This is a genomic window from Candidatus Lokiarchaeum ossiferum (assembly GCA_025839675.1).
Classification (GTDB): Archaea; Asgardarchaeota; Lokiarchaeia; order Sigyniarchaeales; family Promethearchaeaceae; genus Lokiarchaeum; species Lokiarchaeum ossiferum.
The window spans coordinates 5,534,648-5,592,318 of sequence record CP104013.1; the positions used below are offsets into that span (position 1 = coordinate 5,534,648).

At 33.6% G+C, this 57,671-nt stretch carries 52 protein-coding genes (1 of these 52 cut by a window edge); 21 read left to right on the forward strand and 31 right to left on the reverse strand.

The genetic code is table 11. The features are described 5' to 3' along the window. The 5 genes from NEF87_RS23590 to NEF87_RS23610 all read right to left on the reverse strand — a co-directional run. On the reverse strand, positions 1-891 hold the 5' portion of the coding sequence (locus tag NEF87_RS23590) for a hypothetical protein (RefSeq protein WP_457917761.1). The gene continues 90 nt to the left of window position 1, outside the view; only the first 891 of its 981 coding nucleotides appear in the window; it begins with the start codon at positions 889-891; the stop codon falls past the left edge of the window. A 59-nt stretch (positions 892-950) separates the two neighbouring features. Next, on the reverse strand, positions 951-1,397 hold the full coding sequence (locus tag NEF87_RS23595) for a CGGC domain-containing protein (RefSeq protein WP_371803976.1): 447 nt from the start codon (positions 1,395-1,397) through the stop codon (positions 951-953). Between the two features lie 91 nt (positions 1,398-1,488). After that, positions 1,489-2,088 carry a bifunctional phosphoserine phosphatase/homoserine phosphotransferase ThrH gene (gene thrH / locus NEF87_RS23600; RefSeq protein WP_457917762.1) on the reverse strand — a complete coding sequence of 200 codons (600 nt, stop codon included), beginning with the start codon at positions 2,086-2,088 and terminating at the stop codon, positions 1,489-1,491. Between the two features lie 40 nt (positions 2,089-2,128). Then, positions 2,129-3,472 carry a threonine synthase gene (gene thrC, locus NEF87_RS23605; protein WP_457917763.1) on the reverse strand — a complete coding sequence of 448 codons (1,344 nt, stop codon included), beginning with the start codon at positions 3,470-3,472 and terminating at the stop codon, positions 2,129-2,131. A gap of 297 nt (positions 3,473-3,769) precedes the next feature. Beyond that, a complete protein-coding gene (locus tag NEF87_RS23610; protein ID WP_371803979.1) occupies positions 3,770-3,940 on the reverse strand; it encodes a hypothetical protein in 171 nt (56 codons plus the stop codon). A gap of 180 nt (positions 3,941-4,120) precedes the next feature. Between NEF87_RS23610 and NEF87_RS23615 the strand changes: the two genes are divergently transcribed. The 4 genes from NEF87_RS23615 (at position 4,121) to NEF87_RS23630 (ending at position 9,746) form a co-directional block, all read left to right on the forward strand. Continuing rightward, on the forward strand, positions 4,121-5,083 hold the full coding sequence (locus NEF87_RS23615) for a threonine ammonia-lyase (RefSeq protein WP_457917764.1): 963 nt from the start codon (positions 4,121-4,123) through the stop codon (positions 5,081-5,083). A gap of 18 nt (positions 5,084-5,101) precedes the next feature. Beyond that, positions 5,102-5,902 carry a nitrilase-related carbon-nitrogen hydrolase gene (locus NEF87_RS23620; RefSeq protein ID WP_457917765.1) on the forward strand — a complete coding sequence of 267 codons (801 nt, stop codon included), beginning with the start codon at positions 5,102-5,104 and terminating at the stop codon, positions 5,900-5,902. 39 nt (positions 5,903-5,941) lie between these two features. After that, positions 5,942-8,473: a glycoside hydrolase family 36 protein gene (locus tag NEF87_RS23625; protein ID WP_457917766.1), complete on the forward strand. Its 2,532-nt coding sequence runs from the start codon at positions 5,942-5,944 to the stop codon at positions 8,471-8,473. A gap of 244 nt (positions 8,474-8,717) precedes the next feature. Then, positions 8,718-9,746 (forward strand): hypothetical protein, encoded by a 1,029-nt coding sequence (locus tag NEF87_RS23630; RefSeq protein ID WP_457917767.1) that lies wholly within the window; start codon positions 8,718-8,720, stop codon positions 9,744-9,746. A 6-nt stretch (positions 9,747-9,752) separates the two neighbouring features. On the opposite strand, the gene NEF87_RS23635 is transcribed toward NEF87_RS23630, so the two are convergent. The 5 genes from NEF87_RS23635 to NEF87_RS23655 form a co-directional block, all read right to left on the reverse strand. Next, a complete protein-coding gene (locus NEF87_RS23635; RefSeq protein WP_371803984.1) occupies positions 9,753-10,160 on the reverse strand; it encodes a hypothetical protein in 408 nt (135 codons plus the stop codon). 89 nt (positions 10,161-10,249) lie between these two features. After that, entirely contained in the window at positions 10,250-10,894 is a 645-nt protein-coding gene (locus tag NEF87_RS23640; RefSeq protein ID WP_457917768.1) for a phosphatase PAP2 family protein, read from the reverse strand. A 53-nt stretch (positions 10,895-10,947) separates the two neighbouring features. Then, on the reverse strand, positions 10,948-11,832 hold the full coding sequence (locus NEF87_RS23645; RefSeq protein WP_457917769.1) for a nucleotidyltransferase domain-containing protein: 885 nt from the start codon (positions 11,830-11,832) through the stop codon (positions 10,948-10,950). A gap of 10 nt (positions 11,833-11,842) precedes the next feature. Continuing rightward, a complete protein-coding gene (locus NEF87_RS23650; RefSeq protein WP_457917770.1) occupies positions 11,843-12,499 on the reverse strand; it encodes an HD domain-containing protein in 657 nt (218 codons plus the stop codon). 122 nt (positions 12,500-12,621) lie between these two features. After that, positions 12,622-14,211 (reverse strand): hypothetical protein, encoded by a 1,590-nt coding sequence (locus NEF87_RS23655; protein WP_457917771.1) that lies wholly within the window; start codon positions 14,209-14,211, stop codon positions 12,622-12,624. Between the two features lie 275 nt (positions 14,212-14,486). Between NEF87_RS23655 and htpG the strand changes: the two genes are divergently transcribed. Continuing rightward, positions 14,487-16,742: a molecular chaperone HtpG gene (gene htpG, locus NEF87_RS23660; RefSeq protein ID WP_457917772.1), complete on the forward strand. Its 2,256-nt coding sequence runs from the start codon at positions 14,487-14,489 to the stop codon at positions 16,740-16,742. Positions 16,743-16,831: 89 nt separating this feature from the next. Beyond that, entirely contained in the window at positions 16,832-18,226 is a 1,395-nt protein-coding gene (locus NEF87_RS23665; protein WP_457917773.1) for an NAD(P)H-dependent oxidoreductase, read from the forward strand. 41 nt (positions 18,227-18,267) lie between these two features. On the opposite strand, the gene NEF87_RS23670 is transcribed toward NEF87_RS23665, so the two are convergent. Further along, positions 18,268-20,358 (reverse strand): oxidoreductase, encoded by a 2,091-nt coding sequence (locus NEF87_RS23670; RefSeq protein WP_457917774.1) that lies wholly within the window; start codon positions 20,356-20,358, stop codon positions 18,268-18,270. Positions 20,359-20,500: 142 nt separating this feature from the next. Here NEF87_RS23670 and NEF87_RS23675 point away from each other — a divergent pair, with 142 nt between their 5' ends. Further along, entirely contained in the window at positions 20,501-21,325 is an 825-nt protein-coding gene (locus NEF87_RS23675; protein WP_457917775.1) for an ADP-ribosylation factor-like protein, read from the forward strand. A 42-nt stretch (positions 21,326-21,367) separates the two neighbouring features. Here the strand turns inward: NEF87_RS23675 and NEF87_RS23680 are convergent, their stop codons facing one another. The 3 genes from NEF87_RS23680 to NEF87_RS23690 form a co-directional block, all read right to left on the reverse strand. Then, positions 21,368-22,516, reverse strand: coding sequence for a M24 family metallopeptidase (locus NEF87_RS23680; RefSeq protein ID WP_457917776.1), 1,149 nt, complete (start codon positions 22,514-22,516; stop codon positions 21,368-21,370). 121 nt (positions 22,517-22,637) lie between these two features. Next, positions 22,638-23,744, reverse strand: coding sequence for a PhoU domain-containing protein (locus NEF87_RS23685; protein WP_457917777.1), 1,107 nt, complete (start codon positions 23,742-23,744; stop codon positions 22,638-22,640). A gap of 113 nt (positions 23,745-23,857) precedes the next feature. After that, on the reverse strand, positions 23,858-24,769 hold the full coding sequence (locus NEF87_RS23690; RefSeq protein WP_457917778.1) for a hypothetical protein: 912 nt from the start codon (positions 24,767-24,769) through the stop codon (positions 23,858-23,860). 119 nt (positions 24,770-24,888) lie between these two features. On the opposite strand from NEF87_RS23690, the gene NEF87_RS23695 reads away from it, so the two are divergent. Continuing rightward, entirely contained in the window at positions 24,889-25,449 is a 561-nt protein-coding gene (locus NEF87_RS23695; protein ID WP_457917779.1) for a class I SAM-dependent methyltransferase, read from the forward strand. A 1-nt stretch (position 25,450) separates the two neighbouring features. Here NEF87_RS23695 and NEF87_RS23700 read toward each other — a convergent pair whose 3' ends face one another. The 4 genes from NEF87_RS23700 to NEF87_RS23715 form a co-directional block, all read right to left on the reverse strand. After that, positions 25,451-26,401: a hypothetical protein gene (locus NEF87_RS23700; protein WP_457917780.1), complete on the reverse strand. Its 951-nt coding sequence runs from the start codon at positions 26,399-26,401 to the stop codon at positions 25,451-25,453. 64 nt (positions 26,402-26,465) lie between these two features. Continuing rightward, on the reverse strand, positions 26,466-27,443 hold the full coding sequence (locus NEF87_RS23705) for a GTP-binding protein (protein ID WP_457917781.1): 978 nt from the start codon (positions 27,441-27,443) through the stop codon (positions 26,466-26,468). 30 nt (positions 27,444-27,473) lie between these two features. Further along, the gene (locus tag NEF87_RS23710; protein ID WP_457917782.1) at positions 27,474-29,573 is read right to left on the reverse strand and encodes a glycoside hydrolase family 2 protein; all 2,100 of its coding nucleotides are present in this window, start codon (positions 29,571-29,573) and stop codon (positions 27,474-27,476) included. A 108-nt stretch (positions 29,574-29,681) separates the two neighbouring features. Beyond that, the gene (locus NEF87_RS23715; protein WP_457917783.1) at positions 29,682-31,562 is read right to left on the reverse strand and encodes a hypothetical protein; all 1,881 of its coding nucleotides are present in this window, start codon (positions 31,560-31,562) and stop codon (positions 29,682-29,684) included. A 397-nt stretch (positions 31,563-31,959) separates the two neighbouring features. Between NEF87_RS23715 and hsp20 the strand changes: the two genes are divergently transcribed. After that, the gene (gene hsp20 / locus NEF87_RS23720; RefSeq protein ID WP_371804001.1) at positions 31,960-32,664 is read left to right on the forward strand and encodes an archaeal heat shock protein Hsp20; all 705 of its coding nucleotides are present in this window, start codon (positions 31,960-31,962) and stop codon (positions 32,662-32,664) included. Here the strand turns inward: hsp20 and NEF87_RS23725 are convergent. Both NEF87_RS23725 and NEF87_RS23730 read right to left on the reverse strand, forming a co-directional pair. Beyond that, positions 32,661-33,602, reverse strand: coding sequence for an acyltransferase family protein (locus NEF87_RS23725; RefSeq protein WP_371804002.1), 942 nt, complete (start codon positions 33,600-33,602; stop codon positions 32,661-32,663). The two genes, hsp20 and NEF87_RS23725, sit on opposite strands and share 4 nt — an antisense overlap. 393 nt (positions 33,603-33,995) lie before the next feature. Continuing rightward, a complete protein-coding gene (locus NEF87_RS23730; RefSeq protein ID WP_457917784.1) occupies positions 33,996-34,457 on the reverse strand; it encodes a hypothetical protein in 462 nt (153 codons plus the stop codon). Between the two features lie 114 nt (positions 34,458-34,571). On the opposite strand from NEF87_RS23730, the gene pyrE reads away from it, so the two are divergent. Genes pyrE through NEF87_RS23750 form a run of 4 tightly spaced genes read left to right on the forward strand, consistent with a single transcriptional unit; the run spans position 34,572 to position 37,711 of the window. Continuing rightward, a complete protein-coding gene (pyrE, locus tag NEF87_RS23735; protein ID WP_457917785.1) occupies positions 34,572-35,249 on the forward strand; it encodes an orotate phosphoribosyltransferase in 678 nt (225 codons plus the stop codon). A 47-nt stretch (positions 35,250-35,296) separates the two neighbouring features. Beyond that, a complete protein-coding gene (locus tag NEF87_RS23740) occupies positions 35,297-36,052 on the forward strand; it encodes a signal peptidase I (protein ID WP_457917786.1) in 756 nt (251 codons plus the stop codon). 52 nt (positions 36,053-36,104) lie between these two features. Then, positions 36,105-36,752 (forward strand): signal peptidase I, encoded by a 648-nt coding sequence (locus NEF87_RS23745; RefSeq protein WP_457917787.1) that lies wholly within the window; start codon positions 36,105-36,107, stop codon positions 36,750-36,752. 44 nt (positions 36,753-36,796) lie between these two features. Beyond that, entirely contained in the window at positions 36,797-37,711 is a 915-nt protein-coding gene (locus tag NEF87_RS23750; RefSeq protein WP_457917788.1) for a DNA-methyltransferase, read from the forward strand. 22 nt (positions 37,712-37,733) lie between these two features. Here NEF87_RS23750 and NEF87_RS23755 read toward each other — a convergent pair whose 3' ends face one another. Beyond that, on the reverse strand, positions 37,734-38,906 hold the full coding sequence (locus NEF87_RS23755; protein WP_457917789.1) for a M28 family peptidase: 1,173 nt from the start codon (positions 38,904-38,906) through the stop codon (positions 37,734-37,736). A gap of 931 nt (positions 38,907-39,837) precedes the next feature. Here NEF87_RS23755 and NEF87_RS23760 point away from each other — a divergent pair. Together NEF87_RS23760 and NEF87_RS23765 are read left to right on the forward strand one after the other, a co-directional pair. After that, complete coding sequence (locus tag NEF87_RS23760; RefSeq protein WP_371804014.1) at positions 39,838-40,596, forward strand: SIR2 family NAD-dependent protein deacylase; 759 nt, start codon at positions 39,838-39,840, stop codon at positions 40,594-40,596. Positions 40,597-40,618: 22 nt separating this feature from the next. Further along, positions 40,619-41,428, forward strand: a complete 810-nt coding sequence (locus tag NEF87_RS23765; protein WP_457917790.1) for a GNAT family N-acetyltransferase — start codon at positions 40,619-40,621, stop codon at positions 41,426-41,428. On the opposite strand, the gene NEF87_RS23770 is transcribed toward NEF87_RS23765, so the two are convergent. Continuing rightward, positions 41,425-42,501, reverse strand: a complete 1,077-nt coding sequence (locus NEF87_RS23770; protein WP_457917791.1) for a hypothetical protein — start codon at positions 42,499-42,501, stop codon at positions 41,425-41,427. The two genes, NEF87_RS23765 and NEF87_RS23770, sit on opposite strands and share 4 nt — an antisense overlap. 135 nt (positions 42,502-42,636) lie before the next feature. Here NEF87_RS23770 and NEF87_RS23775 point away from each other — a divergent pair, with 135 nt between their 5' ends. Continuing rightward, on the forward strand, positions 42,637-44,709 hold the full coding sequence (locus tag NEF87_RS23775) for a metallophosphoesterase (protein ID WP_457917792.1): 2,073 nt from the start codon (positions 42,637-42,639) through the stop codon (positions 44,707-44,709). On the opposite strand, the gene NEF87_RS23780 is transcribed toward NEF87_RS23775, so the two are convergent. The 3 genes from NEF87_RS23780 to NEF87_RS23790 are packed head-to-tail and all read right to left on the reverse strand — an operon-like array spanning position 44,647 to position 48,094. Further along, a complete protein-coding gene (locus NEF87_RS23780; protein WP_457917793.1) occupies positions 44,647-45,420 on the reverse strand; it encodes a sulfite exporter TauE/SafE family protein in 774 nt (257 codons plus the stop codon). The genes NEF87_RS23775 and NEF87_RS23780 overlap by 63 nt on opposite strands. Positions 45,421-45,434: 14 nt before the next feature. After that, a complete protein-coding gene (locus tag NEF87_RS23785) occupies positions 45,435-46,016 on the reverse strand; it encodes a 2-oxoacid:acceptor oxidoreductase family protein (protein ID WP_457917794.1) in 582 nt (193 codons plus the stop codon). Then, on the reverse strand, positions 46,013-48,094 hold the full coding sequence (locus NEF87_RS23790; protein ID WP_457917795.1) for a thiamine pyrophosphate-dependent enzyme: 2,082 nt from the start codon (positions 48,092-48,094) through the stop codon (positions 46,013-46,015). The genes NEF87_RS23785 and NEF87_RS23790 overlap by 4 nt, the downstream gene beginning before the upstream one ends. Positions 48,095-48,212: 118 nt before the next feature. Between NEF87_RS23790 and NEF87_RS23795 the strand changes: the two genes are divergently transcribed. After that, on the forward strand, positions 48,213-49,412 hold the full coding sequence (locus tag NEF87_RS23795; RefSeq protein ID WP_457920145.1) for an FAD-dependent monooxygenase: 1,200 nt from the start codon (positions 48,213-48,215) through the stop codon (positions 49,410-49,412). Between the two features lie 81 nt (positions 49,413-49,493). Further along, positions 49,494-50,102: a hypothetical protein gene (locus tag NEF87_RS23800; RefSeq protein ID WP_457917796.1), complete on the forward strand. Its 609-nt coding sequence runs from the start codon at positions 49,494-49,496 to the stop codon at positions 50,100-50,102. Here NEF87_RS23800 and NEF87_RS23805 read toward each other — a convergent pair. The 5 genes from NEF87_RS23805 to NEF87_RS23825 form a co-directional block, all read right to left on the reverse strand. Next, a complete protein-coding gene (locus NEF87_RS23805; RefSeq protein ID WP_371804022.1) occupies positions 50,094-50,318 on the reverse strand; it encodes a hypothetical protein in 225 nt (74 codons plus the stop codon). The genes NEF87_RS23800 and NEF87_RS23805 overlap by 9 nt on opposite strands. Then, entirely contained in the window at positions 50,318-51,463 is a 1,146-nt protein-coding gene (locus tag NEF87_RS23810; protein ID WP_457917797.1) for a hypothetical protein, read from the reverse strand. The genes NEF87_RS23805 and NEF87_RS23810 overlap by 1 nt, the downstream gene beginning before the upstream one ends. A 598-nt stretch (positions 51,464-52,061) precedes the next feature. Further along, complete coding sequence (locus tag NEF87_RS23815; RefSeq protein ID WP_457917798.1) at positions 52,062-53,738, reverse strand: L-lactate permease; 1,677 nt, start codon at positions 53,736-53,738, stop codon at positions 52,062-52,064. 91 nt (positions 53,739-53,829) lie between these two features. Continuing rightward, complete coding sequence (locus NEF87_RS23820; RefSeq protein WP_457917799.1) at positions 53,830-54,288, reverse strand: hypothetical protein; 459 nt, start codon at positions 54,286-54,288, stop codon at positions 53,830-53,832. Positions 54,289-54,394: 106 nt separating this feature from the next. Next, complete coding sequence (locus NEF87_RS23825) at positions 54,395-55,276, reverse strand: DUF6159 family protein (protein WP_371804026.1); 882 nt, start codon at positions 55,274-55,276, stop codon at positions 54,395-54,397. 114 nt (positions 55,277-55,390) lie between these two features. Between NEF87_RS23825 and NEF87_RS23830 the strand changes: the two genes are divergently transcribed. Further along, complete coding sequence (locus tag NEF87_RS23830) at positions 55,391-55,678, forward strand: hypothetical protein (protein ID WP_371804027.1); 288 nt, start codon at positions 55,391-55,393, stop codon at positions 55,676-55,678. A gap of 262 nt (positions 55,679-55,940) precedes the next feature. Continuing rightward, entirely contained in the window at positions 55,941-56,261 is a 321-nt protein-coding gene (locus tag NEF87_RS23835; protein ID WP_457917800.1) for a hypothetical protein, read from the forward strand. 10 nt (positions 56,262-56,271) lie between these two features. On the opposite strand, the gene NEF87_RS23840 is transcribed toward NEF87_RS23835, so the two are convergent. Beyond that, positions 56,272-56,694, reverse strand: coding sequence for a hypothetical protein (locus NEF87_RS23840; RefSeq protein ID WP_371804029.1), 423 nt, complete (start codon positions 56,692-56,694; stop codon positions 56,272-56,274). A gap of 297 nt (positions 56,695-56,991) precedes the next feature. On the opposite strand from NEF87_RS23840, the gene NEF87_RS23845 reads away from it, so the two are divergent. Continuing rightward, on the forward strand, positions 56,992-57,522 hold the full coding sequence (locus NEF87_RS23845; RefSeq protein ID WP_371804030.1) for a hypothetical protein: 531 nt from the start codon (positions 56,992-56,994) through the stop codon (positions 57,520-57,522). Positions 57,523-57,671 lie beyond the last annotated feature (149 nt).

Consider the following 57,671-nt stretch of genomic DNA (forward strand, 5'->3'; position numbering starts at 1 on the left):
CGTTTCTTGTATTTCATATTCTTCATAAAGAGAATGGACAATTTCTGGAACAGAAAGTTTGTCTTTACAACAATATATTCCTAGTAATCCAAGATTATTTCCTGTTCTATAAATTTCTATGAAATTAGGGTTCATTTTTAATTGATTAATTAAGGAAGAATACTGCGTATTTTGCTTTGGTTTCATACGCACTAAATATTTAGTATTAAAATTCGCTATGGGATTATTTAATATAATAGTAAAATTTTGAATAATCCCTTCTTCTTCAAATCGATAAATTTCTCGTAAAAGATTTATCTTTTCTAAAAATTTAACTTCTTCAATTTTGAAGATCTGTTCCGAAATCTCTGTTAATGGCCATTTTCGGAGATTATAATTTTTTCTAAGAAGTTGTAACAATTTCCATCTTCTTTCTGTAAGGTGATTAATTTGAGAATCGTCGTCTAAAATAAAACCACCAACTTTGAAAATACCTAAGGAATCCGTTATTTCGTACGAACTAAGCATTCCATCATCAATGAGACCATCAAAAATATGCAAAATTTCAATAAACCTTTTTTGATTTCTTACACAAAATTGGGTTAGAATTGTTTTTTCTCCTAATAATACGTTTAACATTGTTAGTTCTGGAATTTCTAATAAAATCTCTCTCAATTTTGATTCTTTGAAGCTGCTAATTGAAATAAAGATGAAAAAATTATGGCTTCTAAAATTATTGGGGTTTACTAATATTGTAGGTGAATAAATCTTTCGTCCTACCCACAAAGATTGTCTTAAGGATGCTGCAGACTGGCGGGAAATTTGGAGTATCCTACTTAAAGTGATTGAGCTCACGCGAGAATTTATGAACAATTCTTCAATCACTTTCTTCTGCTTTGCATCTATTTCCATGGAATGCCTTAATCAATACACAAAGAATAAAAAAATTAATTATTAAAACTTATCCATCTTTAATTGTATGTTTCTCGCATTTCTTTAGTGCATAGGGTCGGAGCTATAAATTGTTGCCATTTTTCTCCCTTCCATGTCTTCAATTTTTCATGATTAAGGAAATATTTTTCAGGAATGGGGTGTGTTCCTATTACTACTTCCATTCCAAACTTTACTTCAATTGTACTTTTAAACTGACTAATGCGAGGGCATGGAGGGTAGCCTACAATAAGTCCTGTTGCTAAATGAATTATTTCTGCCCCATTTTTCTTCATTTCTTCTGGTGCATATTCAATGTTACCACCTGGACAACCTCCACAAGAGGTGAATCCCACTAATTCAACTTCTTCATCTTTGTATCTTTCAAAGGCACCTTCGCGTGATTTGAGTGATTTGAAGCATTTTCCACCTGCACAAGTGCTATAACGATTACAAATAATGATACCTACCTTTCTTTTTTGAGACATAGGGAAAGAAAGAAAAATTCATAAAAAAATGTATTGAATATCTATTCAAGCAATATTGATAAAAATATATTAACAATAACAATTTTCAAATTTAAAGTAGGTCAGAGATAGTTTGTTTGAAGTCTTCATATTTTGTAACTACCGGAAATTCCGGAAACTCATCAATTACATTTTGAGGAGGTCGAAAAAGAATTCCATTTGTCGCTTCTTTTAGCATTGCTGTGTCATTATAAGAATCTCCTGCTGCAATAACTTCATAGTTCATCTTCATCAAGGCCTGAGTGGTTTTCCGTTTTTGATCCGATATTCGAATTTTATAATCAGAAATCATTCCCATTTCATCGATAATTAAATTATGGCATAGGAGGGTGGGATAATTTAATTTTTTCATAAACATTCCTCCTAATTCTAGAAAAGTATCCGAAAGGATAAGCACTTGGGTTTGGGTTCGTAACCAATCTAAAAATTCTTTAGCCCCAGGTAAAGGATCCATTTGATTGATAACTTCTTGAATATCCTTTAATGTTATATTGTTTTCTTTAAGAATTTCCAATCGACGTTTCATCAATACATCATAATCTGAAATATCTCGTGTAGTTAAATTTAATTCATCGATTCCGGTGGATTTTGCTACATTAATCCAGATCTCGGGCGTCAACACGCCTTCCATATCTAAGCATACTATTTTCATTCTATATTCCTCTAAATATTTTGACTTCGTTTTAAAAAAATTATCTTGTTAGTAGCATTTTTTTGAAGCTATTGTAGTCATTGTCCATTTTCTGAATATATTCTTGGTTATTTGACTGTTTTTTCATATTTTCTGTCATTCCTATTTCTATTCCTAATATCTTTTCGATTTCTTCTGGAAATTTTGCCGGATCTGCTGTTTCAATGCTTATACAAGGGAATTTTGATGGAAATTCTTTCAAATATTCATTTAAACCATACCATGCAACCGCTCCATGGGGCTCGAGAATATAATTTAAGGAATCATAGGTTTTTTTGATTGTTTGTATTGTTTGATCATCTGAAACGCTAATGCTCCACATATCGTTTTTAATATCATCCATATTCGGCAAAGCGTGGAGTTCTCCTTGATAATCGAGATGTCCTCCATATAAATCTACTAATCTCACAAGGTTACTTGGATGACCAACATTCATCGCACTAGAAAGGCATGCTTTTGAAGGTTCGACTTTCTGATATTTACTATTTTTTAAAAATTGTGGATATTCGTCATTTTCATTAACCGCCACTACAAATTTCTCAACAGGAAGCCCCATTTTTTTTGCGATTAATCCTCCCATCAAATTTCCAAAGTTTCCAGAAGGCACCGAAATAATGCACGGTTCTTGAGGTGAAATTTTGCAAGCAGCATAGAAATAATAAACAATTTGGGGTAAAATTCTTCCGAAATTGATACTATTGGCAGATGAAAGGTTCAAGTGTGTTAAGTCTGCATCTCCAAAAGCTTGCTTCACTAACTTCTGACAATCATCAAACTTGCCATTTAAAGCGATTGCTGTAATATTCTTTCCTAAAGTAGTCATTTGTTTCCTTTGTCGTGCACTTACTTCTGTTGCAGGATAAAGTATTATTACTTCAATATTATCTAAACCTAAGTAAGCATCTGCGATCGCACCTCCCGTATCTCCCGATGTTGCAACTAAAATGGTAAGTTTTTGGCTTTTTTTTTTTAGAAAGTGTTGCATTAATCTACTCATCATTCGAGCGGCAAAATCTTTGAAGGCAGATGTGGGTCCTTGATCCAATCTCATGATATAATGATTTAATTCAAGTTTAACGAGTGGAACTTCAAAGTCATATGCATCTTTGGAAATTTTAAGTAAGTCTTCCTTTGCAATCTCTTTATGTAAATATAAATTACAGATTTCAGTGGCTATTTCGGCATATGACATTGTGTTAAATTTGTTTAATATCTCTTTAGATATTTTTGGGATAGATTCTGGCATGTATAAACCAAAATCTGGTGCTTGTCCCATGAATAGAATTTCTTCGAAATTTTGTTGGGGGACAGTTTTATTCGTGCTATAAAATTGCATCATAATCATCAAAGTTCTCTATCATAAAATTATATTTCTTAAAAAAATCAATCAAATTCTAAGTTCTCTTGCTCCTCGATGATAGATTTTGATTATTTTTAAGTGAAAATATACTTTTTACAATAAATATAAGTAGGTGACACATTTTCTGTCTAAAAAAGATGGTGATTTTTTACAAATTCCAAATTATCCATGTATAAAATGTTAGTATCTGCTTTCAAATATTAAAAAAGGTTCTTTTAACAGAGGATCATTATTCCAAAAATACATTGCTATGGTTTAGATAGATAAAAATTGGAAAAAATTTCACTTGATTTTAACTTCCCATCCTTCACAAGCTTCAGTAGTGACACGTTCACCATCCCATAATGCACAAAATCCGACACATTCGGGATTTGTAGAGCAATATCCATGCGGATCTTCTCCATCCACAGCACAATTGTGGAAATATTTACAATTTAAGCAGCTTTTTTCCATTTTTTTTACACCATAAAATTGATTTAACTTTAAATTTATTCTGCGAGTTTATCTTAAAAAAGTTGTGGCAAGTAATCTCTTTCTATTTTAAAGAAATCTATTCTATAAAAATAATGTTGACACATTGTATTGAAAATACAAGCAAATTTTTTATTTTTTTCTGTGTTCCTTTTCTTGTAGATGATATCTTATTCTAAAATTCAAGAGGCTTATGATCGAATATCTAAGGAAATCAATCATACTCCCGTAATGACTTCACGCACTTTAAATTCTTTATTGGATGCTCAAATTTATCTAAAATGTGAAAATTTTCAACGTATTGGGGCGTTTAAATTTCGAGGTGCTTATAATGCAATTAGCCAATTAAGTGATGAACAAAAATCTCGAGGTGTAATTACTCATTCAAGCGGAAATCATGCTCAAGCTGTAGCACTAACTGCAAAAATTCTCGGAATTAATGCTACAATAGTTATGCCTAAAGGATCGCCACAAGTTAAAATAAATGCTACACGTGATACTTATGGGGCTAAAGTTGTGCTTTGTGAAAACACTGTTAAATCTCGTCATGAAACATGTGATAACATTATGACCAAAGAAGGACAAACTCTGATTCATCCATATGATAATGATCATATTATTGCGGGGGCAGGTACTGCAGCATTTGAATTATTACAGGAAGTTCCTAATCTTGATATGATCATTGCTCCAGTGGGTGGAGGGGGGTTATTAAGTGGTTCTTCCATTGCAGCAAAAGGTATTAATTCACACATTCGAGTTATTGCTGCTGAACCAGAAGGAGCTGATGATGCGTATCGATCTCTTCTATCTGGAAAAATTGAATCTAATCAAAATCCCAATACTATAGCGGATGGATTACGCACTAATCTCTGTAATCGAACATTTTCAATTATTAGGACTAATGTTGAAAAAATTATAACCGTTTCGGAATCAGAAATCATTCACGCAATGCAACTTATTTGGGAACGAATGAAAATCATAATTGAACCTTCCAGTGCTACTCCTTTGGCTGCATTACTTTCGAAGAAAATTTCTGTTAAAAATTTAAAAGTAGGGCTAATTATAAGTGGTGGGAATATAGATCTTACCGATTTTTTTTCATTGCTGAAAAAACAGATTGTTTAATATTTGGGTTGTGAATACATGAAGAAAAAAATTGGATATGTGCAAAATTCTCCCCAATTTGGAGATAAAAAAACAAATTTCTCCCAATTACAAGATCTTCTTAAGAATATCTCTGCTGATTTGATTGTACTACCTGAATTATTTGCTACAGGTTATACATTTACATCTCGCAATGAAGTTGAGATGCTTGCTGAATCGGATCAAGGCGAAACTGCAATATTTATGAAGCACTTAAGTCTTCAGACTGGAGCCGTGATCGTTGGAGGTTTTATCGAGAATTCTGAAGAAAATTACTATAATTCTGCAATGATTGTGGATGGTTCTGGTGTTAGAGGTATTTATCGGAAGGTGCATCTTTTCAATAAAGAAAAACTCTGGTTTAAGCCGGGAAATGAAGGTTTTAAAGTTTTCGATGTCATGGGCATGAAAATCGGGGTTATGATATGTTTTGATTGGATTTTCCCTGAATCTGCAAGATCCTTAGCCCTGAATGATGCAGAAATTATTGCTCATCCTGCCAATCTCGTGTTACCTTACTGTCAAAAGGCAATGACCACTCGATGCATTGAAAATCATATTTTTGCCATTACATCCAATCGTATTGGTGTTGAAAAAAGAGGAGAAGATAAATTTGATTTTACTGGAGGGAGTCAAATAACTGATCTTAATGGTAATATATTATCTTCTGCACCAAAAAACACCGAATTTGTAGATATTGTGGAAGTTGACTTATCTCTGTCTCATGATAAATCACTCAATCCTTATAATAATTTATTAACTGATCGAAAACCAAAATTCTACACTTCACTCAATAGATAAACTAAACTTTTTTTAGTTTCCTTAAGATAGAACATCTTAATGGAAGAATTCAAAACGAAGATCAATGCGAATAAATTATTGGTTACTATTGCGGATTCTAAATTTGAATTATTTAAAGCTAATGAGTCTATTCAATTTTCTTTTTATTCTGGAGATTTGCATCTAAAAGAAGTAACATCTTCAATCCTAATCAATTCTAATAATAAGATCATTCCTCTTTTCCCCTATATAGAAGAAAAATCTGAAATCCGTCCCATAATTGTACCTTTCGAAAATCAAATTGGTTCAGGAAAAAATATTGTTATTAAATGCATGTTCAAAGGTGACATTGATGGAGATTTTATCCAGATTCCTTGTAGCATGGATTTTAATTTTTATTCATCCTTTAAATTTCCATTGAACACTTCCAAGATGTATCATTTTCTTTCGATTCAAATTAAAATTGATTTTATTCCCCAAGATCTTAGTGATGTGCGAATATATGGCTTTTCTCCTTTATATGCGAAAAATATGGGTCATCTCAAATTATTTCCTGATTTTAACACTTTTAATCCAAGAAACATATCCTTTTATTCAAATGGCTGGCAATCTTGGTCAATTAATCGTTTGTTGAAGTATGATGATAAATGGCCATCCTGTCCTGTGAAAATTGGGAGAATAAATATGGAAAATCAAGATCAAAAGTTATCTGGGCGATATCAAAGCGAATGGCACAGCGTCATAACTGATATGTCATCAGATTCCGCTCTTGTTATGGGATTTATAACTTTGAAGGACCAATTCTCCCGAATTTTAATGGATCCAATTGAAGAGGATGGATCAGTGTCTTGGCTTTGCGCGTATTCGCAAACTGATTCAATTCCAATTTTACAATTAAATTCTGGTTTATTAAAATCGGAAGTATTGATGCTTGTCTTGGTGAATAATCCTGAATCTTACGATGTTCTTGCCCATATCTGCCATTTTGGTGGAATTAATGAAAAAATTCGTCCTTCACCTGTTGTGAAATCTGGTTGGTGTTCATGGTATTATTATTATACTAAAGTGAAAGAACTAGACATTATCTCTAATCTCGAATATTTTAAGAAGAATAAAAATTTGCCCATCGGTTTAATACAATTGGATGATGGTTATCAAACTTGGATTAGCGATTGGGGAGTTGACAATAATACCTTTAATGAAAAATTTCCCCATGGTTTAAAGTGGTTAGTCCAAAAAATACATAAGGCGGGATTTAAGGCGGGATTGTGGGTTGCTCCCTTTTTTATTGCTGATAAATCGCAACTTTTAAGTAATCATCCTGATTGGATTTTAAAGAATCAAGATGCAAAATTAATTAACACTGCTTATAACTGGGGACACAAAAATTATGCTATGGATTTAAGCCAAGATGAAGCGATTCAACATTTAAATTCGTTATCACAAGTTATTGGTCATGAATGGGAATTTGATTTCTTAAAAATTGATTTTATTTATGCTTCTGAAGCTTTGGGAGCAATTTATAAGAACCCAAATTACTCAAGAGCTCAAATATTACGTCGTGGGGTACAAGCAATTCGGGATGGATTAGGTGAAAATAAAATACTCCTTGGCTGTGGTGCTCCTTTGGGACCATGTGTTGGTTTGGTTGATGTTATGCGCATTGGGACCGATACTGCTGCAAAATGGTCTCCTCAAGAAATTCTTTTTACTAAAATTGGGAAATTAGCTATGCCTTCTCTTAAGGCAACTTTGCGATCCACAATTCAACGTTCTTACATGCACAATACATGGTTTTATAATGATCCGGATTGTGTTGTGGTTCGTGAAAATCGTTCAAAGTTGACAATTGACGAGATTTTATTACAATTAACCGTTTTTGGATTAAGTGGAGGGCAAGTTCTTATTTCTGATGATGAAAACTTGGTTTCGAAAGATCGTCTTAAATTGTTAAATAAAATTCTTCCTCCTGGTTCTTCTTCTCCTTTAGATTCTACCAATTCTATGCCAATTCCCTTGAATATTTTTAAAGAAAGTATACCTACAATATATTCACGAACTGTAGAAACAAAATTTGGAGAAAGATATCTGACTTCATTAATAAATTGGACAAAAAAGAATGTTTCACGAACTATCACATTAAAAAAAATGATTCGTTATGATGATGTATCCAAACTTGAACCAGAACAAAAATTTATAATATTCGATTTTTGGAATGAAAAATCTGTGGGTATTTATTCTATAGATGAAATTATTGAAGAAATAATCATTCCTCCTCGTGGATGTAGATATTTTTCAATAATCCCAATTCCTCTACATGTTAATACAAGGCCCATCTTTCTTTCCTCAACGATTCATATTCTTCAAGGTTATTTAGAAATTAAGAATATTAAGGAAAATCAACAGAATATTCAAATATTTTTGGATCTACCAGGAGTACATTCAGGTGATCTTTATTTTTATTTGCCAAACTCTTGTAATCTTCAATCAGAGACAAACTCAATTAAAATGATTGAAACAAATATTGGTGCTATTGCTAAAGTTCATTCATTTCTATCTGAAGAACAAATCGTAGAATTATCCTTTAACTAGACGTTTTTTTCTTGATTTTTAAGATGTAATTTATTGGCAGACTATTTAAATTACTTAACAATGTTTTTACGTTAATTCCGCATTATTATTGTATATCTGAAGTTTAGATATACAAACGGGGTTGAATGACAAAATAATCAATATAGTTGATATTATGTTTTTTCTTGGGGGAATCATATTTTGGTGTTTGGGGATTTTTACTTTTCGTGAATATTTTAGGTTGAAATTTAAAAATGACTTATTCTTGGGGTCATTTTTTTTAGCGATTGGTTGGTTATTCCCACTAGTACTACTGATCCCATATTCTTCTCCAACTATTTCGACTCAAATTATAGGTATTGGAGCAACCCTTCTTATCCCAATTGCAATTGTATGTCTTAATCTATTTGTTGATTTCACTGTTGGGGATAAAATTACCTTCACAACTGCCCTAACCATAATATTATCCGGTTTTATTGATGGATTACTTATTTCCCAAGAAAGTTTTCCAATGAAACATGTCAATTCGATTTATGGAGATGCTTACCTATTAGACTATACGTCAAAATTCGCAAATTCCGCATTCTGGTTAATTTTTTTAATATGTGTGGTCGTGATTGGCCGTATAATTATTCATGCTCGGAGATTTGAAAAGAAACAAAATCAAACCATCCCTTCTAACAAAGAGTCAACAACAATTCTATATTTGATGAGTCTTGGAGGTACTTTTTGGGTATTATTTGCATTATTGAAGCAAATATTTCCTGAATACTTGATCGGCTTAGATATGTTCTGTATTTCGATCTTCTATCTGATAACTCTGACTTATTATATAAAAAAAAGGGAATTATTATATTTTCTTCCAGGAACTCTCGATTTGCTTATAGTAATTCATAGAAATGGATTGCATTTACTTGATTATAATTTTAAGACAAAAGAAATCTCCCAAAAAACTCATTCAAAAGACAGTTATCGCAAAAATAATTTACGAAGTTTATTGTATGGAATCACAACAACCTTACAGGAAATAATCTCTGAAGATGTTCCTGCTGATGATCTCAGTAATATTTCGTTTTCAGAATCTGAGGTATTAAGAAAACAATCTAAGTCTCTAATTTGGTTTTTAATCTCTCATGAAGCTCCAAGCGATAAATACACCTTGCTTTTTAACCGATATATTGAAGAAATTGAGAATGAATGCGAAGAAGAACTAAAAAATCTTGATGAGGGATTAATCTATGTGTCAAAGAAATTCTTTACTTCAGTTCAAAAAAAATTTTCGAAAATATCTTAATTCTACTTATTTTACCTTGAGAATTTTTTTGATTAATGGGACAAAATCATCAAATGCATACAGATTACCATCCCAAGCATTGATTTGTTCGATAGTATGAGTACTTTCAAATGCCTCAATTATTTGGGAAAGCATTTTATCAATTTTTTTTTCTTTAAGTTTAGTTTTTTTGCCTGCAATGAAAACATAATACAAAGGAAGGTTACCCATCTTCAACATAATATTTAATTTCCCTAATTCAAAGGTTGAAATGATATCTCCACTTGCTGCCTTAGCAAATTGAAGAATTCCTGTAAGATAACTGGCAGTGAGTAATTTCGATTGCTCTTCATTTTCTGCTTTTTCAGTTGCATTGAAATAAAAGACCATTTGACCGCCCTTATCCAAAATATAAATTTCCTGTCGTTTTTCCATGTGGGATTTCTCCAAGATTTGGCAACAATACTTACAAGTTATTAGATGCTGTATTCGATAAAAAAGATTTTTAATTTAATTTCTATATTCTAAAAAAAGACATTCATCAGCCATTCATATAGATTGATATACAAATCTTTAGTTAGGAACCAAAAAAAGCCTAGCTCAAGATAAGCCTCTATTGTGCCAAAAATCGTATCACTTGGAAAATGGCATCCTAAAATCATACGGGAGTATCCAATGGCTACGTTATAAGCTACTAATATGGGAATAAACCAAGGAAATGGAAAAAACACTATTCCAATAAGTCCCACCAAAATGGTTGAATGGTGACAGTGACCACTAGGAAAGCTAAACCCATGGCCCGTTTTATCCAACCGTATAATATCGTCATATTGAACAAATGGTCGTGGTCGTTTAATGAAATTTTTTATAATGAAATAAATTGCAAAGGATTGGAAAAAGCCTGAGAGAAATATAGTTAATAGAGAGAAACTCCATTCATTAATGATGCCCCAAATACTTAAAATGACAAATGTTGGACCCCACAATCGAGGATCTCCTGCAAATGAAATTAATTTTGCCCATTTTCTTACTTTTGAACCTGAAAATTTATGATAAATTAGTTTGCTATTTTTAGCATCCCATGTGTCCAATTTTGGAAATTTGTTTTTGATAAAATCGGGTTTTTTATCGATTTGAGATAAATTTTTATCTGAATTAACGTCTATCATACGCAATAATAAATAAAAGAGAAAATACCTTAAATTTTTTTCTTTAGTTTGTATCAATCAAGATCATTTAGATAACGCATAGCGATTCCATGCATTTTAATGACATGATAGGGAACACTGAGTGCAAAACCGAGATCTATATGTAAATTTTGTCGTAAGCTCCGAAATCTCATGACAAAATCTCCTGTTTCACCTATTCTTTCATAATTTGAGATTATTGTGTGTAAAGGTCGAACATATCGAAATAATGTATAGCTACAACTCTTGAGGGACCATTTATAGGCTTCTAAGAAATATTTCATAAATTTTCGATTCCATGGGATTAGTAGAATGGTTCCTGACCATAAAATCAGATTCATTAGCATCGATTTAATTAATTGTCTGTGGGAAATAGGAGTTTGATGATTTGCAATATTCGCATTGCCATAGATGACTCTGGCTCCTGCGCGCATGGAATCCAGAACTATTTTATTGGGTGCCAGCATCTTGGTTAATCCGGAAGAAGTAGAGAATATCTTTGCAAAGTTCTTTTCTTCCCAGGCTTGATGGCGACAAATGAAATGGGAACAAAACATACCTGTATTGCGATTTACTATCTGTATTATTTGTGACAGAGGATCATAATGATATTCTGCAAATTTATGCTTGATTTCGATGGTAGTTAAAATTGGTTCCACACTTTTGATTTTTTTTGAGGAAATGGAGTTATTTGCAATTATTAAAATATCAATATCCGACATTGGAGAAACAAAATCATGAGCAACTGAACCGAATAAAATGACGGAGTCAATCGAATTCCTTCCAAGTAATGCTTCTGCGGTTCCAATTAATTCTTTTATGTAACTTTTATGGCGAAGGGATAGATTTCCAAAGACAATTTCTGAAATGATACTTTCCTTAACTGAGGAAAATTCCTTCCAGAAAAATTTATTCATCATGTTATCTACTTCAGTGATTGTTTATTAATCCTTCTTTTGAGAAAATATCCTTAATTGACTCCATACGCAAATCCAGCCGATTTTGGATGATTTGAATAAAGGCATCCATCATTTGATCTTTTTCCAATCCTATATCACGACTGACTTTAAAATTCAATTTTTCATAATCCAATTTTCGCTTAGTAATGTACTTATTCATAATTTTGTCCATAGCCCCTTCTTTACCTATAAAACCTCTTAGTAAACCCATTAATCCGATCCGATCTAATGTATCTGCATCGAAAACGGCTTTTTCTTCGGGGGTTTCAGGAGAAATCATAGAAGTGGGTGTGTGGCGAATTACCACTCGACAAATGGCATCTCTAACATTTTCATCAATTTTTAGCCCATCCAAAAATTCTTCCGCTAAAGAACCACCAAATAAGCCGTGGATGTGCGAAAAAACCGAATTTGTTTTTCCAATGTCATGCAATAAGGCTCCTGCACTTAAAATGAATGGATCAACAGATTCAGAGATCGATTTTCCAATTTGGATTGCATATCGACAAACAGTCAAAACATGTGCATAATCATGGCTATTGCTTTCAGCATGAGCGGATCGAACAAATTCTTGTAGTTTAATAAGGATTTGAGTTTCTTCGTTAGTGAGTTTTCGTGAAAATACCATTAAAATTACCTCCTAGTCACTAATATTTCTTATCCATACGGACTTAAATAAGGTTAGTTTGATTCTGAATTTGAAAAAATAAAACTCTTTTAATTAAGTGAAAAAATGGATCTTAAAAAATATTATTTTTCATTTCGGGGTTGTCTTGAGTTATCTCTGCGCGGACCGTCTCTTTTAGGTGCACTTTTATTGGGGGGTCTCCGATCAGATCTGCCATCACGTCGCGGGAAACTTCCTTCTCGTCGTGGAGCATTTCTTCGAGGTGCATCACGTCGCGGGCCATCTCTATTGTAAGGGCGTCGCGGGGAACTTCCTTCTCGTCGTGGGGCATCTCTTCGAGGGCCATCGCGTCGGGGGCCATCTCTATTATAGGGGCGTCGGTCGGAACTTCCTTCTCGTCGTGGGGCATCTCTTCGAGGACCATCACGTCGCGGACCATCTCTATTATAAGGGCGTCGGTCGGAACTTCCTTCTCGTCGTGGGGCATCTCTTCGAGGACCATCACGTCGTGGACCATCTCTATTATAAGGGCGTCGGTCGGAACTCCCATCTCGTCGTGGGGCATCTCTTCGAGGACCATCACGTCGCGGACCATCTCTATTATAAGGGCGTCGGTCGGAACTTCCTTCTCGTCGTGGGGCATCTCTTCGAGGACCATCACGTCGCGGACCATCTCTATTATAAGGGCGTCGATCGGAACTTCCTTCTCGTCGTGGGGCATCTCTTCGAGGACCATCACGTCGCGGACCATCTCTATTATAAGGGCGTCGATCGGAACTTCCTTCTCGTCGTGGGGCATCTCTTCGAGGACCATCACGTCGCGGACCATCTCTATTATAGGGGCGTCGGTCGGAACTTCCTTCTCGTCGTGGGGCATCTCTTCGAGGACCATCACGTCGCGGACCATCTCTATTATAGGGGCGTCGGTCGGAACTTCCTTCTCGTCGTGGGGCATCTCTTCGAGGACCATCACGTCGCGGACCATCTCTATTATAAGGGCGTCGGTCGGAACTCCCTTCTCGTCGTGGGGCATCTCTTCGAGGACCATCACGTCGCGGACCATCTCTATTATAAGGGCGTCGCTGGGAACTTCCTTCTCGTCGTGGAGCATCTCTTCGAGGACCATCGCGTCGATTATAAGTGCGTTTTTCTGAATAATCAATTTTTTTTTCAAATTTGAAAGGTTTTTCTTTCCTTTCTCGATTCATTGGTCCACGTTCAGAAGTAATTTCTCGTCGATCCTGATTACTTCTAGGTCCAAATACTTTTTTCTTCTTTTCAGGTTCAATTTCTGAGTCAGAAGATCCTAAAGTTTCAGAAGAAGCGGAAGAATTAGTTATTGGGGTCATTTTCTCTGTTGATGGTACAATTTCAGGTTTGGCTACAGTTACAACTTTTTTAACTTTAATTGGTCTGAATGTTGTAGGGTATTGCTTTCCGTATTTATTATGAATCGTACTTCCCTTGATTTTCTTCTTTGAAATTATAAAATATGTGTCTTTGATGTCTAAAATGAATACTTTCATGTTATTTCTAACATTTTGCAAATAAAATTTTAAATTACGGGGACAATCATCATTAATTTGGACTTTAATCATTTTATTTTGATTAAAATGTGTGAGGATCAACGCAGTCGCATCTTCGAAAGAAAGTGATGCATCAATTATAATCTTTGGAGGTTCTTCTTGCGTTTGCTGAAACAATTTTTCCATTATATTTCATAAAAATGAATGCACCATTCCTTTATTCTTTTGTCATTAAGTTCGATTCAAGGGCGTTTTCACTTATATATTTTGCAATCCATTTAATTTGCTATTGGGGAAATTGATCTTTCGAAAATTTTTTTTTGCTCATTATATCCAAACGATGAAATTATGGTGTGGTTTTTTGATGAAAATTAATTGTTATGACAACCTTTTGTTTACAAAAATTTAAATTTTGTAAAAACTTATTTTACTCAACAAAATTTACAATAGGTTAAAAAAATATGAGTCCTGAAGATAAATTTGAATTTAAAGCAGAAATTAAGAAACTCTTGTATATTCTTTCCCAAAGTTTGTATAAACACAAAGAAATCTTTATTCGGGAATTAGTGAGTAATTCTGCCGACGCATTGAAGAAATTACATTTCTTAACTCTCCAAAAAACGGAGATCGAAAATCCGGATCTAGAAAAGCGTATAGATATTATCGTTGATGCGAAAGAGCATCTCTTGACTATTAGAGATACTGGAATTGGTATGACTAAGGATGATTTGGTTAGTAATTTGGGGACCATCGCTGGTAGCGGTTCAGAAAAATTCATGGAAAAGATAAAAGAATCCCAAGAAAAATCAGAAAATGGTGGTGTTGATTTAGACATTATTGGGCAATTTGGAGTTGGTTTCTACTCCGTTTTTATGGTAGCTGAAAAAGTGGAAGTCATTACTAAATCCTATCTTAAAGATGAACAATCTTATCGTTGGGTATCGGATGGATCTGGAGAATTTACTATTACTGAAGCAGATAAAGAAGAACGTGGAACGGAAATAATTATTCATTTACGTGAAGAAGAAAATGACTACAAAAACCAATATCAAATTGAATCTGTTATAAAGAAATATTCCAACTTTGTTCCTTTCCCAATTTATGTCACCGAAATCAAAGAAGAAACTGAAGAAGAGACCAAAGAAAAGACAAAACAGGTCTTGGATGCTGATGTGATTGATGATCAGGATACAGACGATGAAACTAAAACTGTCGATGTGGAAGATTCTGAATCTTTGGAAGAAGATGAAAAAGAAGATGATACTCCCAAGCCAGTAAATGAATTGCGACCAATTTGGGGTAGAAACAAAAACGAAATCACAGATGAAGATTATACTAATTTCTACCATTTCATTTCAAAACGTTTTGACAATTATCGTCATGTTATCAATTATAAAGTTGAAGGACAGATCCAATTTCATTCTATAATCTACATTCCAGAAACTAAATCACAAGATTTAATGCGTCCAGAAGCCGAACATGGATTTGGTTTGTTTTCAAAAAATGTGATGATTATGGAAAAATGCCAAGATTTGATGCCCCAATGGATGCGTTTTGCAGTTGGAATGGTAGATTCTGAAGATATTCCATTAAATGTTAGTCGGGACACTATCCAAAGTAATCGTAAAATGATGAAAATGGAAACCATGTTGGTGAAGAAGTTCATCAAAGAACTTGAATCCTTAGCAGAAAATGAAGAAGAAAAATATCTCAAAATTTGGAATGAATATGGTACATTCTTCAAGGAAGGCGTTGTTTCCGATCAGATTCGCAAGGATAAACTACTTCCCCTCCTAAGATTCAAATCTTCAAAAACTCCACACGATAAAATGATTGGTTTAGATACATACATCAAAAATATGGCTGAAGATCAAACAGAAATTTACTATCTTGTTGGGGAAAATATTGATACAATGCGGTTATCTCCTCATTTAGGGTATTATAATCAAAAGGGATATGATGTATTATTGCTCAATGAAGTCATTGACAACTTTTTAATGATGAACGTTCCTGATTATACTACTACAATTGGCGAAGGAGACGATGCTGAGGATAAATTATTCAAATTTACTCCTATAGATGTGACCGAAAAAGATAAATCTGCCGATGGGGATAAAAAAGAAGGTGAAGACAGCAAAGAAGAAGAAACAAAAGAAGAAGATATTGATTTACCTGAAGAATCTAAAAAATTCTTAGAATTTGTGAAGGAAACCTTAGGGTCTAAGATTATAGATTCAAAAATGTCTAAACGTTTATATTCCAATGCTTACCGATTAGCAAATCCTGCAGGTGGAATGACTTCTAGCATGCAACGAGCAATGCGTTATTGGACTCAATCGAACATGGGAAAAGATTTTCAAGTACCTCAAAAAATTCTCGAGTTCAATCCCGACCATCCAACTGTGCAAGGATTAGTGGAGTTATATTCCAAAGATCCCGAAAATGGTAAATTAAAGCCGATTATTAATCAATTATTTGAAAATTGTTTGCTTGCAGAAGGTGATTTGCCTAATCCATCATTAATGGTACCCCGATTGAATCAATTAATTGAAATGATGATCACCGGGAAAGATGATGTCGAAAATATGGCTGAAACTATGGCTCCAAAAGAAGAACCTGCTGGAGAAAAACCTTCCAAAGAAGAACCAACCAAAGAAGAACCAACCAAAGAAGAACCAACCAAAGAAGAAGGGACAAAAACTGAACAAGAGAGTTAGTTTCAGTTCTATTTTTTTTATTTCTTTTTCACTCGCACCTCATAAAACGATATTCAAACATTTAAATTAGTTTAGTATAAAATCAAATCATGAAGATATTATATTTGAATGGAAGTCCCAAAGGAGATAATAGTGTTACATTGCAGTATTTATTATATCTCAAGAAAAAATTTCCAGATCATGATTATAAAGTCTGGCATATTGCCCAAAAAATAAAATCGATTGAAAAACAGCCCGATTTATTCCAAGAAATTTTAAAGGATGTGAAATCTGCTGAAGGTATAATCTGGGGATTTCCACTCTATTGTCTTTTATTGCCCAGTCAGTTTAAGCGATTCATTGAACTTATTTTTGAAGGAGGGAAAGATGTTCAAGATAAATTCAAAGGAAAATACACTGTAGCGCTTAGTACTAGCATTCATTTTTATGATCATACTTGTCACAATTATATGCAAGCAATTTGTGATGATTTAGACATGAAATATGTTGGGAAATTTTCTGCAGACACATGGGACATTTTAAATCGGAAAAATCGACCCACATGGTTAGCTTTTGGTAAAAAGTTTTTTTCTGCGATCCAAGATACAAAACCAACAATAAAAAGCTTTATGCCTCTTCTTTCGAGAGATTTTTCCTATATTCCAACTAATTCATCCAAAAAAATTCAATTGAATGGAAAAAAACTTGTTCTCATTGTAGATAATCAAGATTCAACTTCGAATATTGGAAAAATGATCGAACAATTTCAATCATCCTTTGGTACCTCAATCAGTATATACTCTCACGAAAATATCGATTTAAAATTTCCTTGCATTGGGTGCATGAAATGCGGGTATGATAATAGATGTTCCTATGATGGAAAAGATGGATTTAATGAATTCTGGAGAAATCACCTTATGGATGCAGATATTATCGTGTTTGCGGGAGAAATGAAGGATCGTTATCTATCATCTCAATGGAAAAAATTTTTGGATCGAGCTTATTTCCGGAATCATACCCCTTCCTTTACGGGAAAACAATTTGGCATGCTCATTTCAGGACCTCTTTCCCAAAATCCAAATCTCAAAGAAATAATCCAAGGATTTGCAGAATTTCAACAAATGAATCTTTCAGGTATAATTACCGATGAGTTTGGAGATTCTACGGATATTGATGCCTTAATTCTAAATTTTGCAGAAGAATTGATCTATAATGTTAAACAAAAATTTATTGCTCCTCATTCCTTTCATGGAGTTGCAAGTCAAAAAATTTTTCGTGACGATGTTTATGGAAGACTTCGTTTTGTATGTCAAGCTGATCATAGGCATTATAAGACCAATGGTTATTATCAAAGTTTTCCCCAGAATAATAAAGTATTCAAAAAAATAAATCGAAAAATGATGTTTTTATCCCGTTTTAAAAAATTTCGGACTCAACTCTATAAAAGGATAGCAGATGAACTAGTACGACCCTTCAAAAAATTAGTAGCTGCTCCTTATCGATAAATAAAACGTTTTTAATCTCAAAGAAAATAGAAGAAAAAAAATTAAGGTGAATATAGCCCTAAACGGTATGCCGTTTTAAAACCTGCATGGATGGCATCGAGAATGGTGCCCACTTTTTTGGCATCTCCGATAATTTTAATATCTGGAATAGTTTTTAGCTTTTCTTTATGATCTTTGATATAATTTTTCAAAGCTTGGGACATATCTCGGTTTGGTTTGACACCTGTGGCGAGTATAAAAGTGTCCACATCTGAAATAGAAGATTCTTCAAGGTTGGCTTCATCATCAGGAAGATTTCGTTCTCTGAAATAAACCGTTCCATCTCGAAATTCTGTTATATCTATGAATGTTTTGACATTAATTTGGAGTTTCTTTAACTCATCTAAAAAGACCCACTTGGTAGATTTTCCAATAGAATTGCCAATCTTGGGTAGATATTCCAACAGATGAACTTCCCGATCTCCGCGAAATGTTCGTTGCATCGCATCCTTAGCAGATAAGCCTTCATAGAATGCTAAAAATTTGGCTACTTCTGGATCCATAGCTCCTTTTTTGGCTGCCCAGAGTGCTGTTTCAACACCTGTTGCTGCCCCTCCCACAACCACTACTTTTTTTCCCACTGGAAAATCTCCTGCCAATGCCTCATCGGCAAAACATACTTGACAATTTTGGCTGCCATCAATTCCTTTGATTGGTGGAATATTAAAATGTACTCCCGTTGCACAGATGATGGTGTGGGGGTTAAAATTGAGAATTTCTGCCGGGGTGGGTTCTTTTCCAAGATGAATTTCTACTTCCAATTGCTTGAGTTGGTGGTTATAATATTTGATAATATTAAACAAATCTTCACGCCCAGGAGGTACTCCTGCCACGTTTATTTGTCCTCCCAATTTCATCTCTTTTTCAAATAAAATGACTTTATGACCATTCATTCCTGCAACGCGAGCTGCTTCCAATCCTGCAGGACCACTTCCAATGATAACAACATTCTTTCGAGATTCACTTGTTTTAGGGGATGCATATTTCAATTCCAACATTGCAGTGGGGTTTACCATACAACGAAGTGTTTTTAGTTGAAAAATACCATCAAAACATCCTTGATTACATCCCACACATTTTCTAACGTTTTCTAGTTGATCGTTACGAATTTTTTGGGGTAGGTCGGGGTCTGCGATTGATGCTCTCCCAAAACAAATAGCATCTGCATAATCATCTTGCAATAAATTTTCCGCCAAAATTGGATCATTTATTCGATTACTTGCAAAAACGGGAATTTCAACCATGGATCGGATTTCTTTTGCCAAATACGTAAAAGCACCTTTAGGAGTATCCATGGGTATTTGAGGGACTCGTGTTTCGTGCCACCCGCCGGTAACATTAATATATTGGATCCCTGCTTTTGCATATTCCTCGGCAACTATCTTTTTCTCAACGTAAGTATTACTTCCCGGAACAAAATCATCTCCTGAAAGACGGCATCCAACGATAATTTTATCGCCAACAGCAGATTTCACTTTTTGGATTAATTCTAATGGAAATTGAAGACGTTCTTGGATGGTATTTCCACCATATTTATCAGTGCGCTTATTTTTTAAAGGGCTTAAAAATTGATCAATTAAATATCCTGCACTGCTCAGTAATTCCACACTATCAAATCCCGCTTTTACAGCCCGTTCTGCTGCGGCAACAATATTATCCTGAACTTCACCTACTTCTTCAGTAGTTAATTCCCTAGGGGTCTCGTGAGTGAACCTTGAGTATACTGCTGATGCTGAAACTGCCTGTTCTCCCGTGATTTTACTGAAAGAATAAGCTCCTGCATGATATAGCTGCGCACAAACTTTAGCACCTTCTTGATGCACAGCATCAGTTAATTTTTTTAGTTCTGGAATATATGCATCCTTATCGATAGAAATCATTGCAGGGACACCTTGTCCACGTTTTGATACACCAATTCCTCCAACTATTATAAATCCAAAACCTCCTTGAGCCCGTATTCGGTAGAATTCAATGATTTCATCTGTAATATGGCCTTCATTTGCATCTCCTAAATGCATAGCTGGGATAACCATTCGATTCCGAATTTCCAAATTCCCAATTTTTAGGGGTTTCCAAATGTTGAAAAACTTCATATTAGCTTTCTATCCTTGTCCAAATATTAATCTTTTACTCAAATTTTTTTAAAAATCAAGTGAAATTGACAAAATAAATCACAAGATCAATTAAAATTTTTGCTGGATAATCACTAAAAATTTCATCATAAGAAAAAAAGAAATGCAATATTTTACTATTGTCCATGTGAGTTCGACAGAAAAATTAATTCAGATTTATTACATAAACCCGATAACAAATAAACGCACTCCTCTCAAAATTAAAAGATCCTTAATAGATAATTCTCCCAAAACGCCTGTAGCCATTACCACAATGAGCGATGAGAACTCACTAACTCTATATGTTGATAAGCAATATAAAGTTCGAGGGGTAGAACAATCAATTTTCCTTGAAACCTCTGAAACTGAACAAAAACCGTTAGAAAATATTAAAAAAGATACCGAATGTTATTCTGAGCCTGACAATTTTGGGAAAGTTCTTGTTCTGGGGTTATCAAAAGCTGGTAAAACTTCAATCATAAACAGATTAACTAAAAATTTCTTTGCCAAGACAAATCCCACCTTAGGAGTAAATATCATGAAGGCGGTTCTAGATAAAACTAGATTTGTTTTCTATGATGTGGGAGGTCAAAAAATGTTACGAAAGAAATGGACTACTACTGTGTCTAATCCTGATGCGATTGTATTTGTTTTTGACATAAATAGTGAGTCAGATCAAGTTGAAGAAACAAAAATAGAATTTCAACGTGTTATTCAACACTATTTCATTGATACCAATCGTTCCATCCCCGTACTTATATTAGGTAATAAAATAGATATCATGGCAAAGCAAAATATCTCAAAACAATCGATAATGTCTGCTTTACTCAGTTTATTTGAGCCTGAATTATACAATTTTAACTATCGCGTTGGTTTGGTTTCTGCTTTAACTGGAGAAGGGATAAATTATAATTTTAAGTGGTTAATTGCTAAAAATATCATGATTTAATATTAAAAAATAGTAATAAACGAGAATCACTTTTCTTTTTGATTACTCAATTGGATATATCCCAGTATGAGTAAGCTGAATTATTTTTCCATTCCGGACCATAAAATCATTTTCAATACGTAACCCGCCAAAATCCTCTTTATATGTTCCAGGTTCTATTGTAAATACATGTCCTTCTTCGAGAAGAACTTCCTTCCAGTATTTCTTCTGAAAATCGTCAGTAGGTTTTTTGGAAATAAATGGTGCATCATGTTCTGATAAACCCAATCCGTGACCAAGTGCATAGGGCATTGAAAAACCCGCTTCAGTTAATACGTCCATTGATGCTTTATTAATTTTCCATAGTGGTATTCCAATTTCCATTGTTTCTACTGCTGCATCATAGGCTTTTTGAGTGATATCGCGCATTCTTTGTTGTTCTTGATTAATATCTCCGAAGGTGAACGATTGCGTAATATCTGAATTATATCCTTTGTATTTAGCTCCGAAATCTATTAGTGCTAATCCGGGAAGTGCAAATTGAGATTCTGTTGCATATGGGTGGCAATGAAGTGTGTGAGATCGATTAGTATTTGCAACTAAAGAAGGAAAGGCTAAATCCTCCGCACCTCTTTTTGCCATCTTGGTTTGAACTAAAAAGCTCAAATCTTGTTCCGATTCGGTAGTGGCATTTTTTGCAAAGTGAATTATATCTTGAAGGGTATCTTCTGCAATTTTGGTTGCTTCCATTAAAAGATCCATTTCATGATTGCTCTTAGTGGCTCGTAATTCTTCAAAAAGTCGAGAAATTTTACTTGGTTCCTTTGTGAATTTTAATTCTGGAAACATTGTTTCAAATCGAATAATCTCCCCATATAGCATTCCACGAGAAACTCCAATGGATGCATTTGGCTTTTTTAAGATATTTTCAAAATAATCCCTTGAAGTTTTTATGGTGCTATATTCATATTGAGTATGATCTAAAATACGATCAACATCCGCCTCCGTTTTTGCTAAAGCTGTATCCCAAGGTATTAAAGTTGTTTCTCCCCCAGCAGTTATAAAAAGAATACCATCAGTTGGATGTCCACAAATATATTGAAAATTTAAATCACGTGATTGTTCACTATCGGTTATCATGATGAGATCTAATTTCTCAGTTTCCATGAATTTTAACAAAAGTTCCAGTTTTTCATTGGTAATTGATTTCATTCTATCATGAAACAATGTGATTTCCATTATAAATCTTCAACTTTCATTAACCTAGGGGGTTTGCATATAAAGAGCTGCCTTTTTAGAATGAAAATATATAGATAAAAAATGTAATCTCTTGTTAAAAGAAAATATTGGTAAAATCAAATACATTTTTGAAGATATCCTCCAAATTACCAACCAAACGAGCACCTTTGTAATATTCCATGAAAGTGTGTTTATCTTCAATAACTCCTAAATTTGGTGCTAAAGAAAACCAATCCGCTTGCAATTTTTCTCCTTTGAATCGAAATTTTTGAATTAATTGCATCATTTCGTTATTAAGGCCCATAGCAGGGGCCCGTTCAACCACATTTTTCCTTATATGATCCGCTAATTCGGAATAAATTTCAAGCAAGGATTTGAAATATTGAATCAAAAAGTCCCGTAATGCGATTTCATTAAAAAACTCATTCATTTCAAAAAGTGTAGATGCAATTTCCTTGAGTGAATCTCCTACGTCCTCGATCAATTTGGCTAAAAGGCGCAAGTCTATAAGTTTTTTATGTGAATAGTTTAGAGGTTTAGATATTTGGGGATTTTCAAAAATTGTTCGAATCTGTCGCACTATGAAGAAATAGTATCGATCAATTTTTTGATCTTGTTGCTCAATTTCTTGTAAATTGGAATAATCTTCGTTCTCCATCGCTGTTAGTATATCCTCTAACATCCATAATAAAATACTAAAACTTTCACGCAGATAACGGGGAATTTCTTCTTGAAAAATATTTTCAGGGGTTTCGGAGAATATATTTTTTATCAATAATTTACGGCTGGAAACTCGATTTAGATTCCAATTAAATAACAAACGAGTTTGAGTCTTTTCTATCTGATCAATAAATTCTTTAGGGATTGGCTGTTTGCTTTGAATTTCAATACCCGATGCTCCATTCATATAATAACTAATTAAAATAAGGCTGATACCTTTTTCATTTATAATATTTGGATTTTGTTTGAGTAGATCATCCAATTCCAGAAGAAAGATCTGCTCTTTGGATTTAATTTTTTCTTTTAATGGAAAAATACCCAAACTACCATCGGGGTTTTCAAAGATATTAACTGCTGGATCCTTAGAAGAACCATTTTTTTCTTTTTTCTCTAAATGATTTTTTTTGATCCAGTGAATTGGGAGAGTTACAGCGTAGGAATATTTAGCAAAGCTTTGGATTTTCCGTTGGTGCATTTCCATTATTAATAAATTATAGTACATTCTTCCTAAAAAAAGTATATTCTAGATTAAAAGAAAATGACTAATTTGTAAGATCACTATCAAAATCTAATAATAAGAAAAAAAAGAGATTTTTACTTCTTCAAAAGAATTTTGTGGAGTTTTTGGGCCATTTCTTTAGATTCTGCCCAAACCGAGCAAATCCAATCTGTTGTGTTTTGAGCTGGAAAAGTAATCATTTCTCCTAATGATTTATTATCTTTATAGGAAATTTCAATGATTGATTTAATTTCATTGTTTTGATCATTCAAGATACCATCAGAAATTTGTCCTGATTGTAAATCTCGATTTTTTGCATCAATAAAATGCTTTTTTTCTAATTTATACTGAAATTTTCTTCCATCAGCATTGTAGGAGTGGATACGGCTCAATAATGATTTTTGAAATTGCTCCTGCTCCATTTGGCAATAGATTATTCCACCATAGATAATAGAATCTGCCTCTTTTTCTTCAAACTCGATGGCGTGAAATCGAAAATTAATCTCTTCTTTTCGTAATGCAATTATCACATTTGTTTCTACCTTGAGTAAATTCCAAGCATATTGCCCTAATATTGAATTTACTAAGTTTTTTACAAATTGGGGTGCTTTTTGTGGAATTTGAAGGTTCTGTTGAGGTGTATCTCTCTCATTTGCATCTAGTTTTTTATAGATATCCAGAACTTCATAAAAATTTGCTTTCTGTTTCTGAAACTGGTCTTGGGACTGAATGATAATACGATCTAAATTTTGTTGAAAAATTCGCTTTGGTACCTTGGTATATATGAGGGGATCTTTAGATTTACATTGTATCCAATTGTTAGACACGAGTTGTTTTAATTGTGAATAAATCCATGGTCCTTTTTTTCTTAATTGAGATGGAAGTTCTTTTAGTATTTCAGAAGCTTTCAATGGCCCTTTTTGCATGGTTATTAGAATTATTTCTGAATGAGTTGGAGAGAGATTATATGCTTGTAATAAAGTTCTGAAATGATCTAGATTTTTCATAATTTCCAAAAGAATAATCAATTAATCTACCAAAAAACTTTATGAATTTAATAAAAAATACCTTCTTAGTTATTTTTTGCAAGAGAATCTATTTTAATTTTAGAAAAACTAAATATATCATGAACATAAGTGAAGCTAAAGAAGTACTTGGGGAAGGTTTTCAACGTGACGCAGATTTTATCACAAAAATCCTCGATACGTTGGTACTCTCACCAAAACAAAGAATATTGGATATAGGAACGGGACGCGGATTTATGGCAATCCATCTTGCATTAAAAGGGTTAAATGTTGAATCTGGGGAGCCAGAAAAAGATAATTGGGCCGATTGGCGGACAAATGCTAAAATGGTTAAGGTGCAAAACAAAATTCATTTTACGCCTTTTAGTGCTACTGCAATTCCATTTGAGAATGATTTCTTTGATTACGTCTTTCTAAGTAATTCATTTCATCATATTGACGAAAAACAAAAGGCTTTAAATGAAATTAACCGGGTACTAAAAGATTCTGGAAAGATTGTGATTCTTGAATTCAATAAAAAAGGGGTAGAACGTGTTCGATCCCAAAGGCCAAACCATCCCGATGCTGTAGATCCTCTAACTATTCCTGTAGATTTTGAGGTTACAAGTGAAATTATCGAAGAAGAGTTCAGCAATGCATATATCTTTACTGTTCACAAGTAAATTAATCCTTACACCATTCGCGCATTGAAAAACTCATTTTTTCCAACTCCGGATCAATTAACTGTCGAAATTTCCCATTGACCACATTGAAAATGGAAGGAGATATTTTTTCTAAATGGGCTCTCGCCTCTAAAACGTTTGCTTTAAAATTTTCTTCTCCTAAACCGAACACCATCATTACAGGAAAAACTTCCATTTGTCCGGGACCAATTGAAGGGATGTGCCATTGTAAACCAACTGCACATTCGGCAGGTCCTTTTCTATTGCAATCTTTTAAATTTAATCTCTCTGGTGTAATCAAAAGATCTTGTGGGGCATTACACTCGAAATGTGTTGGGATGTTATCGTTTATTGTCCCAATACCGACAATGGGACTTAGTTGTTTCCCTTCCTGGGCATCATATTGAAATGCAATATTCAATTTTTCATCGTACTCGGCGCTATCTGTTTTATATCCTTCTTCTCCATTAATATCAAAATCATAAAACTGATAGAAATTAAAATTCCTAAGAGGATCATGAGTTGAATTCCTGAAAGAGTAGAACATTAGAATATATGGTTTATCATGATAACGATAAATATCAACGTATTCTAACACTCTGGGATCAGGACGTTCTGGTTGAATTTTTTTTTTAACAATTTCGGGGTGATATTGAGGAGAATAGAGATAAGTAAAACGAGTTATTGTGCTATCATTGTTGCGCTTTGCATTAATCATTGTAAATAGAGGTGTTTTCTGAGCCACCCCCAAATGATGTGAGTTTTCTAAACTGCGAATTAAAATTGGAATTTCCTTATATTCAAAGGCGATACATGGACCATTCAAATATCTCGTAGGGATATCCATGACTGTTCGATTTTTGTATTTAATAGTTTTGAAAGTATATCCAAAAGAATAGCCTTTTTCCTTACAGTTAACGCAAACTGTTTCGTAATCAACAAGAACATCCATATTCCTTCATATGCTATAATGGAAAATCCAATAAAAAGAAATGAGTTTTAAAAAAACGTGTTATTTAAAGTGTTTCACAGAACTTGTAGCCAGCATATTGAAAAGCATCGTCTACATTGTCTCCGGTTTTAGCTGAAGTTAAAATATAACCGCATTTAAGTTCATCAGCTTTCAATTTTATTTCTTCTTCTGTAACTTCAATGTTTTGGAGATCTATTTTATTGCCTAAAATGAAATAATTAATATTCTTCTTCATAACGGATTTGGCATCTTCCACCCATTTATCAATATTCTCAAAGGTTTTTTTTCTCGTCATATCACAAACAAGGAAGCATTGATTTGCTCCAAAATAAAATCGTTTCGTGAAGGGTGCAGCCGATGCATGTTTCATCTGTCCCGCTATGTCCCAAATTGCCAGATTTATTTTACATTCTTTGTTTAATTCGACAAGTTTCCGAGAAATATCTACTCCAATTGTACTAATATATGAATCTGCAAACTTATTGTCGACGAATCTTCGAATCAAACTTGTTTTCCCTACGGCAGGATCTCCTAACACAATTATTTTTGAGTTATATTCTCCTTTTGGAAGTTTTCCGCCCCTCATCTTGGCTAAAACACTCACAATAGCTGGGATCGATATGTCGACTTCTTCTCCTTTCAAAATATGTTTTATTTTTCGAGCAACATGCTCACCATATACTTTTAGTTGATTATCATCTGCCTTCAAATCTGCTATCAATGTTAAAATAGCGTTCTCGCCTGCATCAGCAAAAACAAATTTTTTATTCTCCACAGACATAATACTTACAAAACTCTCTGTGGACCCAAAATCCTTTTTAACTCGATTTATAAAAGTATCAAAAACCGCCGTAACAGTGCCAATAATGTCTTCTTCTGCTGCCGGATCCCTCAACATGCTTGCAATGATTAAACCATCATGATCCACAATTGCTGCAGCTGTAATTTCTTCAATCGTTTGCATGATGTTAGAAATTAAACTGCTAAATAATTCATGGGTGCTCATTTTTCTTAAATCCATTTATTTTAATCCTTTGTATTGCTATAAACTTTATTCATTACTCCCTTGTGAATTCTTATAATAGAAATTTAAATTTTGCTTTTTTATTGAGTTTTCTCGATTAAAACGACCAATTCTAACAAATGTTTCCAACCATATACCTAATTTTCCTACCATCATTCCCCAAAACCGACGATTGTGAAAACCATCATGCCTCGAAGCTATGGTACGGGGAAAATATTTGATTATTCTCTTTGGTCGATCAAACTGATCAAAAAGACCTCTGGTGTCATATAAATGTTTTGAATTTGCTTTCTCTTGAATTATTCGATGATCTCGAAAATTGGCTAAAAACCAACCTGCAACAAAAGGCTTAGCGTTATAGAGTTGAATTTGCTTAAGCACATGTCTTAATGGATGCTCATTTGATTCATTCTTGTATGATAATCCAAATTCTGTAATTATTATGGGTTTTTGGTAAGAAGAATAAAACATGGTTTCCAAATACAAGTTAATGATTGAAGGTAATGATTTTTGTCTATTTCTTGGAAAAACTATTCCTGTGCAGTCCGTATTCTTGCTTACGGTGTTTTTCGTTATTCGTTCAGTAGGGTTGATGATTAAACGCGTAGGATCGCTCTGTCTAATATAATCTATCAATTGATTCAAAAATTGATTACAATTTCGGTTTTCGATTGGTAATTTATATCCAATTGACCAACAAATTATGGAGGGATTATTGAAATCTCGCATTAAAATGGCGTCAATGGCTTGTTTTACTAAAATCTTGGAAGTTTTTAATGCAAAATTGATATTTCCATAAAACGGGAGTTCTTCAACTATTAACATGCCTTCTTCATCAGCTATCTCGCATAACGAAATATCGTGAGGATAATGTCCTGTCTTTATTGCATTGAACCCTAATGCTTTAATGTTTAAAATATCTCGTCTTCTCACTTTTTTAGGAATTGCTCGTCCCCATTTATCACTTTCTTCATGGAGATTTATACCTCTTAGTGTAATTGGATGGTTATTCAGGTAAATATGTTCCTTAATTCGTTTGATCTCCCGTATTCCAAAGCGAATGAACTTATCTTCATCTATTCCATGAAGTTGAAGAACTAATTCATATAAATCTGGATGATCAGGTGTCCAGAGAGCGGGTTTTTTCACATTTATTTGAAACGAGTTTGATAGTTTTTCTTCTTCTTGAAATTTAAATAATCCATCATCTGTCTCAGAGAAATCTCCTTGTAATTTTGTTGGTTTCTCAGAAATTGACATCTTTGCATCCGAATATTCTTCCCGACCGGAGAAATATGTTTCCAAATCAATGGGTTCATCAAAAGATTCTTCTGAAATTAATATATCCGAGAAATATCCCGATAGAGCTTGGGGATCATGAGCAATTTTTTCTAAGGGTTTTAAAGATTCTGGATTAATATCTTGAATACCTGTTTGGATCAAAACTTTGTTAGATTGGCGAGCTCCCCCAAAAATTCTTCCTAAGTAAAATAGTTCGTACTCTATTTGAGGCTCTTTTTGTTCTGCATAACATCGATCTAAAAATTCTTGAGGATTTTTAAGTATATAATCTACTTTAATGGTTGCAAAATCAGCCGATCGATTTGGGATGGAAGATTGAATTTTAATTTGTTTCACTCGGGTTTTTTCCAAAACAAGAAGTTGCACTCTTCGATAAATACCACTCCAATTAAACCACGGTATATTGTTACTTGGAATCCCATTTGGGCTTAAGGATGTATCCACACGAACTGTTAGAAAATTGTCATGGGAAAAGGATAACATTTTTGGGGTAAAACCAAAGCGAAATGGAAAAAATCCTCCCTCATGTGAACCAATTTTGTATCCGTTCAACCAAACCTCTGCAAAATTATTCACTCCTTCAAATTCTATTGAATACTCGTGAGATTTTGGGCGATAGGGCATTTCTGGAAGTTTTAAATAATACCAAATCACTCCTCCAAATTGTTCTAAGCCCTTGATTATGTTTATGTTGGATGGAATCGTTATTTTTCTTCCCTTGTTCATATTTTTTTCGATCCAAGTGGAAGAAAACCACCGTTGTTCATTTCCTTCATTGTTTTCATCAATGAAAAAGGTCCATGTTCCATCTAAGTTAATGTCCAAAAAATCATCCCTCGTTATGCAAAATGTTTGTTGTTGTTCCTATTAAATTAGTAGGTAATGGTTTAAAAAAATTGAGCGAAAATGTGAAAAAAAAAGCATCAGCATCTTTTAATCCGCTGAAGGTTGATCGGGAGATGGTTCGGATGGTGCATCTTCTGGATTGCCTTCCTCAGCTTCAGGGGCAGGCATCTCCCAAGGCGCCATTGGAGGTTCATAATCTGCCATCTCTCCAAGTATTTGTTCTGCAATGATTTTTCCTTCTTTGGAAGGTTGTTTTATGGCTTGTTGAATCAAAAATTTGGCCGATTCTTCATTAAATTCATATTTAAACATTTTTCCTTCATTCTGGGATAATAGGGATGTATATTTTGCCCCACCAGTCCCTTCAGGAACAATTAATAAGGCGACATCTACTGAATTTGTTGAGATTGCTTGGGTTAACCGTTTTGCGGCATAAAATGCTGCTACTCCTCCGCTTTTATCAAAAGACTTGACTGCGGGGATTTCCAATCCGTATTTTTTCCCTTCAAACTCGATCACTCCTGCCAAACTATAGGATCGTTTTCCGACTTGAAATTTGAAATCCATATCAATATTGATCTTTTTATTAAACTTCTCGGCTAACACTTTAATGGATTTCAAGGCTGCTCCTGCTACAGATGCGGGATTCGCTTCGATGGTGTAATCCTCATCCTTCATCATTTCTTCGATCTTATCAATTATCGATTTCTCTTCTTTCGTGCTTGGCGCTGTAGCTGGCACGGCATCGGGAATTGCTGTGGTTGTTCCGACTGGCACTGCATCGGATTTGCCTGATTGAATGACCTCTTCCAACGTCATCTCATCATACACGATTTTATCGACAAATAATCGGATTAATTTAATGATGGATCGTTGGTTGCCATCTGTTTTATCAAAAATGACTTTCAAGACCTGTTCATTCAACGGAAAGAGTGGATAAATTGGCGGGTTTAGGTTATTTTTTGCCCAGAAATATTCCATCGCTTTAGCAAAATAGAGTTTTAAATCATCAAACTTGAAAAATTCCAATTCTCGTTCTTGTTCCATCCTAGATTTCATGGCTTGATCGGCGGTTTCCAAAACTCGCGGCCAGATTTCTTTTAATACTGCAAGCACAATTACAACATTTTTAACATTATTATATACTTGTTTTAAGGTTTCTAAGAACTTCTGTTCTGCTTCTGGTCCGTGCATCCTGTAGGGACTCTCTAACTCATCAAAATAAAGAACTATTGAACGTCCTGCATTTTCGCAAATAAGTTTAATCATTGCTAGGCAGACATCATCGGATTCGATCACGGTGTTGATACCGAGGACATCGAGTTCATCTTCATCGAGGTCTTCGCCAAGCAACCATCGTTCCGCGAGGCCTTGTCGTTCTTTATCAAGGGCAAAAATACAAAGGGATTTAACGCAATCGGCGAAAATACCGGGGTATTCACGAATTCCGTTCTGGATGGTTTCTTCTAAATCTTGGCCACCGAAGATACCGAGTTTTTTCTTTTTATGACCTCCCCAGCGGGTAACAAGGTTATCCGAAACAACGGTGAGGATATCGGCGGTAAGTTCATCCAATAAACAGGTATAAACATGTAATAAGATACGGACAGCGGCAGGGGGGCTGGGGACATAGACAATAGTCCATTGTTCGGGATAATTACCTGCGACATTGGCGTCTTCCTGATCTTCTTGCGTTAATCGGCGTTCAATACTTTTATAAGCCCAATAGGCGTGAGTTTTACCGGTACCGGCAGAACCAAGGATAGGAAGCATGCGGGCGGAGGAATCGGATTGAGTTTGTCGAATGGATCGGAATAAATAGCGATCGATATTAATCCGGGGGCCTGGAATGTCTACGGTATCTTCCATTTTTCCACGGGCGACAAATCTATCAAAGGGGGTGGTGCCATCCCGCAAAACATCAAGATATAATTCTTGCTCGTCTTCATTCATTTGAGAAAATGCCATTTTTTTTTTTCACTTCACGTAATGTAAGTAACTTCTCTTTTACTATTATAAATATATTACCTTCCTTCCTCTATAATTGTTTTGGCCTAAAAGAAAAAGGATAAGCTTTGAAAGACAGTATTTTTTTTGGGGAACGATACAATTCAACGATGAACAATTTTTGATGTAGATGAAATGACAAGGAATTATTTTAAATTGAGTTTTTTTTATTTAGAAGAAAAAACATTTCCACCAATCCCTTAAAGAAATGAAATATAGGAAGAATTGGTGAGAGAAAGAATGAAATGCGGAGAGTACAAAAAGATCTGATGTAGGTGAAGACCAATAATTATAGAAGAATAAAAAAAAGAAATATTCATTTAAAGAATATTTTTTGGTAATGAAGAACCATTGTTCTATGAGTAAGTTCATGACACCTGATCACAAGAAAAAGAAAAAAAATGACGACGATGATATCGACGATAATGATCCCTTTGGCCTGGGTGAAGATTTCTACGAAATGATGAATGATCAGTTGAAGAAAGCCTTTTCACAATTTCCAGGTATGAATTTTGGGAACATGAACTTTAGTTCTGATTCAATGAAGAAAATGTATGCAGATATTTTACGAAAAATGAATATCGATCCAAAAAAAATGCAAAATATGTCTCCCGAAGATATTCAGAAAATGATGGCCAATAGTAAAATGGGATTTCAAGGACCTTTCGTTTTTGGTATGAATGTGGGAGTTGGTCCTGATGGAAAACCCATTGCAACTCCTTTTGGGAATGTTAGGTCTGAAACCCGTGGAGAGCCGGATCTAAGGGCAGAAAGAGATCCATTGATTGATATTTACGAAGAGGATGGTGAACTTGTTGTTGTAGGGGAAGTTCCTGGGGTTGATAAGAAAGACATTGAACTTCGGGCTTCGGCTCACGAATTGGAAATCATTGCAGAATCTCCCGATACTGGTTCACATTCCCGGAAATATCATAAAATTGTTGCTCTTCCTGCAGAAATCAATCCCGATATTGCCAAAGCGCGATATAATAATGGAATTTTGGAAGTCCGTTTGGAAAAATTAGAAAAAGTAGCCTCCAAGAAGAAAATCCATATCGATTAAACAAAGAAATAGATTATATACTGGAACATAACATGCCATAAGTAGATTTCGAGTGAGTATTTACCAATTGTGATAATTGGCCAGAAAATTTTTCCTTTTTTATTCCATTTTCGTTTTAGAACAACTTTTGAGTCTTGTTGTTCGAGGATTTCGATATCAAAAAATTTAATAGATTCAAATTTTGGGATTAAAAACAAGATTAATGCAAAATTTAATATATAAAAATCTAAGGTTGTGATATAATTAGTTTGAGTAATTTGAAGGTAATCTGTGATCCGATAAAAACTCAAAGTAAATGCCCCCCATCCCACAACCTTTTTCAGAATTTCATCCTTTTGAGGTTCGAGTTCATTAAGAGAATATCCAAAAATGAAAAAAGTGAAATAGTGAAGCTTATACTTTAAAAAAATCAAATTAAGTGTTTCATTGCTCCAATCATAGCTAAAATCAAAGAAAAGGATCCAAATCAATGAAATAAATAGTGATATAATGAAAATTACAGAATTTTTCAAATGAATTTTTTTTAATCCCCAAATGCATAGAATATATAGAAACATAGCGTAGACATACCATAGATGATAACTTGGGAGAAAAATAATTCTAAAAAGCGAAGAAATTGAGAAAGTTGTCCATCCATAGATCAAATCAAAGGTATAATAACAGAGACACGCGATTAACCAAGGTTTGAGCATGCGTTTGAAGTATTTTTTAAATACTTGAGATAATGTTGAGTTTTCAATGAAATGATGATTGACCAGATAACCGGATAAGCCTAAAAAGACAGGAACTACAAAGCTATGAAGAATGTAGGAGTTTAAATTAATACGCCAATCTCCATTTACGGCATGAATACCTATCACACCTAAAATGAGTAACCCCTTCAGTAAATCGATTCCATAATTAATTTGATTCTGAGGTGTGGTTACTTTGAAACCCATGGAATTAATAATCTTTAACTTATATCTTAATTTACCGATGTGTTATTGTGGTTTCAAAGATGTAATTGTTATTTCAAAATCAAAAACGTCGAGGATAAACAAAGTGAAAAGTTAACCTTCTTGAAAAAAATCACAAACTGCAAAAATTATTGTGAACTTAATTAATTTTGAAATCAAATTCTAAATTTGGGATGAATTATTTAAAACTATTCCCACATATGTTAATCCCGCAACAAAAATCACTACGCCCACCAGTAAAACTATTTTCCAGTATTTCATTTATCCCATTCCCTTAAGTTCTTATTAAAAAATATAACACGTTTGAAAGAAGATAAAAAGCCTTAAAAAGATACTTGAACCAATGGTCCATAAAGATACTATTTTTTCAATATGTTATTCACATATTTCTAAAAATGGAAGGACTTTATCTTGATTTTTTGCTTTCGACAAAATTTCATTATTTAAAATACGTTTTAATCGATAATACTCTGCAAGAGCTTCTTCATAGCTTTGATTTGGATATCGTCGGGCTAACGCGATATCTCGGCGTGTGCACCCGCCTTGTCGCATGCAGCAATAACTCAAAGATCCAAAGCAAGTTTCGCTATAATCCCATTGATGTTTTTGCGAAAAATCTTCTTTGATTTTAATAAATTCTTGAGGGTCCATTCCAATTTCTTTTAACTTAGTATCACGCAGACATTTGTAGCCAAAAGTTAGAGAATGGCCTGGTTTGCAACAAAAAGTTAAAGATCGAACATCTCCGCCTAAACAAGCGGGTACTGGAGCCATTTCCCAGTTCGGAAGATCTCTTAAAAACTTCTTTGAAATCTTTGCGATTGTATCATTACTCACAAAATTCCTCAGTGTTAATCCCTAAAAAAATATTTTGGATATAAATTTCGGGAATTCGGGAAAAAGAAACTAGGAAAATTGAAAAATTTCCCAAGCTTATTCGAAGTGATTTTAATGGAAGATTACAAAAAAGAATTTATTGAATTTATGGTTCAATCAAAAGTGTTGATTTTTGGGGATTTTATGACCAAAAGTGGACGCAAAACACCCTATTTTGTTAATACAGGCAAGTATCGAACAGGTTCTCAGATGAAGAAACTAGGAAAGTTTTATGCTGAAGCCATTCGTAATAATTTTGAAGAAAATGTTGATGTTTTATTCGGTCCAGCCTATAAAGGGATTCCTTTAGTAGTGACGACTTCTATTGCTTTATCTGAACATTTTAATCAAGATGTATCCATCTGTTTTAATCGAAAAGAAGCAAAGGATCATGGAGAAGGCGGAAATTTCATCGGGAAAAAATTGGAAGATGGGGACAAAGTAATCATTGTTGAGGATGTAACTACTGCGGGGACTTCTATTCGTCAATCCGTCCCAATGTTAAATAAAGCCGCTTTTGTTCAGTTAAAGGGACTTGTAGTATCTGTTGATCGTATGGAAAAAGGAAAAACTAAGAAAGGGGCATTAGTTGAACTTGCAGATCAATTCAACATGAAAACTTGTGCCATAGTAACTTTAGATGAAATTATTGAACATTTACATAACAATCCAATCGAAGGTAAAGTAATTATTGATGATAATATGAAGCAAAGAATTGATGAATATCGTGCAATTTATGGCTGTCAAAACTAATAACCTACCTATAAAATTTAAAATAATCAAACCATATAATGATTAAAATGGCAACAAAGCCCGTCAAGAAAAAAAAAACTCCGTTAACTAAGAAGCAACAAATTATCCGCGAAGTTATTTTTTTTGCGGTAGTTATTGCACTAACCTTTTCTTTCATGCCAATCATGAAAGCTTCTTTAAAAAGTGATTATCCCTTGGTAGTCGTTACTTCTGGATCGATGGAAACCACCATTTATCGAGGTGATTTATTAGTCATTGGAGGAAAAGATCCCGCCGATATATTAGTAGGTGATCATATAGATCACGGTGGAGATATAATTCTTTATAATGCAACGGGATTGAATTGGGAAAGCAGAGGGTCTGATGAACCCATTGTTCATCGCTGTGTGGGAAAAGAATTAGGGGATGATGGAGTGCTTTATTTTACCGCTCAAGGTGATAATCTTGACACAAATACGCGTCCAGATACGGATGATGATGGAAATACCATTCGTATCCCTGAAGATCATATTTTAGGGGTCGTTAAAAGTATCATTCCCAAAATAGGATATCCAAAATTATGGATGGCTGAAAATAATATATTCTCCACAATTCTCGTAATCGGACTTGCAATCCTCTTAGTTGTAAGCATTGTAGATGATTACTTGCATCCTGAAAAAGAAGAGAAAAATGAAGCCAAAAACCGTGAGTCTGCAGAATCTGAAATCGATGATTCTGAAAAAATTTCTCGTATAAATGATGGTCAAGTCAAAGAAGAAGAATCTAAAGATTCTGGTGATTCTGAGATAGACTTGGGCATCTAATTTTTTTCCATTAATCCAAATTTTTAAAAAATTCATTTCAAAATTGATAAAAATGACAAAAAAACCCGAATCTGCAAAATCTCCTGCAAGTCGAAAAAAAGAAATCATACGCGATGTAATTTTTTTTGCTGTGATTATTGGATTCACCTTCGCATTCATGCCAATAATGAAAGCTTCTTTGAATACTGATTATCCCTTAGTTGTGGTTACTTCTGGATCTATGGAGCCTTTAATTTCAAGGGGGGATTTATTAGTGATTGAAGGGAAAGCTCCTGAAGATATTGAAGTAGGAGATCATACTACTTTGGGAGGAGACATAATATTATATGATGCTGAAGGTCTTGGTTGGAGTCGTTCAAATAATGAACCTATTATTCATCGTTGCGTTAATAAAACTGAGATCAATGGAACTTACTACTTCACAGCGTTTGGAGACAACAATAGTCAAGAAGATCCTGTGTTAATTCCTGAAGATCACATCCTTGGTGTTGAACGGCATATCATTCCAGTTGTGGGATGGCCTAAAATATGGATGGCTGAAAATAGTCTCTTTTCGACCGTTCTTCTTATTGGATTGGCTATTTTACTTGTTGTAAGTGTTGCAAGTGATTATAAAAAATCTGAAGACGAAAAAACCACAGAAATTGAAGAAGCTAAAGTAGTGCCAACTTCTGATTCTGAAGTTGATTTAGGCGTTTAATTTTTTTTTAAGACTGTTAAATAATATATAGGAACTAATCTGTCGTGGGCAAAGGAAATACTGAAAAAAAAACTAAGAGAAAATATATTCCAGGGCTTGCCCAATTGAAATTTGAATTGGAATATGATTGGACTGCTTCTGAAGCAAAAAAACTTTTTACTAAGACAAAATCTTCTCTTGCTCTTGATTCTATCAAATTTGAGGATTCCATTGCTGGTATGAAATCAATGCCTCCTTCTTCCGTTGATTTAATCATTGCAGATCCTCCATTCGGTATCGATTTCACTGGCAAAGGTTCTCAATATAATCGAAAACGTGCTTTAGTGGAAGATGGCTATGTTGAAATTTCAAAAGACTATACGACTTTTACTAAGAACTGGATTGGATGCCTTTCCCATATCATGAAGGAGAAGGCTTCTGCCTATATTATTTCTGGATGGACAAATCTGAACGCGGTTCTTTCTGCTATTGAATCTTCTGAATTGAAACTAATTAATCATATTATTTGGAAATATCAATTTGGAGTTTTTACCAAACGTAAATTTGTGTCTTCTCATTATCACATCCTTTTTGTTGTAAAAGAAGATAATTATTTTTTTAATAAATATGAATATTATCCAGAGGATGTTTGGGAAATTCCCCGAACTTATCATCCGGGCATGAAAAAAAATGGAACGAAACTACCGGAAGCATTAGTTTCTCGGTGTATTCAGTTTTCTTCGAAACCAGGGGATATCATTTTTGATCCTTTCATGGGAAATGCAACCACGGCTGTGTGTGCAAAAGGATTATATCGACACTATTTTGGATTTGAGTTAAATCTCAACATGGAAGAAATCCACCAAAGTAATTTGGACAAAATCGCCCTTGGGGCTTTTTATCATCCTCTAAAGGAGTTTTTACCTACCCAAGAAAAATTGCTGGAAAAATATCCCCACTTAAAAAAGCATATAGAATGAGAATTTATGCATTAAAGAAATTTCAAAAATCATTTGTTCTTTTCATGCTTTTTTTTTTGGAATAAATTGAGATTCCCACGATTATTACCAAACTTCCGGCGATTAAGGAGTATATGAGTATTTCTAAACTAGAATTACTTGAGAATTGAGGGGCTTCTTTATTCGATTTTGAATAATAATTTTGATACACGAATTGCAAAAGGGTTTTTCCCGTCAGATCTAAGCTTTCTGGAGAAATATTTTCTATGTTATCCTGGTGTGTATGATGATATGGCCATCCATTATCAAGATCCCAAAATTTAATAATTAAATCCACTGTTGGTATTCCTTTTTTAGCGAACGGAACATGATCATCAATAATAGAATATCTTGAACCATCTAAATTAAATTCACTTGTATATCCCAAAGAATTTCCTACTTGAAATACATTTTCCAGAAGATCTGTTGATGAATGGCTTTCTTTAATGAATTTAAGGTTTGTTCCTCCAACCATATCTAACAATATGAATGCTTGAATTGAATTGATGCTCTGATCTGGTTTAAAATAACTTGAAGGGTTGGTTTCCATATCTTCTGCTAGCCACTCACTCCCTTCACACCAGTTCCAGCCTTCAATTCCTGATAATCCATTACTTGATCCTTGATCTTCAGCATCGATAAACAGGAACCAAAAATCTGTATTCCATTTCATTTGGGCGGTTGCTAATACACGTGCCATTTCCATCATCACCGCTACCCCACTTGCTCCATCGTTAGCTCCTTGGATGGGCAAATTTTGAAGGGATTCATTATTATCTTTTTCTGCTACCGCCCGACTATCATAATGGGCCGCAAATATTACAATATTGGATGAATTACTCTCCAATTTTGCAATTAAGTGTTGGCAATTAACCCCACTGATTGAAAAGTTAATAATATGGGTAGAGTTGAGAATAGACATTTCTTCCTTTATTGCCTTCAAACAATTGCGACTTTCATTTGATCCAGGTATACGATATCCAAAATTCAATTGTTGCTTGATATAATCATATGATTTTGATTTATTGAACTCATCACTGAACGATGTATCAACTTGTGCACCAATTGGAATAGATGTTTGATTTTGAGTATTCAACTTACTATTTATTGGGTAAAAGTTCTTGTTTACAACAAAATTGGACAGAATAAGCAAAATAAGAAAATAAACAAGTTTCACTTTAGTTGATATGCCCAGCGAATAAAACCTCAAAAAATTAATGGAAGAAGCTAAACATAAATCTTATGGGCTTATCTTGAATAATTTATTAGAATTCAGAACAAAATAGAAATAAAAAAGAAAACATAGAGTAAGGGTAAAAATAATAAAGATGCCGACTTTCGTCGGCCGCGGAGGATTATTATTTATTATGGCTAAATTAAAAACCCAAACTCTAATGTAACATAGACATTTTTACTATATAAAATTATCTGTCATTTCCATTTAGTTGAAAGGGTATGGTGCAATAATCTCTGCTTATTGATTATCTTATCCGATAAAAATTGAAGGATATTTCAATTAGATTGTAAATTTTACTAAAATTTTAGATTGAATGCTGAAAATTCGAAATTTAATCTTACAATTCCTTCAAGCAACTAATTTAGTTAGGGGTTAATAATTCCAATATGAACTATAGGGCGGTATTTTTTCATGGAAAAATAAATATAGAGAAAAATTTTCTTCGTTACTTATTGTCTTCCAAGTAAAATGAATTGGTTGGAAACGGGGCTTATCGCTCTCATCTTCAAAATTATCTGTCTTAATTAAGATATGGATTGGTAAATTCTATGAAAAATGTGAATCTCACTAAAATTTTCACATGAACATTCGTTTCTCCATTTCTAACTTTTTCTCTTTTATCCGAGAAATTTGATGAAATCTATCCTATCCATATCACCCTTCCTTAATTTATAGCTATTTTTTTTGTCTACTTCAAAGAACTTTTGTTTTTATCGTATTTATTCGGACATCCAAAAAGTTGTTTTCTTTCTATCAAAAATGTTCACTTTTTTTTCTGTAAATTCAAAACATAAGTTTTTTTTAAGAAAATAAGTGATAGCTAAAATGGAAATTCCATAAATTTCTAAAACAAACTTAAAGTTAATTCATCATGGCAGAATATTTTGATCCCCAAGTTTCACTTGCGATAGACATGATCCGTTACGCAAAAAAAATCGTTGTTTTTACTGGGGCTGGAATATCTACCGATAGTGGTATCCCCGACTTTCGATCCCAAGGGGGTTTATGGGAAAAATATAATCCTTTAAAATATGCAAACTATAATGTTTTTTTAAAAAAACCGGAATTTTATTGGCAATTAGAGCAAGAATTACAACCCATATTTAGCAATGCCAAGCCGAATAAAAGCCATAAACTTTTAGTTACGCTTGAAAAGAAGGGAAAATTGACTGCAATTATCACCCAAAATATGGATAATTTTCATCAAGATGCTGGGTCCAAAGTTCCTATAATTGAAATTCATGGTAATGCTCATAAAGCTCATTGTATGGATTGCGGTTTCATTATAAAACGCTCTTATATCACTAAACGTTTAAAAGCGGGAATTTCTGTTCCGAAATGTTCGAAATGTGGTGGTCGGATCAAAACCGATGTGGTTCTTTTTAATGAACCAATTGCTGAAGATTTATTGGAAGAAGCAACAAAATATGCTGAACAATGTGATATATTCATGGTTTTAGGTTCTTCTTTGTCGGTCTTTCCTGCAAATCAAATTCCATTATTAGCCAGAAAAGCAGGTGCTAAACTTATTTTTATTAATCGGGATCCTACATATATGGACAAATATGCATCACTACGGCTTTTAGGTGAGCTAGGAACATATTTACCATTAGTTATCAATGAAATTTAGTAACATAATCGAGGGCAATTCTATGGAAAAAAAGAAAAAACAACCTCCCAAGGGAAAAGTTGAAAATTATTTCGGAAGTGCTTCTTATGATGTGCTTTCTGATGAAGATATTTATGAAATGGAGCCATCCAATTCTGATAAAGAAATAGAAAAATCGAAAGCAGCCCTCATGAAAGATGAAACAACTAAGGATTATGATTCCCAATTTCGAGGTAAATTGTTACGCATGTTTAATCGCGTCGATGCCAAAGAAATGATGATTCAACAACAAACTTCTTCCACTTCCGTATCAGAAATTCCATCTACCCCCATATATGAAACAAAAGACTATGTCTATATTCAAATGAAGCAAAATATTGAACACCTCTCCGAATCTTTTCAGGAAGAATTGGAAGAATACAGATTAAGTGGAATTAACGTTCGAAGAGCGGATGTTAATGATTTGGATATATTTGTTAAGCTTTATAACAGAGCATTTATGAGGGGATCTGATCCGTGGAGTCCTGCCACAAATGAGCAATTCTTGGAGATTTTAAATAGTAAAAATACTGTTGTTTTAATTGGTTCTTCTCATGGGGAAGATGTGGGATTTATTATTACTGATTTAGAAGGTGAAAGTCTTGAAATTGGTGTGATATGTGGATTAGGCACAGATCCAAGGTGGCAAAGAAAGGGGATTGCTCGCTATTTAGGAATTGCCTCTTGGGATTATTTTCGCGAACTGAATGTCAAGGAATTACGTTGTGAGGTGTATGAAAATAATATACCATCCTATAAACTAATAAAGAGTTGGCATTTTGAAGAATATGGAAAAAAAACTTATCAATTTTAAATATTTATTTGTTCTTTTCTAAATTTTTTTACAACTTGGCTGGTTCGAGATAAAAGTTCTGTTGCGAGTTCAACTGGCGCCCAGGCATTTAAACCACAATCGGGACCTACATATTTCAAACGATCTCCATATTGTTTATGTGCAATGCGCAAGTTTTTTTCTATCCGTTCTGGGGAATCAATTAGTTTACGTAATCCTTCAAGTGAATTGAACTCTTGATATTCCATTCCTGCATCTAATGCATCAGCCATAATTGCATTGAAATTCGTTCGACATACTCCCACGCGGATAAATTTATCAAAATCTTCTAAATATTTGCGATCTATTACGTTTTGATTGTTGCTGGCAAATTCACAAGTCATTATGTTAATATGTTTCGTTTCCAAGGGTATCTTAAAACTATTCAAAGAATGAAGATGGATTTGAACATCACAATTTAGTCCTTCAACACTTTTGTCATAAATCTTGACGAGATCGTCATGCTCTGCTCCACTTATTGACACATATCCCAAAGATGGTTCATCTATTGCTACAATTTCTGTTTTCATATATTTTGAATCTACAATCGAATTTTTTAAGAAACGATTTACACTTTTAGAAAAGTTCATGGCCATATCGGTATAAACTGAAAATCCAATTTCTTTGAAATATAATTCTAATGGGCCTGTTACACAAACTTTCAAACGAATTTGTTCTCCTGATTCTTCATAATTACGCTTCGCCCATTGTTGTAATATATCTACTTCTAACAATCTGGCAAATCTTGGCTCTATTAAGTGGGGTTCATTTTTAACTTCATATTCTTTCATAGGTGTAAGAAATTGGCTATACATGTCGACTATTTGGGGATAATTGATAACTTCCATACCGGTTTGTACCTTCAATTGAAAAGTATGTTCAATAGGATGAACAACATTAGTGTAAAGACCTTGATTCTTGTGAATATCATAGTTTTTAAGAATTGCTTTGAAAGCATCCCAATAATATTTATCAAATCTCTGATTGGATGTGTATGATGGAAGCGGAAAAGAGCCGACATCATCTAAAATAGGAAAATTGGTTATTGAAGCCATTCAAACTCATACTTATCAATCTTTTCAACCATTTCAATTTTCTGAAATACTTCCAATATTCTCAATTTTGGAATTGAAAAGTAAAAACAGAAAATATAAAGCAAAAAAATTGTTAATTAGTACTCGATATCTTTCATGGTTAGTCCAAGTAATACAATTTCAAGGTATTCCGATGCTTCACTTGTAGTCGCTCCTCAAATCGGTCATCCCACCATGATTAAAAGTTCCTATCAAAAAATTGCTAAAGAAAGAAGTTTCAGGGTGGAATTATGGATTGCTGCGGGAAAAACGAACACAATGAGAGGTTTAACTGAAGAAATTTCAAATAATCTAAATGTTTATCCCTTACTTGGATTAGAAAAAAAAACTTTACAATCAAAGCGCGGTAGGATACTCTCTGTCTGTCCATTAGAAATAACAGAAAAAAAATACAAGCGATTGAAAGATCCTACCATTTTAGATGATTTTCTATCACCAAGTAGTGGTGATCAAATTTCTGGATTAGGTTCAGAGCCAATTCATAGGTTGATCTATGATTTAAATGTTTTTCCTGAAAGAGCATATTTGTATCGCTGTTTATGCAAAATTGATTTAAGTGATGAATGTATTGCGTATTTGGAGCATAATAATTTTCTTTTATTTGATTTAATCCAAACTTTTACTGATCTACCCCAAGAAATACGTGAGTTACCGCATTCTATTTGCTTAAATATGAGGAATTCTTGGAATGATCTAAATTTCATTCAGATTAGTGATCTACATATTTCTCGTAGAAATGATTATTTTTTAGGAATGATCAAACACAACTTACGCACCAGTGCTTTGAAATCCATAAATAATCTCTATGATAAAACTTTGAAACCTTTGATTGATAAAATATCTTCGTCAGAAAAACCGCTTGCTCGGAAATTTAAAGAAAATTCTTTAGAAAACCGGTTAATTAATCCCAACAATAATTTGAGGTTATTTATCAAGAAAGCAAATAAACTTGCTTGTGAAAAAAAATTAGACTTTATTGTGATGACTGGAGATTTAGTAGATTTTTGCACTAGTGCTGAAAATCACTTATCTTCATTACCCGAATATCGCTCCTTTATTAATTATGAAGACTCAAATTGGGTCCGATTTCTTGATATTCTATTAAATCGTCCATTACCTCCACAAAATTTTAGTTATCTTGGAATAGAACCATCTGAAGAATTACTTGTGCCAATATTTACATTACCAGGAAATCACGATTGGCGCATTTCACATTATAATATTCAATCCATTGGTATTTTTAAAAAATTAGGACTCTCTCGCGTAGAAGCAATGAATTATCGTGAACCTCCTGCAACCTCCCCTCTTTCAGTGGGAAAAAAAGCTTTAATGCCTTATTTTCAGTATATTAATCCTTTTTTAGATTATTTTATCAAATTGGGAGATCATACATTTACATTTTTAGATTCTGGTCCAGAATCCATTGCTGAAATTAAATTTTTATTAATGGCAGATCCTTCTACAACGGGATTTTCAACAGAACAATTAGAATATCTCTCTTTAATTGCCAAGAAATTCATAAAAAACGAATCTTCTGAATTATCAGAATCGAATGGGATACATTTTTTGCTATCTCATGCCCCAATTGTGAATCCTTCAAAAAAAAAAGTGATGAAAATCAAGTTCCTTCAATCACTAAACCTTCTTCCAAAATTCCGTTTGGATGATTTCAAAGCATCTAAACTATATGAGCTAGGAGAAAATGATCCTCGCTCTGATATAGATTTGGAATATCGAAGCGGGACCATTTCTCAGAATTGGGTAAATACAATGGGTGTATTAGAACGCAATAATCTTATTCATCTTGCAGGACATACCCATAAATGGCGTGAATTCCGCTTAAAACGAAGTGATCGTCCCACAAAAAGTACTACGGGTTATGGAAAAATGATTCTAAATCCTTTTGCTATATATTGGGATGATTATACAAAATTATACGGTGAAACCAATCCTTCTTTTTTTGAAGAAAATCGTCCGTTTCTCTTGCAGGCACCTTCTTTAGGTATTCAAAACAAAGAACTTGGGCTTCCTGCTGGAGGTTATCGAACTTTTTGCATACGAAACAATAAAATTCATCAAGTTCGCATGGATTTTGTGGGTAAAATTCTAAGTATAGAAAATAGTTTGCTTAAGGATAGAACGAATTCCAATGATAATCAAAGCAACTAAGATAATTAGTCGGAATGTCTCCACAGGTATTTTAGGTGTTAATTTATGACCTAATTTAGATGCAAAGATAATTATTGGAAGACCAATCAAAAAAATGATTAATAAATTATCTTTGGGAAAACTATCTGTGGCAATATACAGAGATATTTTTAATATTGTTAATGGAAATCCAATTGCTGCAAAATTCCCTATGAAATTTTCTTTGTAGTGTCCCGTTCCTTCCAGTAATGCTACATTAATGGGCCCTGATGCTCCAATCAATCCTCCAAACAACCCATAAGAAAAACCTCCAATAATAAGGATCGGTTCTGATATTTCTTTAGAGATAAAAATATCTTCCGTCTGGATTTCTTCTTTAGTTTTAAGAACTGATCGAATTTTTAAAATAGAATAAGTAAGAATGAAGCATCCTAAGAGTAACTCTACCCAACGTAAATTGATGGATAATAACAATAATAATGAACCAATAACAGCGCCTGGAATTCCCGTTAATATGGCTCTTATAAGAAATTTCTTATCCATGAAGTGTCTATATTGAATTAAATTTAGAACACTTGGTACGACTCCCCAAATAGTTACTAAAATTATTGCTGCTTGAATTCCAATTATAGGACTTGCTATGGGAATTAGGATAAGAGCATCCCCAAAGCCAATTAACCCATACACGAAACTTGACAGAAAAACAAAAATTAATATCCAATACTCATTCAAGATAAGGAAAAAAATTAAACATGGTTAAAAAAATCTTGTAATAATTCTGAGAAATTCGTTACGGGTAAAATTTGGGTAAATAATGATGGTTTATGGGCTAATATTAGATAGTTTGCATATATAGCGGGTTTGTTTTCTTGAATTGCCATATTCGTAAAATCCTTTTCGATTATTAAATGATCGGGAAAATCTTGTTTGAATTGGTTCAATCGCTCATTAATATCTGGATATGATTTTATATCTTGTGAAAGACTACTTTTAGGGATGAGTTCATGGTTATTAACTAGTGTGATCCCATTTGGTCTTAGATATTGGAGATTTCGTAATAATTCTAACGGTTCCAAAGCGACCATTAGATCTATCTCTTGAATTGGAGGGGAAGGAGATAAAAAAGGTATGGTTTTAGAGGGATCTAGATTGTAACGAACTAAGCAAAAAACTGATCCTTCTCGTTGAGAGACTCCCCGTGATTCCATTGAGACTAATCCATGAATTTGAGATGATTTTAAGGCCATTTCTCGGAAAAATTTTCCTAAAGTCATGACACCTTGACCTCCGACTCCGACAATCATAATATTGAAAGAAAATTTGTTCATTTTGATGGATTCTCCTTTGATGGATTTGGTTGAGTAAAATGTAAATGGGGGTTGATTACTGTTTTATAAATTGCATGGTTTGGACAAACCTCCAAACAACTAAGACAGTCTTCTCCTAAACATCGGGATGTATCAATCTTATATTTATCTTCACTCATTTGGATGGCAGTACATCCTAAGACTGAAAAGCATTCATCACACTTTGTGCAGTGATCCGCGATCTGTAAAAATGTACATTGATTGTTGGCTTTTGTCTCCTTTTGTATTCTGCGTTTATAATTTAAAGCACATTCCGCCTCTACGAGAATAAATTTCAAACCATCTAGGGAGAAAAACTGCAAAAAGTCTCGAGTCATTTTCTTTATTGAATACCCATTTAAGGTTTTGATTGGATAAGTGCCTAAGGTTTCTAAAAATTGTTTAATCTTAAATGGTTGAATATTTACCTCAGAATTCTCTGTATTTAATTGTTTAGGTGTGGAGGGTGATATTTGATGGCCAGTCATAGAACAAAAATAATTATCTAGTATTACAACAGTGGCGGGGGTATTGTTTTTCGCTAAATTATAAATTGCTTGGATACCTGAGTGAAAAAAAGTGCTATCCCCAATTAAACTTACTACATGCTGCGTTTTTGGATTAACAAATCTTCCAACCCCATTAGTGATACCTACTCCAGCTCCCATGCATATTAACCAATCCATTACGGCGTAGGGTTCTGACATTCCAAGCGTATAACATCCGATATCACCACCAAAAATGGCTCTTTTATTTTGTTTTTGATAGAATTTGTCCGTGGCTTTTCGGAGGGAATAAAAAACATTTCTATGTGAACATCCTGGACAGAATGTTGGTTCACGGATAGGTAAACTCTGTTGGATATTTTTTATAGAGTTTGGAATTTTTTTTAAAACTTGATGAAATGCTTCGAAATATACAAGGTTATCTTGCAAGAAAAGTGGTTTGGACAAGAGATCTATGATTTTTTGAGGAGATAAAGTTCCTTCCCTCGGAAATATGTTTTTCCCCAAAATTGGGACCATCATATCATAATCATAAAGAATATCTTTAATTTGCATTTCTAAGAAAGGTTCTTGTTCTTCAATAACTAAAAGTAACTCAATTTCATAGTCATCAACAAAATCCACAATGATCTGTTTATTTATGGGGTATGTTTGAAGTAAACGTAGTCGAGGAATATCTTTTTCAATAATTGCACATATTTCATGGGAGTATGTCCAAGACAGACCACTAGTAATAATTCCAACGGAAACATCTTGTTTTTCAATAATGATTTGGTCTTCATCCTTTGATTTTTCTTGAGTTTCTTCTTTTTCTTTTAAAGTACATTGAGTTAATTTAACCTCACTTTTTCCCTCAATTGAATGCAGATCTTGATCTTCTAACTCGAAATATCCTTGTTCTTGTTTAAAAATAATAGAATTTAAGCGAGTCTGATTATTTTGGGCCCAGTGAATTGCATTTAAAAATTTATTAAAATCTTTTCTGAAATATCTTTGTTCTTGCTGGACAAATTGGTGAGAAAGCTTGCTAAATTGAACGATACTGGACGCGTGGTTTAAAGAAGCCGGAGAATAAATCATGACTGGAAGATTTATCTTTTCTGAAAGTTCAAAGGCTATAGATACAAAATCTTTGCATTCTTGAATCGAAGCGGGTTCTAAAATTGGGAGTTTGGAATGAAATGAAAAAAGTCTAACATCTTGTGCATTAGTAGAGGATTTTATGCCGGGATCTCCACCACAAATTATTACTAATCCCGCTTTTCTTTGTCCCTCTATTCCTGAATACATTACGGAGTGGAGTGCATCAGAAATTAAATTCATGCCTAAATGTTTGAAAACGACTGCTGCTCTTATCCCGGTCCAACTAGCGCCCACGGCTGCTTCAAAGGCGACTGTTTCATTAATAGATAAATCATAATCGATTAGTACTTCTCTACCGGCATACCATCTCCACATATCTCCGATTTCAGAAGTTGGAGTTCCAGGGTAATTTGCTAAAAACTGTACTCCTGCTTCATATAAACCTCTTGTAAAGGCTTCATTGCCAGTCATGATGATGGGTTTTATATAATTTTCTAAAAAAATTTGTTCCAAATGGGATTCTTTAACATTCATTCCTATAATCATATTAAAATTCATTCCTAATTAACTATTTAGCCAAAAAAAAATAATATCATATATGGATGCTGAGGTAATAGTTGTTGGAGCGGGACCTAGTGGAATAACCGCTGCTAAAAATCTCGCATCTCATGGTATTTCTGTTTTAATCTTAGAAAAATTGTCATTCCCACGAAAAGTTATTTGTAGTGATATAATTTTTTATCAAGCAGTGAAGGATTTTCCATACATAGAACCTATGATTGAAAGCTACAATTATTCTGTTGAAATTAGATCCAATAAACAAACCAATCGGGTAGTAATTGATTCCAAAACTCCATTTTTTGCAACATTTTCTGATCGAGCTAGGTTTGATTCCTTTCTTTTAGAAAATGCTCAACATCCAAAATTATCTATAAAATTTAATGTTGAAGTAAACAATGTCAAATCTTATTATAATTTTATTGTTGTTCATACAAATCAGGGCTGTTTTCGAGCTAATATGGTAATTGGTGCGGATTCTATTAATTCAATTGTCGCTCGGCGATTAAATATTGGATTAAAACCTTTTCCATCACAGTTTGGCCTTTCCATTAATCAACTATTTCCTTTAGATAAAAAAACCTGCATTGAACATTATGGTGATCGTCTAAAAGCAACTTTGTTACTCAATTATAATCAAATTCCCGGTATTACAAAGATTGTTCCTAAATTAAATTCTGTGTTGGTTGAAATTTCTACCCCAATTTCGCGTTATCCGCATATTCGGAAAGATTTTGAAAAACTAATCCAAGATCTTATTGAATGGAGGGATCTCCCAAATTTAGAGTTTGATCTTCATCCTACGATAGGAGTTTTTCCTATTCAATTAGCTGAAAAAAGAACTTATGGACCACGTTGCTTGCTTGTTGGAAATGCTGGGGGGTTTTGTTCTTCTTTATTTGGAATGGGCATTTATCATAGCATGTTAAGTGGTTTATACGCATCTCAAGCGGTGCAGAAGATGTTGAACTCGCCATTATATGCTTTCGGTGTGGTCCCTCCATATTATCGCATTTGGCAAAAAAATCTAAGATCTAATTTAAAACTTCATCAACGAATTCGAAATTTAATTCTCCTTAATCCCGCAGGATCTGTTAATTTTGTGAATTGGATTAAAAACAACCCATCTCTGCATAAAAGAGTTCTAAATGTCATCCAATGCGATTTATCTGCAAAAATATCACCTGCCAAATTAAGTTGGCTTTATTATCGTTCCTTGCGAAAAAGATAATTAACATTTTCACCCCAAAATAAAAAAATCGCATTTTTACCAAAACATTTTTACTCGGTTTTAATATTAATAAAATAATTTATGTCAATTTGGGATTCGAGTTTTAATACTCTTTGGCTTTCCTTATGTGGTGCATTTTTTGTTATTTTCCGGATTTGGCTTACCGAAGTTAAATTGCATAAAGAATTAGGAAGTAAACGCGGTCATACTTCTCGATTTATCTCTTTATTTTTCTTCATTGCAATGTTGCTGAATTTTGAGAATAATGTATTTACATTGATTTCGGTCGTTGGAGCTCCTGCAATGCTAATGGCTTTTTTTGCATTCGATGTTCCGTATTATATTAAGGATGTTCCCCAAATAAAAGAGAAGAAATTTTGGCTAATAATAGAGCGTTTAACAATGCATCCACCAGCAGTTTTTTTTGCTGTGTATTTTTATGCTTACGCTCGTCTTGATTTTTATTTAACATTGTTTACAATCCCAAAATTTTGCGGTGCCCTTATTCTTGTGATAGGTCCATTATTTCTTTTTGATCCTCGAGTTATTAAACGTGAGGATTGGCCTCGGGGTCCAGCATGTATTATTGGTGCGATCTTAAGTATTGTGGGCAATCTGCTATTTTATTTCCAAAAAAAAATGGCTAATATCGATATAATAACAGAGCTAGGAATTGAAGGTTTACTCTAAAACAGTATATAAAATCAATCCGATCCCAATAGCAACTCCTCCACCGCCTATCCAAAAAGATACACTAATAAATGTGTGTATTGCATCTGGTAAGGGATTATATAGTGTCAATAATTCATATCTACCCCAGAAAGACATAGCGATCCAAGTCAAGGAAACCAAAAATATAAAGACAAGGTGTTGTAATTCAAGTTCAAAGTCAAGAAAATTTACCATTATACTCCAAATACATTTATGCTTGGAATGTTTAAAAGGGATAGCATTGCGAAGACAAAAGTGATGCAAATTGGCATGAGTAAGTTATCTGAAACTTTTATAGGTTTTGGTGTAACCAGATCTAAAACTGCGAACACTGTTGCGCCGATAATACTGTAAATTGGTCCCACGAGGGCACTCATTGTTAAAAATGCTGCTAATGATCCTCCAAGTGTTCCTTCAAGGGATTTCTGATTCCATGAATATCTTTTTTTCCCGAATTTCATACCAATCATGCTTGCGGCAGGATCTGCGAAAGCAGCTAAACATAATCCTGCTAAAAACAACATGGGAGGCAAAACCATCGCCGAAGCCAGATATCCTACGGCAAAATGGCTATAGGATGCAAAAGTATCAATTTCCTTGTATAACAATTTTTTTTGTGTCTCTTTATGAAAAACACAATGCAAGAAATTAGATAATCGGGTGATTTCCACTACCAGAAGAACCATAACCATCCCGTACATGACCATTATAAGAATAGTTTGTCCTAAAGGAATAGAATGTCGAATAAAAGCAATTTCAAGATATCCTTCTCCTTGACTATTTCCCCAAAAGCTCTCAATAATTGTTCGAAATTCTGCTGAATCTTTAGATCCAACGAAATTTTTAGTTGTATTAATACTTCCTAATAATAAAAAGGTGCTAAGTAAAATAAACGCAATAAAATGCCAAGATTTACGTTTATAATCAATCGTTCGCATAGTTTTATGGGAAATTGTATGGTTTTCGTTTTCTAGTCCATAGCGATGTTCTTTTTTTTGCCCTCTTGCATACATATACACGTTGTAACCTATGAATAAGAAACCTATTATAACTGGAATTATTGCTAACAAAAGTCCGGGTAAGTCGCCAGATGTACCATTGAAATCAAAGCCAACTTTAATTTGAATCACAACTAATTCAAAAAGAAGTAATATCATCATTCCAACGAGATTAAATGGTTCTTCAATAGTATGAACCCGTTCGGTACTGTTTGGGTGATTTTGGCTCCACAAGGCAAATACTTTAGATGATTTTAATAAAACTCTTAGGATGGATAAAATAATGACTCCAAAAATCGTTATGATAAAAAATTGACACAAAATTCCCGGATTGATTGCCATCGAAGTGTACAATCTTACATGTTTGAAAAAATTTCTGTTTGCCCTTAGATTGGAATTCTAAGAAAGAATTCACTGAAATAATTCTTGTTTTGCCACTGAGAAGGTGATACTTCTCCAAAAATATCATGTTTTTAGGATAGTAGGATGAAAATCTAAAAGAATTCAAATTGTTTAACCATATATTAATTTTCATTCCGCTTGGTGTTTTGAGCAGAATCTCATCTATTTTTGATCAAAAATCTAATTTGACTCATTTTTCCAAAGAAAATATTCCCATTAAGAATGGCTTATGACATTGCTTTTATTTATTGACAAATCTATTGTAAGATATTCTACCACAAATCGAATTTTTACCACAAACAGAATAAGAGAAATATGAGAGATCAAAAAATAATCCAAAAAAGACGATATATACAATTTAATTAATGGAAGAATCTAATTGATAAATCTTTATTAAAATTTTTCGAAAAAAGGAAAGCTTCAGCACTATAACTTAATTATCATCGATTTAACTAATGTTTTGAGCAAATCTCCACCAAATACCTTGTCATCATCAGCTTGTAATTTTGATAAGTTTTGAAATAAAAAAAATTTATGTTTATTCTTTCTTCCCGATGTGTGGGAGAGTATCCCTTTTATTTAGGATAAACACACCAATTCCTAGGAAAACTATGTAGATTGAAGCCATTATCAACCACTTCCACCAACTAAAACTAGATGCCCACCCAAAGCAAATTAAGGCAACTGAGATGCACATTAAGAATGTAATTGGTGCTGTTTTTTTAATAATTTCACCTTCAATCCCCACTTCATCGATGGTTGCTGCTGCATTTTGAATTTTTGCGGGTGAAATTACTGATGCAAGGCCACCTCCTACTCCATTGGCCGTACCAACAGCTATTGGATTCATTCCTAAACTTACAGCGGTTTGAGCGTGGAAATTTGTAAACATTGCAATTGCTGATGTCTCAGATCCAGATATAAATCCCGCAAACAAACCAACAAACGGAACCACCAGAGGGTAAAATCTGCCAAAAGTTTGGGCTGTTCCCTCCGATAAAATACTCACCATATTATTAGAATTTACTTTCTCCCATGCCCCATTGATGAGAATGGTTCCAGAATTTATGAATAGAAATGCAATACCGAAGAAAATCGCTGCAGTAAATACCGGGCGAAGAGATCTTTTTATCCAAATTTGTGCCGATTCTTTTAAGGATCCTTTCTTATATTTTCTCAGAATAGGAATAGAAAGCAATGTTGAAATCAATACCCAAAAATATGCATGGGAAAATACTTCAGTCTTCACAACAACTTCACCAATGGTGACTGGTAAAGCTAAATCCTCAGTTAAAAATTGATGAATCGCTGGAATTAAATTGGTAACAATAGCGAATATAATAAGGAGAATCCAAGGGAAAAATGCTTTCCATAATGGCATAGATTGATCCACCAGTTTCTCTTCTTCGGATAACACGGAAGGATCAAATATTTTAATTTTCTTTATTTTTGCAACTAGCAGTAAAGCAAGAGCCGTGGCCAATCCAGAAATAACACCTGTGAGAGTAACAATTCCGAAGTAATTTGTTACAATTGCAGTTCCTCCTGCTACTAATCCTGCAGTGATTGCAAATACCAAACTCTCTTTATTAAATAATAATTTTTTTCCTCCCGCTAACCATAACATCCCAAAAGCAATCCCCAAGGTGATTATAGGCATATAGAGCGAAAATGCAAATCCTGCTTCTTGAAGCGGAATTCCCATAAATTCAGCAAAAAAGACTGCTGGAACTGCTAATAAGGCAAAGGTGCATAAGGGGTCATACCCTATTGCAGGTAAAGATACTGCTGCAAATGCACTATACCCCATAGCAAGCAATACTGGGGGTAGCATAGTTACTGGTGTGGCACCAATTGAGACTAAAAATGTTCCCAAGGCTAAATTAATGAACATTATTTGGAAAGCTTGATTTCCTCCTCCGATTTTTTTAAAATTTACCACAATTTTTTGAAGAGAACCTGTCTTTTCTTGATAGGTCATCATGAAGATAGAGGTCAAAACCATCATGGATATGGGAAATGATTTAAGCATGCCTGCAAGAGATGCTAAAATTCCTACTTTCCAATTTGTTTTAAATATGATTATTGCCAATACGAACATGATTGCATAAATAATAATACCAACTTGATGAGCTTTCATTTTAAAATAGATAAGCAAGAAAACTCCTACAATAAATGGCAATAAAATAAGAACAATGTTTAGAAATAACCCCATAATAATGAACAAGCAAGTCAAAAAGAATTAAAAAGATTCGGAATGTGGGAAAAAAGTGGATGTATGAACACGATAAAAGGTGATTTCAGGTCTATCCTTTACCATGTTTTCCCGCATAAAATGCCATTCCCAACTGCGCGAAGAGAAAAATACTCGTTAAGATCCAAGGGAAAATTCCCAGTTCACGAAGAGAGATTGTCATCATCAGCAAACTGTAATAATAGAAAATTAAGAATGGGACGAGAATTTTTAGTTGTTTGGGATTTCGAAATTCAATTTTTTTCCAATAATCGACGATGAAGCAAAGAATACTGAATAGAGTATAAGTGAATGCTCCGATAGTGTGATAAAATTCGTATTCCTCATTTAAAATAATTGTTCCGAGAATTAAAGTCAGTATTCCCAATGAAATACTAATTAATCCTAAAATATGTTCTATTTTTTTTCCCCATTTCCCCCCTTTTACCCTTAGATAGAAGTTAAGTGATTGCGAAAGATTTACCCAATTCACAATAATGAAAAATAACCAAAGAATTGTCATAAGTTCCATGGCTATTAGATAGAAGTCAAGCTTTATAAAATTTCAAAAAGTATATTGAAATAAAAAAAGGGATAAAAAAAAGAAGATATCATAACCTGAAAAGAAATGCTTGATTTTAATTTTTCTTCCCATATTGTTGTTCTTTGAAGCCATTTTTCATAATATTGGAGTTATATCCCGTTGCAATGGATTTTTTGTCTGCATAAACAAATAATGCTGTATTATATACTGATTCTGCGACTCCAAACACTAAGGATAGGATAATCAGAAATACTATAAATATCCCTATTCCGATCAGAATACCAACAAAATCGAATGCTAAATATAGGAAATATGATCCAACTGCACAAGCGATGAATCCTAAGAATCCGAAAACAAATTTTATCAAATTCATACTGAAATATCTTACCAAACTTTCTCCCCAGGTTTCTCTTAAAGTTGCCACAGATTTTTTTATAGCTTTTCCTGGACCTAAATCATAGTATACCATTCCTGGAACAACGAAAATTGTCATTATTGACCATGCTAATCCAAGAATGCCTCGAATCGCATCCAAAATGAATCTTCCCCATTTTCCTGCTCCTCTAGATGCTTGCTCTAAAATATAGAAAATCAACCCAACAGTGGCGGATAAAAGACTCCACATAAAGATTAAATGGATTTTTGAAAAAGCAAATTTAAGACTTTGACCAAAAGTTGCATTTCCCCCTTCAAATCTTATTTTTGTTGTATAAACAACACATACATTAAAGAAGGTGGCGATAAATGCTAATCCAAGATATGTGAGGAAAACAAATACATACTCCAATGTATCAAATGCACCGTAACTATTGGGATCATCAAGTAATTGCGTAATTATTGTAGGAAATAGCAACGCAAAGGAATAGAGTCCTGAGAATATCGCTGATAAAAATGGAAACCAGAGCATTTCTTTATCCTTTCCAACCGTGCTGAAGGAAACTTTCGTAATTTCCCAGCTTCTGCCAAATACACCCATAATTTTTCACGTTTTTTTTTTGAATAAACACATCATATTTTCTATGATAAATCATAATTTTTTTTATCTTTCTTAAATATATCTCAACTATACTAAATTGTGAATTGAGTAAACATGGCTGAAGAAAAGAAAAAAAATATTTTAACACAGTTGAATGGAGAAATCCTAAATTTTAGCGAAAAAGTCTTTGGAAAACAAGGAAGGGAGTTTTTAGAATCTACCCAGAAACAAATTCACGATTTTAATATTGGAGCTATTCGCTCATTCGTTAATTTTACTGATCAGTTAATAGCCGATACAAAACTCCAAGAAAATGAATTGGTGAAAAAATCCTCCAATACGGTGAAAGATCTGTTGCGCCAATTTGGAGTAATAGAAGAAGATTCTGAAGATGATTTTTAGAAATAACAATATTTAAAATTGATTCCATCGAAATCATTGTTTTTTTTGCTCAATATTATATATTCTCAGTTATTTCTTATGATTTTTACTATTGAAGGTTCAAGCAACTTTAATAAAGTAGATTTCGATTTTTTTTCAAACATGGTATATCACAAAATTCAACATTAAGATTTCTACTTGTGAGAACAATTGGAAGCTTTCCTAAAATTTTTATTAATCCAAAGAATTTAGTCACGTTGTTTCTTAATTGTTTTGATTGCTAATGAATCAAAATAGAATCATCATAGAAGTCATTGGTCGGACTTTTATTCTCCCGATGGATGCTGTTTATAGTTTTAATAATGCCGTTCTTGATGTATATGCTCCAAATTTTGAATATAAGTTTAATAAAGCAGATATCCAACAAATTTCGTTATTGGACATGAATACAAAAATCACAACTGAGTTGCTTATGCTAAAAAAACTTATAGATCATACTATACCAAAAACAAATGATCCTTCTAACCAAGAATTCAAAAAATTGGATGATTCTAAGCCCAAAGAACCCAAAAAAGAAGTTAAATTAACCTCTGGAATGATTTAGGAAATCATTTTTATAAATTTTTTAATCCTTTATAATTCAAATCAATAATCTTATCGATTTTTTCAGCAATTAATTTTTGCTCTGGCATTACATTACGAAAAGATGCTTTAGCTTCCATAAAAATACGAGTTGAGAGGGATCTTAATTGCTTTAAATCAACTTCTCCACGAATAAAGAAAACAAAGAAGATTTGTTTATGTAATGAAAATAATTCTTTCGATATTGTTACAATTTTACTTGTTTGAATGCCCATGTTTTCTCCAAAGGTGATTGTTGCGATATCCTGGTTAAACAGCGATTTACCAATAGTTCCAATTGCGGATAATAAGCCTGAAAGTAAAGCATCATCAATTTTGACGAAATTATCGAAGTCGCGACTATAAAATGGGATACCGCCATTATCACAGATGAGCATAGATTTTAAATTTGACATGGTTCCAATTTCCAATAAGGTCTATCTATTGTACTATGTCTAGTACCTTCTAAATATTCTTACTTTTATACATAAATGTACATCCATTGGTTTTTAAATTTTCTTTCTTCGACATTCAGATAATTCTTATGATTATTTTTCTTCTTCTTCAATTCACTTTTGCAGTGGAAAACAAAAAATTATATTTTATAAACGTAAAAAATTAAATTCAAGTACTTAAGTCCGAAACATGTATTTTTTCTCTTAAGTGTTGACGACTTACGCAAAAAGTTATTAATTTATTTGGTGAATATTGCAATGGAAATTAAAAATTGGTTCTCAGTCGAAGAATGTAAGGCTGCGATGGATGGGTTCAAAGCACGGTTTGAAGCTAAAGATCTTGATGGTAAAGCCGATGCTGCTTATTATTTCCAAGCTTGCTTCGGAACAATTGCTGCTTCTCAAGCAGAAGAAGATGACGAAGATAAACAAGAATTGTGGGAAAATTTAGCCGATAATTTAGAAGAATATCAAAGTATTGCTTATTTCATTGAAATTCGAGATAATGGACCAAAAATCGTTTTCTTGATGACCGAAAAAGAACAAAAAGTAGGTCTCTGGGATGGGGTCTACAGCAAAGAAGAAGCAGAAAAAATATGTCCTGCTAAAAATTATGTATGGATGGATTGGACTCCTGCTTGTCAATTGAAGATTATGATGGGTAACCCAAACACTGATGCAGAATTCTTCTCTGGTGATTTGAAGGTTGATGGATCTTTGAAATTAGCATCTATGCCCCGACAATTAGGGTATGACTTCTTTGAATTCTTAGAAATTGAAATTGATTAAATCTCTTTTAATATTTTTTTTTCTTTTCCAAATTTATCATTCAGATTAATTTTGTCGCTTCATGAGGTCATTTTGAAGAGATATTTGTATGCAACTGCAAAAAATGCTTGGTTATTAAGTTGTTCTTCTAATTTTTGTCCCAATATTAT

Excerpts from the sequence above, each read along its gene's own strand:
- pyrE (WP_457917785.1), top strand. The coding sequence starts at position 34,572 with ATGGAAGATTACAAAAAAGAATTTATTGAATTTATGGTTCAATCAAAA.
- thrC (WP_457917763.1), bottom strand. The coding sequence starts at position 3,472 with ATGATTATGATGCAATTTTATAGCACGAATAAAACTGTCCCCCAACAA.
- NEF87_RS23845 (WP_371804030.1), top strand. The coding sequence starts at position 56,992 with ATGGAAATTAAAAATTGGTTCTCAGTCGAAGAATGTAAGGCTGCGATG.
- NEF87_RS23785 (WP_457917794.1), bottom strand. The coding sequence starts at position 46,016 with ATGAACAAATTTTCTTTCAATATTATGATTGTCGGAGTCGGAGGTCAA.
- NEF87_RS23790 (WP_457917795.1), bottom strand. The coding sequence starts at position 48,094 with ATGACTGGCAATGAAGCCTTTACAAGAGGTTTATATGAAGCAGGAGTA.
- NEF87_RS23805 (WP_371804022.1), bottom strand. The coding sequence starts at position 50,318 with ATGGTAAATTTTCTTGACTTTGAACTTGAATTACAACACCTTGTCTTT.
- NEF87_RS23635 (WP_371803984.1), bottom strand. The coding sequence starts at position 10,160 with ATGGAAAAACGACAGGAAATTTATATTTTGGATAAGGGCGGTCAAATG.
- NEF87_RS23620 (WP_457917765.1), top strand. The coding sequence starts at position 5,102 with ATGAAGAAAAAAATTGGATATGTGCAAAATTCTCCCCAATTTGGAGAT.
- NEF87_RS23810 (WP_457917797.1), bottom strand. The coding sequence starts at position 51,463 with ATGGCAATCAATCCGGGAATTTTGTGTCAATTTTTTATCATAACGATT.
- NEF87_RS23725 (WP_371804002.1), bottom strand. The coding sequence starts at position 33,602 with ATGGGTTTCAAAGTAACCACACCTCAGAATCAAATTAATTATGGAATC.
- NEF87_RS23815 (WP_457917798.1), bottom strand. The coding sequence starts at position 53,738 with ATGGGGTTATTTCTAAACATTGTTCTTATTTTATTGCCATTTATTGTA.
- NEF87_RS23670 (WP_457917774.1), bottom strand. The coding sequence starts at position 20,358 with ATGAAGTTTTTCAACATTTGGAAACCCCTAAAAATTGGGAATTTGGAA.
- NEF87_RS23685 (WP_457917777.1), bottom strand. The coding sequence starts at position 23,744 with ATGGAAATGCACCAACGGAAAATCCAAAGCTTTGCTAAATATTCCTAC.
- NEF87_RS23745 (WP_457917787.1), top strand. The coding sequence starts at position 36,105 with ATGACAAAAAAACCCGAATCTGCAAAATCTCCTGCAAGTCGAAAAAAA.
- NEF87_RS23800 (WP_457917796.1), top strand. The coding sequence starts at position 49,494 with ATGTCAATTTGGGATTCGAGTTTTAATACTCTTTGGCTTTCCTTATGT.
- NEF87_RS23715 (WP_457917783.1), bottom strand. The coding sequence starts at position 31,562 with ATGGCATTTTCTCAAATGAATGAAGACGAGCAAGAATTATATCTTGAT.
- NEF87_RS23765 (WP_457917790.1), top strand. The coding sequence starts at position 40,619 with ATGGAAAAAAAGAAAAAACAACCTCCCAAGGGAAAAGTTGAAAATTAT.
- NEF87_RS23610 (WP_371803979.1), bottom strand. The coding sequence starts at position 3,940 with ATGGAAAAAAGCTGCTTAAATTGTAAATATTTCCACAATTGTGCTGTG.
- NEF87_RS23740 (WP_457917786.1), top strand. The coding sequence starts at position 35,297 with ATGGCAACAAAGCCCGTCAAGAAAAAAAAAACTCCGTTAACTAAGAAG.
- NEF87_RS23840 (WP_371804029.1), bottom strand. The coding sequence starts at position 56,694 with ATGTCAAATTTAAAATCTATGCTCATCTGTGATAATGGCGGTATCCCA.
- NEF87_RS23705 (WP_457917781.1), bottom strand. The coding sequence starts at position 27,443 with ATGGATTTAAGAAAAATGAGCACCCATGAATTATTTAGCAGTTTAATT.
- NEF87_RS23650 (WP_457917770.1), bottom strand. The coding sequence starts at position 12,499 with ATGGTATTTTCACGAAAACTCACTAACGAAGAAACTCAAATCCTTATT.
- NEF87_RS23595 (WP_371803976.1), bottom strand. The coding sequence starts at position 1,397 with ATGTCTCAAAAAAGAAAGGTAGGTATCATTATTTGTAATCGTTATAGC.
- NEF87_RS23675 (WP_457917775.1), top strand. The coding sequence starts at position 20,501 with ATGCAATATTTTACTATTGTCCATGTGAGTTCGACAGAAAAATTAATT.
- NEF87_RS23695 (WP_457917779.1), top strand. The coding sequence starts at position 24,889 with ATGAACATAAGTGAAGCTAAAGAAGTACTTGGGGAAGGTTTTCAACGT.
- NEF87_RS23830 (WP_371804027.1), top strand. The coding sequence starts at position 55,391 with ATGGCTGAAGAAAAGAAAAAAAATATTTTAACACAGTTGAATGGAGAA.
- NEF87_RS23640 (WP_457917768.1), bottom strand. The coding sequence starts at position 10,894 with ATGATAGACGTTAATTCAGATAAAAATTTATCTCAAATCGATAAAAAA.
- NEF87_RS23700 (WP_457917780.1), bottom strand. The coding sequence starts at position 26,401 with ATGGATGTTCTTGTTGATTACGAAACAGTTTGCGTTAACTGTAAGGAA.
- NEF87_RS23760 (WP_371804014.1), top strand. The coding sequence starts at position 39,838 with ATGGCAGAATATTTTGATCCCCAAGTTTCACTTGCGATAGACATGATC.
- hsp20 (WP_371804001.1), top strand. The coding sequence starts at position 31,960 with ATGAGTAAGTTCATGACACCTGATCACAAGAAAAAGAAAAAAAATGAC.
- NEF87_RS23775 (WP_457917792.1), top strand. The coding sequence starts at position 42,637 with ATGGTTAGTCCAAGTAATACAATTTCAAGGTATTCCGATGCTTCACTT.
- NEF87_RS23820 (WP_457917799.1), bottom strand. The coding sequence starts at position 54,288 with ATGGAACTTATGACAATTCTTTGGTTATTTTTCATTATTGTGAATTGG.
- NEF87_RS23680 (WP_457917776.1), bottom strand. The coding sequence starts at position 22,516 with ATGAAATCAATTACCAATGAAAAACTGGAACTTTTGTTAAAATTCATG.
- NEF87_RS23615 (WP_457917764.1), top strand. The coding sequence starts at position 4,121 with ATGATATCTTATTCTAAAATTCAAGAGGCTTATGATCGAATATCTAAG.
- NEF87_RS23665 (WP_457917773.1), top strand. The coding sequence starts at position 16,832 with ATGAAGATATTATATTTGAATGGAAGTCCCAAAGGAGATAATAGTGTT.
- NEF87_RS23655 (WP_457917771.1), bottom strand. The coding sequence starts at position 14,211 with ATGGAAAAATTGTTTCAGCAAACGCAAGAAGAACCTCCAAAGATTATA.
- NEF87_RS23690 (WP_457917778.1), bottom strand. The coding sequence starts at position 24,769 with ATGAAAAATCTAGATCATTTCAGAACTTTATTACAAGCATATAATCTC.
- thrH (WP_457917762.1), bottom strand. The coding sequence starts at position 2,088 with ATGAAAATAGTATGCTTAGATATGGAAGGCGTGTTGACGCCCGAGATC.
- NEF87_RS23825 (WP_371804026.1), bottom strand. The coding sequence starts at position 55,276 with ATGGGTGTATTTGGCAGAAGCTGGGAAATTACGAAAGTTTCCTTCAGC.
- htpG (WP_457917772.1), top strand. The coding sequence starts at position 14,487 with ATGAGTCCTGAAGATAAATTTGAATTTAAAGCAGAAATTAAGAAACTC.
- NEF87_RS23645 (WP_457917769.1), bottom strand. The coding sequence starts at position 11,832 with ATGATGAATAAATTTTTCTGGAAGGAATTTTCCTCAGTTAAGGAAAGT.
- NEF87_RS23625 (WP_457917766.1), top strand. The coding sequence starts at position 5,942 with ATGGAAGAATTCAAAACGAAGATCAATGCGAATAAATTATTGGTTACT.
- NEF87_RS23835 (WP_457917800.1), top strand. The coding sequence starts at position 55,941 with ATGAATCAAAATAGAATCATCATAGAAGTCATTGGTCGGACTTTTATT.
- NEF87_RS23770 (WP_457917791.1), bottom strand. The coding sequence starts at position 42,501 with ATGGCTTCAATAACCAATTTTCCTATTTTAGATGATGTCGGCTCTTTT.